The organism is Sphingomonas aerolata, from assembly GCF_003046295.1.
Classification (GTDB): Bacteria; Pseudomonadota; Alphaproteobacteria; order Sphingomonadales; family Sphingomonadaceae; genus Sphingomonas; species Sphingomonas aerolata.
This window is the reverse complement of sequence record NZ_PZZN01000003.1, coordinates 861,603-919,133: the sequence shown is the minus strand read 5'-3', so window position 1 is coordinate 919,133 and position 57,531 is coordinate 861,603. Positions and strand designations below refer to the sequence as shown.

Annotated in this window: 51 protein-coding genes (2 of these 51 running past the window's edge); 24 read left to right on the top strand and 27 right to left on the bottom strand. The window is 64.6% G+C overall.

What is annotated here, in order from left to right:
- Both C8J24_RS16590 and pcaDC read left to right on the top strand, forming a co-directional pair.
- On the top strand, positions 1-631 hold the 3' portion of the coding sequence (locus C8J24_RS16590; RefSeq protein WP_244180808.1) for a lyase family protein. 470 nt of this gene lie to the left of the window's left edge; the window shows 631 of its 1,101 coding nt (coding positions 471-1,101); its start codon lies off the left edge, out of view; the stop codon is at positions 629-631.
- A gap of 4 nt (positions 632-635) precedes the next feature.
- Complete coding sequence (pcaDC, locus tag C8J24_RS16585; protein WP_107934096.1) at positions 636-1,814, top strand: bifunctional 3-oxoadipate enol-lactonase/4-carboxymuconolactone decarboxylase PcaDC; 1,179 nt, start codon at positions 636-638, stop codon at positions 1,812-1,814.
- A gap of 472 nt (positions 1,815-2,286) precedes the next feature.
- Here pcaDC and C8J24_RS16580 read toward each other — a convergent pair whose 3' ends face one another.
- From C8J24_RS16580 to C8J24_RS16570, 3 genes are all read right to left on the bottom strand, one after another.
- Positions 2,287-3,921 carry an amidohydrolase gene (locus tag C8J24_RS16580; protein ID WP_244180807.1) on the bottom strand — a complete coding sequence of 545 codons (1,635 nt, stop codon included), beginning with the start codon at positions 3,919-3,921 and terminating at the stop codon, positions 2,287-2,289.
- 52 nt (positions 3,922-3,973) lie between these two features.
- Positions 3,974-7,090 carry a TonB-dependent receptor plug domain-containing protein gene (locus C8J24_RS16575; RefSeq protein ID WP_244180805.1) on the bottom strand — a complete coding sequence of 1,039 codons (3,117 nt, stop codon included), beginning with the start codon at positions 7,088-7,090 and terminating at the stop codon, positions 3,974-3,976.
- A 260-nt stretch (positions 7,091-7,350) separates the two neighbouring features.
- Entirely contained in the window at positions 7,351-7,845 is a 495-nt protein-coding gene (locus C8J24_RS16570; protein ID WP_056409979.1) for an Lrp/AsnC family transcriptional regulator, read from the bottom strand.
- 119 nt (positions 7,846-7,964) lie between these two features.
- Between C8J24_RS16570 and C8J24_RS16565 the strand changes: the two genes are divergently transcribed.
- The gene (locus C8J24_RS16565) at positions 7,965-10,430 is read left to right on the top strand and encodes a zinc-dependent metalloprotease (protein WP_107934094.1); all 2,466 of its coding nucleotides are present in this window, start codon (positions 7,965-7,967) and stop codon (positions 10,428-10,430) included.
- Positions 10,431-10,559: 129 nt separating this feature from the next.
- Here C8J24_RS16565 and C8J24_RS16560 read toward each other — a convergent pair whose 3' ends face one another.
- Complete coding sequence (locus C8J24_RS16560) at positions 10,560-11,660, bottom strand: ATP-binding protein (RefSeq protein ID WP_107934092.1); 1,101 nt, start codon at positions 11,658-11,660, stop codon at positions 10,560-10,562.
- 151 nt (positions 11,661-11,811) lie between these two features.
- Positions 11,812-12,360 carry a TetR/AcrR family transcriptional regulator gene (locus C8J24_RS16555; protein WP_107934090.1) on the bottom strand — a complete coding sequence of 183 codons (549 nt, stop codon included), beginning with the start codon at positions 12,358-12,360 and terminating at the stop codon, positions 11,812-11,814.
- Positions 12,361-12,446: 86 nt separating this feature from the next.
- Here C8J24_RS16555 and C8J24_RS16550 point away from each other — a divergent pair, with 86 nt between their 5' ends.
- The 4 genes from C8J24_RS16550 (at position 12,447) to C8J24_RS16535 (ending at position 14,256) form a co-directional block, all read left to right on the top strand.
- Positions 12,447-13,121: a DUF1349 domain-containing protein gene (locus C8J24_RS16550; protein ID WP_208620981.1), complete on the top strand. Its 675-nt coding sequence runs from the start codon at positions 12,447-12,449 to the stop codon at positions 13,119-13,121.
- Positions 13,121-13,360: a maltose acetyltransferase domain-containing protein gene (locus C8J24_RS16545; protein ID WP_107934085.1), complete on the top strand. Its 240-nt coding sequence runs from the start codon at positions 13,121-13,123 to the stop codon at positions 13,358-13,360. The genes C8J24_RS16550 and C8J24_RS16545 overlap by 1 nt, the downstream gene beginning before the upstream one ends.
- 69 nt (positions 13,361-13,429) lie before the next feature.
- The gene (locus C8J24_RS16540; RefSeq protein ID WP_107934083.1) at positions 13,430-13,897 is read left to right on the top strand and encodes an SRPBCC domain-containing protein; all 468 of its coding nucleotides are present in this window, start codon (positions 13,430-13,432) and stop codon (positions 13,895-13,897) included.
- Positions 13,894-14,256 (top strand): ArsR/SmtB family transcription factor, encoded by a 363-nt coding sequence (locus tag C8J24_RS16535; protein WP_208620980.1) that lies wholly within the window; start codon positions 13,894-13,896, stop codon positions 14,254-14,256. The genes C8J24_RS16540 and C8J24_RS16535 overlap by 4 nt, the downstream gene beginning before the upstream one ends.
- A gap of 269 nt (positions 14,257-14,525) precedes the next feature.
- Here the strand turns inward: C8J24_RS16535 and C8J24_RS16530 are convergent, their stop codons facing one another.
- On the bottom strand, positions 14,526-16,373 hold the full coding sequence (locus C8J24_RS16530) for a M61 family metallopeptidase (protein ID WP_107934080.1): 1,848 nt from the start codon (positions 16,371-16,373) through the stop codon (positions 14,526-14,528).
- Positions 16,374-16,759: 386 nt separating this feature from the next.
- Positions 16,760-17,932 carry an alpha-hydroxy acid oxidase gene (locus C8J24_RS16525; RefSeq protein ID WP_107934078.1) on the bottom strand — a complete coding sequence of 391 codons (1,173 nt, stop codon included), beginning with the start codon at positions 17,930-17,932 and terminating at the stop codon, positions 16,760-16,762.
- Positions 17,933-18,254: 322 nt separating this feature from the next.
- Here C8J24_RS16525 and C8J24_RS16520 point away from each other — a divergent pair, with 322 nt between their 5' ends.
- The 9 genes from C8J24_RS16520 to C8J24_RS16480 all read left to right on the top strand — a co-directional run bounded on the left by C8J24_RS16520 (position 18,255) and on the right by C8J24_RS16480 (position 28,655).
- Entirely contained in the window at positions 18,255-18,704 is a 450-nt protein-coding gene (locus C8J24_RS16520; protein WP_244180803.1) for an NUDIX domain-containing protein, read from the top strand.
- 131 nt (positions 18,705-18,835) lie between these two features.
- Positions 18,836-20,320, top strand: a complete 1,485-nt coding sequence (locus tag C8J24_RS16515) for a carboxylesterase/lipase family protein (protein ID WP_167396795.1) — start codon at positions 18,836-18,838, stop codon at positions 20,318-20,320.
- A 10-nt stretch (positions 20,321-20,330) separates the two neighbouring features.
- On the top strand, positions 20,331-21,092 hold the full coding sequence (locus C8J24_RS16510) for an SDR family NAD(P)-dependent oxidoreductase (protein ID WP_107934073.1): 762 nt from the start codon (positions 20,331-20,333) through the stop codon (positions 21,090-21,092).
- 129 nt (positions 21,093-21,221) lie between these two features.
- Positions 21,222-23,381, top strand: a complete 2,160-nt coding sequence (locus C8J24_RS16505) for a TonB-dependent receptor (protein WP_107934071.1) — start codon at positions 21,222-21,224, stop codon at positions 23,379-23,381.
- Position 23,382: 1 nt separating this feature from the next.
- Entirely contained in the window at positions 23,383-24,786 is a 1,404-nt protein-coding gene (locus C8J24_RS16500) for an FAD-binding oxidoreductase (RefSeq protein ID WP_420894119.1), read from the top strand.
- A gap of 51 nt (positions 24,787-24,837) precedes the next feature.
- Complete coding sequence (locus tag C8J24_RS16495) at positions 24,838-25,773, top strand: alpha/beta hydrolase (RefSeq protein ID WP_107934069.1); 936 nt, start codon at positions 24,838-24,840, stop codon at positions 25,771-25,773.
- A gap of 9 nt (positions 25,774-25,782) precedes the next feature.
- Positions 25,783-27,087: an MFS transporter gene (locus tag C8J24_RS16490; protein ID WP_244180801.1), complete on the top strand. Its 1,305-nt coding sequence runs from the start codon at positions 25,783-25,785 to the stop codon at positions 27,085-27,087.
- A gap of 96 nt (positions 27,088-27,183) precedes the next feature.
- Complete coding sequence (locus C8J24_RS16485; protein WP_107934067.1) at positions 27,184-27,936, top strand: helix-turn-helix transcriptional regulator; 753 nt, start codon at positions 27,184-27,186, stop codon at positions 27,934-27,936.
- A complete protein-coding gene (locus C8J24_RS16480) occupies positions 27,933-28,655 on the top strand; it encodes a FadR/GntR family transcriptional regulator (protein WP_107934064.1) in 723 nt (240 codons plus the stop codon). Before C8J24_RS16485 ends, C8J24_RS16480 begins: the two co-directional genes overlap by 4 nt.
- A 375-nt stretch (positions 28,656-29,030) precedes the next feature.
- On the opposite strand, the gene C8J24_RS16475 is transcribed toward C8J24_RS16480, so the two are convergent.
- From C8J24_RS16475 to C8J24_RS16425, 11 genes are all read right to left on the bottom strand, one after another.
- Entirely contained in the window at positions 29,031-29,858 is an 828-nt protein-coding gene (locus tag C8J24_RS16475) for an HpcH/HpaI aldolase/citrate lyase family protein (protein ID WP_107934062.1), read from the bottom strand.
- 10 nt (positions 29,859-29,868) lie between these two features.
- A complete protein-coding gene (locus tag C8J24_RS16470; protein ID WP_031441437.1) occupies positions 29,869-30,612 on the bottom strand; it encodes a GntR family transcriptional regulator in 744 nt (247 codons plus the stop codon).
- A gap of 83 nt (positions 30,613-30,695) precedes the next feature.
- Positions 30,696-31,904, bottom strand: coding sequence for a CaiB/BaiF CoA transferase family protein (locus C8J24_RS16465; protein WP_056677748.1), 1,209 nt, complete (start codon positions 31,902-31,904; stop codon positions 30,696-30,698).
- Positions 31,901-33,079, bottom strand: coding sequence for an acyl-CoA dehydrogenase family protein (locus tag C8J24_RS16460; RefSeq protein WP_082451436.1), 1,179 nt, complete (start codon positions 33,077-33,079; stop codon positions 31,901-31,903). Before C8J24_RS16460 ends, C8J24_RS16465 begins: the two co-directional genes overlap by 4 nt.
- Positions 33,076-34,470: an MmgE/PrpD family protein gene (locus tag C8J24_RS16455; RefSeq protein WP_107934060.1), complete on the bottom strand. Its 1,395-nt coding sequence runs from the start codon at positions 34,468-34,470 to the stop codon at positions 33,076-33,078. Before C8J24_RS16455 ends, C8J24_RS16460 begins: the two co-directional genes overlap by 4 nt.
- Positions 34,467-35,840 (bottom strand): MFS transporter, encoded by a 1,374-nt coding sequence (locus C8J24_RS16450; RefSeq protein ID WP_107934058.1) that lies wholly within the window; start codon positions 35,838-35,840, stop codon positions 34,467-34,469. Before C8J24_RS16450 ends, C8J24_RS16455 begins: the two co-directional genes overlap by 4 nt.
- Positions 35,841-35,954: 114 nt before the next feature.
- Positions 35,955-36,464 carry a MaoC family dehydratase gene (locus C8J24_RS16445; protein ID WP_031441432.1) on the bottom strand — a complete coding sequence of 170 codons (510 nt, stop codon included), beginning with the start codon at positions 36,462-36,464 and terminating at the stop codon, positions 35,955-35,957.
- A gap of 74 nt (positions 36,465-36,538) precedes the next feature.
- Positions 36,539-38,101: an OprO/OprP family phosphate-selective porin gene (locus C8J24_RS16440; RefSeq protein WP_167396794.1), complete on the bottom strand. Its 1,563-nt coding sequence runs from the start codon at positions 38,099-38,101 to the stop codon at positions 36,539-36,541.
- A 145-nt stretch (positions 38,102-38,246) separates the two neighbouring features.
- Positions 38,247-39,158, bottom strand: a complete 912-nt coding sequence (locus C8J24_RS16435) for an acyl-CoA thioesterase (RefSeq protein WP_107934054.1) — start codon at positions 39,156-39,158, stop codon at positions 38,247-38,249.
- A gap of 43 nt (positions 39,159-39,201) precedes the next feature.
- Positions 39,202-40,293 carry an FUSC family protein gene (locus C8J24_RS16430; protein ID WP_208620979.1) on the bottom strand — a complete coding sequence of 364 codons (1,092 nt, stop codon included), beginning with the start codon at positions 40,291-40,293 and terminating at the stop codon, positions 39,202-39,204.
- Positions 40,294-40,966: 673 nt separating this feature from the next.
- Positions 40,967-41,914, bottom strand: coding sequence for an aromatic alcohol reductase (locus C8J24_RS16425; protein ID WP_031441428.1), 948 nt, complete (start codon positions 41,912-41,914; stop codon positions 40,967-40,969).
- A 69-nt stretch (positions 41,915-41,983) separates the two neighbouring features.
- Here C8J24_RS16425 and C8J24_RS16420 point away from each other — a divergent pair, with 69 nt between their 5' ends.
- Positions 41,984-42,421, top strand: coding sequence for a winged helix-turn-helix transcriptional regulator (locus C8J24_RS16420; protein WP_107934050.1), 438 nt, complete (start codon positions 41,984-41,986; stop codon positions 42,419-42,421).
- Positions 42,422-42,680: 259 nt separating this feature from the next.
- Here the strand turns inward: C8J24_RS16420 and C8J24_RS16415 are convergent, their stop codons facing one another.
- The 3 genes from C8J24_RS16415 to C8J24_RS16405 are packed head-to-tail and all read right to left on the bottom strand — an operon-like array spanning position 42,681 to position 44,739.
- Positions 42,681-43,967, bottom strand: a complete 1,287-nt coding sequence (locus tag C8J24_RS16415) for an arsenic transporter (protein WP_107934048.1) — start codon at positions 43,965-43,967, stop codon at positions 42,681-42,683.
- Positions 43,967-44,395, bottom strand: a complete 429-nt coding sequence (gene arsC, locus C8J24_RS16410; RefSeq protein ID WP_107934046.1) for an arsenate reductase (glutaredoxin) — start codon at positions 44,393-44,395, stop codon at positions 43,967-43,969. The genes C8J24_RS16415 and arsC overlap by 1 nt, the downstream gene beginning before the upstream one ends.
- A gap of 11 nt (positions 44,396-44,406) precedes the next feature.
- Positions 44,407-44,739, bottom strand: coding sequence for an ArsR/SmtB family transcription factor (locus C8J24_RS16405; RefSeq protein ID WP_107934044.1), 333 nt, complete (start codon positions 44,737-44,739; stop codon positions 44,407-44,409).
- Between the two features lie 446 nt (positions 44,740-45,185).
- Here C8J24_RS16405 and C8J24_RS16400 point away from each other — a divergent pair, with 446 nt between their 5' ends.
- From C8J24_RS16400 to C8J24_RS16385, 4 genes are all read left to right on the top strand, one after another.
- Positions 45,186-45,725 (top strand): hypothetical protein, encoded by a 540-nt coding sequence (locus C8J24_RS16400; RefSeq protein WP_107934042.1) that lies wholly within the window; start codon positions 45,186-45,188, stop codon positions 45,723-45,725.
- Between the two features lie 312 nt (positions 45,726-46,037).
- Positions 46,038-47,174, top strand: coding sequence for a hypothetical protein (locus C8J24_RS16395; RefSeq protein WP_107934040.1), 1,137 nt, complete (start codon positions 46,038-46,040; stop codon positions 47,172-47,174).
- A gap of 354 nt (positions 47,175-47,528) precedes the next feature.
- Positions 47,529-48,089 carry a GDSL-type esterase/lipase family protein gene (locus tag C8J24_RS16390; protein WP_107934037.1) on the top strand — a complete coding sequence of 187 codons (561 nt, stop codon included), beginning with the start codon at positions 47,529-47,531 and terminating at the stop codon, positions 48,087-48,089.
- A gap of 61 nt (positions 48,090-48,150) precedes the next feature.
- Positions 48,151-48,654 carry a TIGR02594 family protein gene (locus tag C8J24_RS16385; protein WP_107934035.1) on the top strand — a complete coding sequence of 168 codons (504 nt, stop codon included), beginning with the start codon at positions 48,151-48,153 and terminating at the stop codon, positions 48,652-48,654.
- Between the two features lie 42 nt (positions 48,655-48,696).
- Here C8J24_RS16385 and C8J24_RS18080 read toward each other — a convergent pair whose 3' ends face one another.
- From C8J24_RS18080 to C8J24_RS16370, 3 genes are all read right to left on the bottom strand, one after another.
- Positions 48,697-49,326, bottom strand: coding sequence for an NAD-binding protein (locus C8J24_RS18080; RefSeq protein ID WP_146163729.1), 630 nt, complete (start codon positions 49,324-49,326; stop codon positions 48,697-48,699).
- Positions 49,327-49,444: 118 nt separating this feature from the next.
- A complete protein-coding gene (locus tag C8J24_RS16375; RefSeq protein ID WP_056677240.1) occupies positions 49,445-49,663 on the bottom strand; it encodes a hypothetical protein in 219 nt (72 codons plus the stop codon).
- A 189-nt stretch (positions 49,664-49,852) separates the two neighbouring features.
- A complete protein-coding gene (locus tag C8J24_RS16370) occupies positions 49,853-50,425 on the bottom strand; it encodes a TetR/AcrR family transcriptional regulator (protein WP_244180798.1) in 573 nt (190 codons plus the stop codon).
- 160 nt (positions 50,426-50,585) lie between these two features.
- Here C8J24_RS16370 and C8J24_RS16365 point away from each other — a divergent pair, with 160 nt between their 5' ends.
- Positions 50,586-51,788 (top strand): MFS transporter, encoded by a 1,203-nt coding sequence (locus tag C8J24_RS16365; protein WP_244180797.1) that lies wholly within the window; start codon positions 50,586-50,588, stop codon positions 51,786-51,788.
- Positions 51,789-51,840: 52 nt separating this feature from the next.
- Complete coding sequence (locus C8J24_RS16360) at positions 51,841-52,854, top strand: zinc-dependent alcohol dehydrogenase family protein (protein WP_107934031.1); 1,014 nt, start codon at positions 51,841-51,843, stop codon at positions 52,852-52,854.
- 153 nt (positions 52,855-53,007) lie between these two features.
- On the opposite strand, the gene C8J24_RS16355 is transcribed toward C8J24_RS16360, so the two are convergent.
- Positions 53,008-54,630: an FAD-dependent oxidoreductase gene (locus C8J24_RS16355; RefSeq protein ID WP_107934029.1), complete on the bottom strand. Its 1,623-nt coding sequence runs from the start codon at positions 54,628-54,630 to the stop codon at positions 53,008-53,010.
- 171 nt (positions 54,631-54,801) lie between these two features.
- On the opposite strand from C8J24_RS16355, the gene C8J24_RS16350 reads away from it, so the two are divergent.
- Entirely contained in the window at positions 54,802-56,385 is a 1,584-nt protein-coding gene (locus C8J24_RS16350; protein WP_107934027.1) for a Na+/H+ antiporter, read from the top strand.
- Positions 56,386-56,436: 51 nt separating this feature from the next.
- Here C8J24_RS16350 and C8J24_RS16345 read toward each other — a convergent pair whose 3' ends face one another.
- Both C8J24_RS16345 and C8J24_RS16340 read right to left on the bottom strand, forming a co-directional pair.
- Entirely contained in the window at positions 56,437-57,027 is a 591-nt protein-coding gene (locus C8J24_RS16345) for an NADPH-dependent FMN reductase (RefSeq protein WP_107934025.1), read from the bottom strand.
- A gap of 72 nt (positions 57,028-57,099) precedes the next feature.
- Positions 57,100-57,531, bottom strand: the 3' portion of a protein-coding gene (locus tag C8J24_RS16340; RefSeq protein WP_107934023.1) for an alpha/beta fold hydrolase. Its footprint extends 396 nt past the window's final position; 432 of the gene's 828 nt are visible here — the last part of the coding sequence; the start codon falls outside the window, past its right edge — the gene reads right to left on this strand; the stop codon is at positions 57,100-57,102.

Here is a 57,531-nt window from a genome sequence, read left to right as displayed (position 1 = left end):
CGATGCTGCTCAGCGGCTGCGGCGCGACGTCGAGGACCATGCGCGAATTCAGCTTGGAGGCGCCGCGGGTGCGCGGGCGGGGCTCGATGGCGCGGGTCTGGCCATTGCATCGATCATGGCAGGCGATCTCGGCCTGGCTGTCAGTGAGCCATGGCATGCGCGCCGCATCGGCATTGCCGCCATCGGCACGAGCCTGGCCATAGCGACTGGCGCAATCGGCAAGATGGCGCGCGACATAGCGCTCTTGTCGCAAAACACGGTTGGGGAGGCGCGTGAACCGGCCGTTGCAGGTCGCGGTGGATCATCGGCCATGGCGCACAAGCGCAACCCGACCGGTTGCCAGGTCGCGCTGTCGGCAGCGCTCCGCGTACCGGGTTTGGCCGCGACCCTGCTTGTCGGACTGCCGCAGGAGGAAGAGCGCGGGCTTGGCGGCTGGCAGGCGGAGGGACCGGTACTCGCGGACCTGTTCCTGCTCGCGGCCGGCGCGGCCGATGCAATGGCTAGCGTCGCCGAAGGTTTGGAGATCGACGAAGACGCGATCGCGCGCAACCTGTGTGATGCCGATATCGGTACCGATATCGGCGAAAGCGGGGCCATTGTCCGCGCGCTTGTCGCCAGAGACGAAGGATAACTTCATGCCATTCGCAATCCGTGACGACGTGCGCCTTTACTGGAAGCTCGACGGAGCCTCCAACCTGCCCGTGCTCGTCCTGCTTAATTCGATCGGCACGGACATGGCGTTGTGGGAGACCAGCCTCCCGCATTTGCTGCCCGCCTTCCAGCTCCTGCGGATCGACACGCGCGGGCACGGCGCATCAGACGCACCTGATGGTGACTATAGCCTCGCGATGCTGGCCGACGATGTCGTCGCAGTGATGGACGCTGCGGGGGTACAGACCGCGGCCGTTGCCGGCGTGTCGCTCGGCGGAATGATCGCAATGGAACTGGGACTGGCGTACCCGACGCGAATTACCGCGCTCGCGCTCGTCTGCACGTCGGCGACGATGGACGCTGGCGCATGGCGTGACCGGATCGAGCTCGTACGCGCAGAGGGTACGGCAGCAATCGCCGATATGGCCATGGGCCGGTTCCTGTCGCCGCGCTTCGTGGCGACGCACGGTGGCGCGGCCGAAAGCGTGCGGCAGGGGCTGATCGCGATGGCCGATGCCGGCTATGCGGGTTGCGGTGCAGCGATCCGTGATATGGCGCTGATCGAGCGGTTGCCGGCGATCGGTATGCCGACACTCGTCGTCGCGGGCGATCGCGATATCTCGACGCCGTTTGCGGGCCATGGCGAACGCATCGTGGCAGCGGTTCCCGACGCACGGGTGGTGCATCTCGACGCCGCACATCTCGCACCAATTGAGACACCCGCGGTGCTCGCAGTAACGCTTCGCGATTTCCTGAAACCGGCCGATATCCACGATGCCGCAAACACATTGTTCGAGGCGGGGCTGCTCAACCGGCGCCGGGTACTCGGCGATGCGTGGGTCGACGCGTCGCTGGCCGGGCGGACTGACTTCACCGCCGATTTCCAGGCGATGATCACCCGGATCGCCTGGAATGAAATTTGGGGCCGGCCGGGTCTCGATGACCGCAGCCGTAGGTTCATCGTGCTTGCGATCACCATAGCACTCGGTCGTTGGGAGGAGTTCGCGCTTCACGTTCGCACCGGATTGATGCGTGACGGCTTCACCCGTGAGGAACTCAAGGAAGTGCTGATGCAATCGGCCATCTACGCCGGCGTGCCCGCGGCAAATACCGCCTTCGCCGAAGCGGGCAAGATCATTGCCGAGCTCGATTCTGACAGTTGAAATATGAAGGACACGACGCTCGGCTGGCGGTTCGTCAACCCGCCTTGACGACGGCGCGGGCACGATGAAATAGGGCCGCAGAGCTCTGGCGCGGCGATGAACGAATGGCCAAAATTGGGAATGGGGAAGGGCGCTTTGAATGACCGGTTATGGGTCATCTGGAAGATCTCGCGAGGAGGCGCACGCCGCCGAGAACGCCCCCCTAAGGTAAGACGACGAAATCGCCCCTCGGCAGGCGTCTGGACCCGTCCGTCCGGCAGGATTCCCGTCGACAGCTCTCGGTCCTTTCAGGGTGTGTAGTCGGCAACTTGGCCGCGCGTGCGATCGACGTGGCAAGGCATGCATTTGTCGCGGCGAGGATCTGGTAGAATACGTGGCGGCCAACATCGCCCGGCAGTGTCTGCTCATTGGGAAGACGATGGTGACAGAGCAGCTTGCGCCGTCACCATCGCCCCGAGCCTGGTAACGGTCGTCAGTCGGACGTCGGTACCGGAGCCGCGAGCGCCGGATACTTGATGCCGAGCTGATCGAGATAGGTCGGGTATTTGGCCGGGTCGTAATAGAATTTCTTCATCGCCGGGCGCATCCGCTCCATGATCTCCGTGTTCAGATGGATGGCGGGCGGGTCGTTGGCGGTGACGACGGGGTCGTATTTCTGGTCCTTGAACTGCACGGTCTGCTGGAACGCCTTGGCGTCGGTGACGAGCTGCGGCGTCGTCATGATGTCGAGCACGGTCATCGACACCGCCTTTGCGCCCGCCACCGCGCCTTTGTGCGCGATCGGCGTAGCCATCGCGATCGCCGACAGCACGTTGTGGCCGATCATGCTGGGGATGTTGGAGGGATAGCGCACCGTGATCGTCGGCACGGTCCACATGATGTCGCCGATATCGTCCGATCCGCCGCCAAGCGAGCGTTCGCGGTTGGCCGGCGTCGACAGTTCGGCGACCGTGGTGGGCAGCGGCTTGACGGTTCGCTTGTTGGTCTGCTGCACCGTCCTGGCGAAGGCCTGGTCATCGGCGCTCCAGCTCGGCATGCCGACCGCGCTGATATTGGCATAGGCGGCCTCCGCCAGCGGCTTGTTGCCGTAATTGGGCGCGGCATAGCCGAGCAGCTTGTGTTCGACGGTGGTGCCCGTCGCCTTGGCGGCCGCATCGGCGATCTCGTTGCCGGTCGTGTAGAGGTCGCGGACGCTGCCGAAATCCAGGTCGCGGAAATAATACCAGACGCTGGCGAGGTCGGGGACGATGTTGGGCTGTCCGCCGCCATTGGTGATCACATAGTGCGAGCGCTGCGTGACGGGCAAATGCTCGCGGCGCATGTTCCAGGCGACGTCCATCACCTCGACTCCGTCGAGCGCGCTGCGCCCCTCCCACGGCATCCCCGCCGCATGCGCGGTCTTGCCGTGGAAGGTGTATTCGGCGGACACCAGCGCGTTGTTACCGCTATTGCCCCAGCCGGTGCTGAAATCGCTGCTGACATGCGCGAAGATCGACATGTCCACGCCCTTGAACAGGCCTTCGCGGACATACCAGGCCTTGGTCGCGAGCAGTTCCTCGGCGACCCCGGGCCACAGCATCAGCCGGCCGGGGATCCTGTTCTTCACCATCACGTCCTTTGCCGCGATCGCGGCGGCGATCATCATCGGCATGCCCGAATTATGCCCTTCGCCATGGCCCGGTGCGCCCGCGATCATCGGCTTGAGCGTCGGCGAGCCGGGATATTGCGACAGGCCGAGCAATCCGTCGACGTCGCTGCCGAGCGCGACCAGCGGTCCGCCGGTGCCCCAGGTCGCGGTCCAGGCGGTGGGGATGCCGGCGACGCCGCGGGTGATGGTGAAGCCCTCCTTCTTCAGGATGCCGGTCAGATAGTCCATCGTCTGGAATTCCTGGAAGCCCGGTTCGGCGAAACTGAACAGCGAATCCACCATCTGCTGGATCAGCCTGGCATGCGCCTCGACATCGGCGACCGCCTGTTTCTTCAAGGCGTCGCGATCGATGCCTGTTGCGGCGGTGGAGGCCTGGATCGGGGCGGGTTCGGCGGTCGCGGCGGTGCTGCACAGGGCGGCGGCGATCAGCGCGGTAATCATCGGGCGGGTATCGGCCATGTCGTTATCTCCTGAACGGTGATGTCGTAGGGGTGGGAGAGGGCGCGTGCCCTCAGAGGCCAATCCGCACGCCCATCCGGAACACGCGGCCGAGCACGTCGTAGAGCGCGCGATTGGTCTGTGGATAAGCGGGCGTGTTGTTGCCGGTCGGCCCGTTGGCGACGAGCACCGGATCGCTGTTCAGCACGTTGCGGATCGACAGGAAGACCTGTGCCTTCGCGCCGCCGGTCTCGAACGCGTAGCTTGCGTTCACGTCGTAGAAGAACTGCCCGTCGATCCGGTTCATGTTGACCGTGCGGTAATCGGCGGTCGAGAGCGGGCAGTCGGTGGAGCAGACGTCGTAGTTGTTATTGTAGACCCCGCCGCTGACGCCGCGGGCGATGCCCTGGACGCTGAACCCGGAATCGAGATCGTAGCCGGCGGTGAAACGATAGGTCCAGTCGGGCAGGCCACCGGTATTCTGGCCGGCCAGATCGGTGGTCGCGGTCACGCCGTTATTGCTGGTCAGTTCGAACGCATAGCTGGCCAGTGCGCGCAGCGTCATCGTGCCGGGCCCGACCTGCCGACGATAGCTGGATTCGATATCGATGCCGCGCGTCTTTACGCTGACGAAGTTGGTCGGCTTCACCTCGATGCTGGTCACCGGCAGGCCCAAGGTCGTGACGCCGCGGCCGCCGGTGGTCGAGATGAACGAACACGCATCGGCAATCGCCTGCTGATAGCATTGGTCGACGATCGTCTGCGCGAGCAGCGAGTCGATCGCCCCGTCGAGCTTGATGTCGTAATAATCCACCGAGGCGGCAAAGCCCGGCAGGAAGGTCGGCGTCAGCACCACGCCTGCGCCATAGGTCTTGGCGATTTCGGGGCGCAGGTCGGGATTGCCGACGGTGGATTCGTTGAACTGGTTGGCAGCGATGCTGCCGTTGACCTGCGGCACGTTGACGGTGTTGGTGCGACCCGTGCCGGGCGCGAACAGCTCGCTGAGATTGGGCGCACGGATATCGCGCGAGATCGTGCCGCGCAGCTTGATGTCCGGGATGACCTGCCAGGTCAGGCCGGTCTTCCACGTCTCGACGGTGCCCGAGGTCGAATAGTCGGTGAAGCGGAAGGCGCCGTTGAAATCCATGCCCTTGAAGATCGGGATGACCGATTCGAGATAGGCTTCCTTGACGGTGTACCGGCCCCTGGTCGGCAGGTAGTTGCCGTAGATCCAGGTGCCGGTGGTGACGCCGTTGGCGACGATCGGCTGATAGAGCTGGTCGACCGATCCGGTGACCGATTCCTTGCGGGATTCCGCGCCGAACGCCACCGAGATCGGGCCTGCCCAGAGATCGACCAGGCTGTTGGTCGAAAAGTTGATCGCCGCGACTTCCTGCTTCAGCCTCTGTTTGCGCAGCGGCTGGCGGCCATTGTAGAGGACATAGGCGATCGCCTCGGGCGAGGCGCCGTTCGTGCCGAGCCGGTTGAGCGGCGCGCAGGACGGGTCGTTGTTGCCCGCATTCGCATCGACATTGATCCGGCACACGATTGTGCCGGGAGCGTAGCCGCCGCTGTTGCCCGCTACGGCAACGACCGCGTCGGTCGCCGCCGCCATCCGCGAGACGTTCCAGGCGTTGGTCAGCCGCTCGTTCGTCTTCGTCTTGCCCAGCTGGTAATAGCCGCCCCATTTCCAGTCGATCGTGCCGGTCGAGAAGGCCCCGTCGGCGCCGGCGACGTAGCGGAACACCTGCCGCTCATTGTCGCTGCCCTGCGGCGGCAGGAAGATGTTGCTGGTGCCGATCTGAATCGAACTGAGGTTGTTCGCCGCCATCGCCGCGCGCGTCGCATCGGGCAGATAGGCGTTGTCGCGCTGGATCGTCACGCCGGTGGTCGGCGTCTGCTGATAATAGCTCTGGCCGCGATAGTTGCTGTACGAGAACTGGCCGTAGAGTTCGACCAGCGGCGAGACCTCGTAGCTCAGCCGGCCGAACACGCTGCTGCGCTTTTCCTCGGGCTGCAACGTCGCGCTGCTGCGATGCCCGGCGGTGGTGATGTCGGTGTCGCCGCCGACCATCCACTGGCCGCTGGTGGCGCCGAAGTTCAGCTGGTTGACGCTTGCCTTGCCGGTCGCGGGATCGACCGAGCCGAAATAGGTGCCGCGCAACGGGCCGGTGCTGACGAGCCCGCCCGGCGTGAACTGGCCCGTGCCGATCCCCGATGCGATCAGGAATTCATTGACGCAGGGCGTGTTCAGCGACGCGGCATCGGTGCACCGTGCCGCGGAATAGGCAGGGTTGTTGGCAAGGAAATACCCGCTGTCGTTCCAGTCGCGGTCGATCGTCTGGATGCCCTTTTGCGAGAAATGCTCGCCCGACACGATCAGATGGCCGCGCCCTTCCGCGAACGCCTTGCCGCCGGTCGCCGTCACCTTGTGGTTCGGCGCGTCGCCATAGGTGGTGACGCCGTGCTCATACTCCATCTTGAAACCGGTATAGTCGCGGTCGAGGATGAAGTTGATAACACCCGACACCGCGTCCGAGCCATAAGCGGACGAGGCGCCGCCGGTCACGACCTCGACCCGCTCGATCAGCGCCTGGGGAAAGGTGTTGACGTCGACCTGGCCGGTGGTGGTCGAGGCGACCGAGCGCTGGCCGTCGAAGAGCACGAGCGTGCGGTTCGCGCCGAGGTTGCGCAGATTGACCGAGTTGATGCCGGCGGCACCGTTGCTGAGCGAGCCGTTGCTGCTCGCCGAGGTGCCACTGCCGCGCACCGCGGGCAGCGTGTTGACGAAATCGGAGATGTTGGCGGGCGCTTCCGCCTTGAGTTCCTTGGCCGTGATGACGCTGACGGGGGTGGGGGCGCTATAGCCGTCGCGTTCGATCCGCGATCCCGTGACGACGATCGTGTCGTCCCCGGGTACGACGTCGCCGGTGACGGGATCGGTCGCGAGTTCGGGCTTGCCGCCCGGGACGTTCGTCGTCTCCTGATCCGTCGGGGCGGACTTGGCCGGGCCACGTTCGGTCTGGAGCGCCGTATCGGGCGGGCCCGCAACCGTCCGGGCTGAAGCCGTCTGCGTGGCGAGGCTCAGCGCCAGCACGCCCACGCTGACGAGGCTGGCGGATTTCAAGCGGGCAGTCGGCCGGGCACGCATCGAGAAGGCGCCAACGTCGGCGCCATACAGAACAGTCATGGAGAGCCCCCTTCAGGTGATCGGGTGCCGTCCAGATATCCCCTCGTTTATATTTTTCGCTGGTTCCTGCCTGTTGGACTCGATGGCCGGGTATCCCGGTCCTGTTCCGACCCGGAGACTATCAGATGCCGCCTGCCGCTTCCTCGCAATCTGGAGATGAAATCTATGTTACTTTTGCGGAATCGGCGACGTTTTAAGCAACCATTGATGCTTTACGGCGTGTCGGATATTATTAAGTTGTGATTTCGGCGCGCTGAACGTCACCTTTGATCGTTGACCGCCGCCGGCGCGACCGAGCGCTGCGCGACCTCGCGCATCAGGAAGCTGCTGCGGATTCGGGCGACATGCGGCAGCATCGACAGTTCGCGGCGATAGACACGGTCGTAGTCCTCGAACGACCGGACATGGACGATCATGATGAAGTCGACCTCGCCCGACACGAAGCTGCAGAACGACATCGACGGGCACAGGATCACCGCGGATTCGAATTCGTTCAGCACGTGTTCGGCCTGCGAACTGAGTTCGATCGACACCATCGCGGTAATGCTGAACCCCAGCTTCGCCATGTTCAGCTTCGCGGTGTAGCCCGCGACGACGCCGTTCTCCTCCAGGATCTTGCGACGCCGCGCGGTCGCGGTGCTCGAGAGATGGATGCGCTCGCCCAGCATGACGTCGGATGCGCGGCCATCGCGGATCAATTCGCGCAGAAGCCGGTAATCGGTAGGATCGACAAGATTGTTTTCGGTTTCGTGCATCATTCACCCCGATTATTGCCGAATTTCGTCACCCAGGCTTCGAAACTGCGCAATATCGCCGGATACCGCAACCTGGATCATGCTAGTTTGCTGCATGGCAGCAATTGGGGGACGAGGCGATGCGCGGGATCATCTGGGGTACGACGGTCGGGCTTGTGGCCGCAGCGAGCGGGGGCGGACCCGTCGCGGCGCAGCAGGTCGTGCGGGCGGCGACGCAGGCGGCGCTGCTGCCGGTCAGGGCGTTGCCGGCCGAGGGGCGTATCCTCGTCACGCTGCCCGCCGCCGATGCGGACGGAGCGTCGGGACGGTTCCTCTACGCGACATCGCTCCGGACGGGTATCGGCTCGGCCAATCTGCGGCTCGACCGCGGGATGCTGGGGCCCGAACATATTCTCGCGTTCCGGCGGATCGGCAAGAAGGTCGCGGTGACGTTCGAAAACCACCAGTTCCGCGCAACGGGTGACGACGGCGTCGCGGCGGGCGGGCGCACCAGCTTTCCGACGAGCATCATGGCGATGCTCGACATCGTCGCGACCGAAGCCGATGGCGGCGTGACGGTCGACATCGCCCCGTTCCTGACGCGCGACACGCTGGGCATCACTGAGTCGCTGAACGCGAGCTGGGCGATGGCCGGCGCGGGTGGCGGATCGGCGGCGGGCAAGGGGTTCCGCCTGGTCGATGCGCTCAGCGTCGCGGATGCCGGCTCGGTGAAGGTATTCCCCGACAATATCGAGATCGACGCGCTGCAGACCTATCAGACCGACACGCCGGGCCGCGAGGTCGAGCGGATCGCCGCCGAGCCGCGGCAGATCGGTTTCACCGTCCACCACAGCTTCGTCCGGCTGCCTGCGCCCGGCTTCGTCTCGCGCAAGTTCGACATCCGGTCGGCGGCGGGGGGTAACCAATATTACGACTATGGGACGCCGCTGGGCGAGGATGTCGTCCAGCAGTTCGCCAACCGGTTCCGGCTGGAAAAGGTCGATCCGGCCGCCGCCCGCTCCCGCGTCAAGAAGCCGATCATCTTCTACATCGACCGCGCCGCGCCCGAGCCGATCCGCGCCGCGTTGCTGGAGGGCGTCAACTACTGGGCGACGGCGTTCGACAAGGCCGGGCTGATCGACGGGTTCCGGGCGGAGATCCTGCCCGCCGGCGCCGATCCGCTCGACGTGCGGTACAGCATGGTCAACTGGTCGAACCGGCTGACGCGCGGCTGGTCCTATGGCGGCGGCATCGTCGATCCGCGGACCGGCGAGATCATCAAGGGCAATGTCGTGATCGGCGCGCTGCGCGTGCGGCAGGACATGGCGATTTTCGAGGGGCTGGTCGGCGCCGCGCAGACCAACAGCGGCAGCGGCAATGATCCGGTCAGGGCGTCGCTCGACAGGATCCGCCAGCTCGGCGCGCATGAGGTCGGCCATGCGATCGGCTTCATGCACAATTTCGCGGGCAGCACACAGGACCGGACGACGGTGATGGATTATCCCGGACCGCGCATCAAGCTGACCGATGGCCGCATCGACCTGTCGGACGCCTATGCGAAGGGCGGGGGGGTATGGGACGACTTCACCGTCGACTGGCTGTATGCCGATGCCGCACCCGGTACCAATCCGGACGTGGCCGCGCGGGCCAAGGCGCTCGCGATCCAGGCGAAGGGCGTCCGCTTCATCACCGACATCGACGGCCGCGCGTCGGATACGCCGAGCCCCTGGGGCAGCATGTGGGATGACGGCCCCGATCCGGTCGCCTCGCTCAACCACATGATGGCGGTGCGCCGCATCGCGATCGCGCAGTTCGGGCCCGGCGTGTTGCGCAGTGGCGAGGCGCTGTCCGATCTGCGGCGCAAGTTCGTGCCGGTATGGCTGCTGCATCGCTACGATATCGATGCGGTGGGCAAGCTGGTCGGCGGCATCGACTATGCCTATGCGGTCGCGGGCGACAATCATCCGGCCGCCGCGCCGGTTGCCGCCGCCACGCAGGACGCGGCGATCGCCGCCTTGCTGGCGACGCTTTCGCCGGATGTGCTGACCGTGCCCGCGACGCTGGTGATGCCCCTGTCGTCGCCGATGAACGGACGCAGCGACGTGCAGTTCGATCAGGAAGTGTTCCGCAATGCGGGCGCCGCCGCGTTCGACCCGCTAATCGCAGCCGATGTCGCCGCGCAGGTGACGCTGGACTCGCTGCTGGCGCCGGCGCGGCTTGCGCGGGTGTACGAACAGCATCGCCGCGACCCGGGAATGCCCGGCGTCGACACGCTGCTCGACCGGCTGATCGCCGCCACCGTCGCGGCACGGCGTGACGCGGTCGGTCGCCGAATCGCCTATCGCACGATCATGACGCTGGCCGCCACGGCCCGCGACGATGCGACGTCGCCCGACGTCGCGGCGCTGCTCGGCGATCGGCTGCGCGGGATCGCGACGCGACTGGCGAAGGCCGGCAGCGACGAGGATGGCGCCTGGAGCCGCCACGTCGCGCTGCTCCTGACCGACGAGGACCGACTGACGCGCGAACTCGACAAACGTCGTGCGGTGCCGACGATTCCGCCGGGCATGCCGATCGGGGGCGATACGGGCTGGTTCGATGATTGAGCGATCCGATCACGTCGGATCGAGATGAACGAATGTCGGAAGTCGGGAGGTGGAACGAGCGCTTTGGACGACCGCTTGTGGGTCTGACCGGAAGCATGGGCAGGTACTCCCGCCCCATAACTGACGTTCCTAGCTAAGCTCTCCTGGCGGCTCCTGCCTCCATTTGGCAGCAAGCATCGCCTGCAAGAGATCCACGTAGCTCCAACCGTTGGCGCGGGCGGCGATGGCCGAGAGGCAATCCTGATCGTCGCGCCCCGGGCGGCCCGGCCCCGTCATGTTGGGTTTCATGTTGAGGTCGAACAATTTGAACAGGCCATCACGATCGGCCCGGCAATCGATCCGGATCGCGGTGCGCGCGTCGACCAGCGCGGCCGCCGAGACGCAACTGTCGATCATCGCCACGATCGCGGGATCGCGCAGCCGCCCGGGGCTGATTGCGATGCTGTTGGCGGTGACCGGAACGTCGCCATTATAAGGGGCTACTCCGCCGCGCTGATCGAAGCGGTACACGGGCGGCAAGGCCCAGTGCGCCGGTGCCCGCGAACCATCCGGGCGCGGGGACGCGGGCGGCATGAGGGTGACGGTCATCTCGTCACCATCGAGAAATTCTTCCACCATCAGCATGTCGCCGAAGGTGGCGGCTGCGATCAACGCAGTCGCGGCATCGCGCAGGGCATCGAGGCTCTCCACCAGGGTTACGCCCTGGCTACCACGGCCACGCACCGGCTTGACGATCATCGGAAAGGACATGCCGCGGGACGCGCACGCGTGCTCGACATCGGCCAGTGCGCAGACGTTCTCCTTCGCCGTGCCGGACAGCAGAAACGATCCTGCTACCGGCAGGCCAGCCTCGGCAAGGAAGTGGTTGGTCTCGAACTTGTCGTCGAACGCCTGCATCGCCGCAGGAAGCTGCCCGACGATGTCGAAGTCGACCATCGCCGTCTCGAGCGGATGTCCTCCGAACAGGACCGTGTTCGCCCACAGGACCGATGCGCCGGCTGCGCCTGCGCTACGGATGCCCTCGGCCGTGTCCGGGAATACCCAGTCGAGCGCCCTAGACGGGTTTGGCGAGGAAGTGGGCGTGACCACATTCACCCCAGCCGTCCGCAATGCGAAAGCAATGTCGGCGCCGCCATCAGAATATCCGCCCGGCTTCGCGTCCTTTCGCAGTCCGTCGATCAGCGGTGGTGGAAGCGCTTGGTAGAGAAGGGCGACCGGCGCTGTTTTCATGAATACTCTCCTGCGCAGCGCGCCTTAGCCCGGAGCGGCGCGCCCGTGAAAGGGGCACCGAATGCGGTCATGCGGCAGTGATGCCTCATGAATCGGCTTGACCCTGACCGTGGCGCCATTTGCGCTGGGGTGCCCTGATGGATCGGACCGGCTAACACCCGGCAATCCGCTGGACGATGGTCCTGATCGCATCGCGCTCTAGGGGGGCGCGATCGATCGAATTGTGGATGCCGATACCCTCGATCAGCGCGTCGAGCGCGCGCGCCGTGAGCGGGTCGAAGAAGCGGCCCAGGGCGCCTCGGCTGCTGTCCATCCAATGTTGCATGACCGCGCTGACCGGTGGGTGCCGGGCCGCGAAGGCGTAGAGTTCGTAGCTCAATAACAACGTGCGCGGTTCCGCCCAGACCTGGTTCGCGATGATGTCGATGACTGCCGTACACGCCTCTGCGCGGTTCGTCGCGGACTCCAGGCGCGCGCGGAACGCCGCAGAGGATTCCGCCGCCAGTTGCAGGAAGGCCGCCGTGAGCAGGTCCTCCAGCGTCGCAAAATAATAGGTGACCGAGCCGAGCGGCACCTGCGCTGCCTCGGCGATACGGCGATGGGTCGTTGCCGCGGTTCCAAGATCCGCGATGACTATAAGCGTCGCATCGATAATGCGTTGCCGCCGTGCCGGATCGTTGCGCCGGGACTGTTGGGTCATCGCCTCTTTACCTCGATCTCGGAATGTGTACATATGTACATAACATTGAGGGTGATTGGAAGGCAGCGGCTATGATGGAGGATCGGGTGAGCAGGCGAGCGGTGATCGGTGGTGCTGCGGCGCTGACGATCGCGGGCAGTGCTGGCGTCGCAACGGCGCAGGGCTCGGCAATCTCGGCGCTTGGGCGCCGTGACGGTCGCTGGCTGAATGCGCCCAAGGCCTGGAAGGCCGCACCCGGCGGAGACCTGACGCTCGTCACCGACAAGGGCAGCGATTTCTGGCGCGAGACGCATTACGGCTTCACCCGTGACAGCGGCCATTTCCTCGGCTTCACCGCGCCTGCCGCGTTCACCGCCCAATTGCGCATTCGCGGCCAGTATCAGAAACTCTACGATCAGGCCGGCATCATGGTGCGGGTCGACGAAGGGCGCTGGGTCAAGGCGGGGATCGAACTGTCCGACGGGCGCGCGATGCTGAGCAGCGTGCTGACCGATGGCAAGTCCGACTGGGCAACCGGCCCCTACGAGCATGACGCGCAGGATTTCTGGATGCGCGCGACGGTCGCCAAGGGCGTCCTGCGGTTGCAGGTCTCGGCGGACGGCAAGACGTGGCCTTTGGTCAGACTGGCGCCTTTTCCGATCGCCCGTGAATATCAGGTTGGACCGATGGCCTGCACGCCGGAACGTGCCGGACTGGAAGTGCATTTTTCAGACCTGAGCATCACAGCCCCGTTGGGCAAGGACCTCCACGACCTGAGTTGATGGCGATGACGCAGAAGGAGCGGATGCTGGCAGGCGAGCTCAATGTCGCCGACGTTCCGGAACTCGTCGCGGACGCGGCGAACGCCGCTGGGCGGCTCGACCGCTATAATCGCGCATCGACAGCGATCGTGATCGCGAAAAAGGCCTGCCCGCCTGAACGGTGCGTGACAACCATCGGTGCCGGTGACGCCTCGGTACTCCCGTGGCCATCGCCGATCCAACAGTCGCGGGCGCAATAGTGAAGTACAGACTTGACCAAAAGACTCCTGAAAGTTAGTGAAGTCAAAGCTTCACTGAGGGGCGAGTCGATGACCATCACGCACGATACCTTCAAAATCCGCAAAACCTGCGACGCCGCTCCGCCCGCGATTTTTGGCGCCTTCGCTTTTCAGGACCGCAAGAGCAGGTGGTACGCCGCCAGTCCCGGACACGAGCCGCTTTCCTACAGCTTCGACTTTCGTCCGGGCGGTGAGGAGAAGCTCACCGCCCGGATGCTGCCAGGCACTCCTATCGCGGGAAAGCAGCTGTGCTGGACCTCAACCTATGCTGAGATCGTCGATAACGCTCGGATCGTGTTCTTCCAAACGCTCGACGTCGATCACGCCCGCGTATCTGCTGCCGTGGTCACCGTGGAAATTGCGCCGCTCGGCGACAAGGGCGAGGTCTTGCTGACGCACCAGGCGGTCTATTTCGAAGGCGCCGACGGCCCGGCAATGCGCCGGATGGGGTGGGACTTCCTGCTCGACACGATGGCTTCGGAACTGCACCCCGCATGATGCAGCCTGCCGTAGAGTCTGTCCGCTCGTCGAGGGTCGACCGTCTGTTTCATGCGCTCGGTGACGCCAATCGCCGTCGCATGGTGAGTCATCTTGCGGAGCGGCCCGCGAGCGTTTCGGAACTCGCTGCGGTATTGGCGATCAGCAAGACAGCAATAGGCCAGCACCTCGCCGTGCTTGAGGAAGCCAAGCTCGCCAGCTCGACCAAGCTTGGACGGGTGCGCACCTGTCAATTCGATCCTGCCGGGCTCGCGCCGTTGCAGGATTGGATCGACTATCACCGTCAGGAATGGAACGAGCGGCTGAACCGCCTTGATGATTTGATCAGCGGCATCGTTTCCAACGAAGACTGCGCCTGAACGTCGGCTTCTGCCTAGAGCTGTCGTTCGGGTTATCGCTGCAATCGGCGGGAATGTCCCCAAACCAAGCCGCTCGGATCGGCGCTTTTGCGACATGAACGCGCGGCCGAAGTTGAGAAGCCAAAACGAGCCCGCGAACGTCCGCAACTGGTCGTCGTGGCCTCTAAGTAGCCCAACAGTTTTCTCCTCCGTCGTCATGCGCTGCCGATCCCCATGGACATCCATGGGGCAGCCTTAAGCGTATTTGAAACCCTGAAGGTCAAACCTGCCTAGTTGGCCACTGCATCCGGCCCGAGCCACGCGGCGCGAAACGCGAGTTGTTGGGCGGTTGGTTTAACCCCTGCGGTTTCGTAGCGGACCACCTCGACAGTGGGGTCGGCGACGAAGGTCAGCGTGGCGCGGCGGTCGAGGCCGCGTTGGCGGTAGGTGATGTCGGCGGTCTGGCCGGGTTTGTAACGGCCAAGCGCCGCAGCCGCGTCAGCATCGCTGGTGATCACCGTCCCGCCTAGGCTGACGATCTGGTCGCCGTTGTCGAGGCCGGCGCGGTAAAGCGGAGTATCGGGGGCGGGCGCGCCGTCGACGCGGACGTCGTTGCCGGTAGTCTTGAGGCGGACGTTGCCGAGCCACGCGGCGGTCGGGTTGGCGGGACGGAGCTTCAGACCCGCCTGGTCGAGCAGGGGGGCATAGTCGGGGAGCGCCTCGGCATCGACCGAGGTCCTGAAGAAGGCGTCCGCGAAGGCGGGATCCTTGGTCACCTCGCCCAGCGCGCGCGACAGATCGGCGCGGGTATAGGGGCGCTCGGGCTTGCCGAAGGTCTGCCATAGGTGGCGCATAAACGTGTCGAGCGTGATGCCCGGGTAACGCTGGCGCAATGTCAGGTCGAGGGCGAGCGCGAGGCCGGCGCCATAGGTGTAGTAGGACACGAAGATGTTGGGGTTCGTCGCGTCGATCGACTTTGCCGCATCGACGAACGGCGCCCGCAGGCTCATTTCCTGCGGACCGCCGTAACGGCGTGCGGTGCCAGTGGTTAGCGCGTTGACGGTAGAGCCGACCCCGCGCAGATACGCGTCGACCGCTGATTCGCCCGCTCGGCGGATCATCAGCGGCCCGTAATATTGGGTGAACCCTTCCGCAAGCCAGAGCGACGGGGTCGGGTTGGCGCGGGTGAAGTCGAACGGTTCGAGCTCGGCAGGGCGGATGCGCTCGACGTTCCAGCTGTGGAAGAATTCATGGCTGAGTGTGTCGATCTGCGCAAAATTCGCCGCGGTGAACGAACGCGGCTGCGATATGATCGTCGAGTTGCGATGCTCCATGCCGTCGCCGCTGATCTGCGGCACATAGTCGGCAATGAAGGTGTAGGTGCCGAAGTCGTAGGCGGGGTGTTCGCCCCACATCGCGATGTGCTGCGCAACGACCTTTTTGGCGCTGGCGGCGAAGCGATCGAGGTCGGCGGGCGAGCCGTCGTGATGAACCGCGAGCCGGATCGTGGCGCGCGTCGGTCCCTCTCCGACCTGCCATTCGCGCAGATCGAAATTGGACAGCTCGGTGGGGCTGTCCATGAAATATTGGAAGTTGGGCGCGGCGAAGGTGTAGGGGTCGCCGGTCGGCTGGAGCTGGGTCGCGACCTTCCACTTGGCGTCGAAGGGCACGAACCGGACGCTGATCGGGCGCGCGTCTTGCCCGACCGCCCACAAAAAGGTCGCGGGCATATTGAGATGTGCGTGGGTCGCGTCGATCTGCGCATATGTGCCGTCTCCGTGATCGCCGAACAGCGTGTAGGTGACGCTTACCGTCCCGTCGTGCCCGGGAATCGTCCAGCCATAGGGGTCGGTCCGCGTCATCGCGAGCGCGCGACCGCGGCCATCCTTGGCGGCGAGCGAATAGACGTTCTTGGCGAATTCGTGGATCGCGTAGCGGCCGGGCGAGGAGCGCGACATCTGGATGCGCAAGGGGGCCGGTCCGAGGTCGCGCCAGGTGACGGTCACCTGTGCCTCATGATGGACCGCGTTGGGGAAAGCGATCTCGTACCGGGTCGCCGCTGGCGCCTTGCTCTGTGCAATCGCGGGGCCAGCAAGCAACGCCAGCGTGGCGGTGCAGGTCGCGAAAATCGTCTTCATGGCTGGTCCCCCGGATCGTCTATCGGCACCTAGGATCGATCGACATTCACCTTGTCAATGCTCCCGCCAGCCGAGGAGGAACGGCGGCAAAGACTTAGAGCCGAGATTATCGCGTAGTCGTGTGACGGATATGAACGGGCGTCCGGAGTTGCGAGACGCTGAAAGCCGTCGGAACGGCCGGTCTTGGGGGCGAATCTGATTTGGGAGAAAATTGGAGCAAGAGCCCGAACTTTGGTTGGTTAAATGAAGGCGCAAGGCTGGTCTCTTGAGTATAGTTATGCAGAAACAGATCGGATCCGGCCAAGGCGGCAGGCGTCGGATACACACGCATCGTTGAGCCTGCCCAGTAGCGCAGGCGAACATGGCGATCTTTTTCAAGTCGAGAGCTACGCCATATCACGCCGGTTTTCCCGAGACCGAACATGGCCACGTGACAGGGCTGCTGCATCGTTCACGCCGGCGAGCGTCAATGTGCGCTCGAACTCTTCTGTCAACAATGTCAGAGCGCGATCGACGCCTGCTTCTCCGCCGGCTGCGAGGCCGTACAGATAGGGGCGCCCGATCGAACAGGCGGTTGCCCCGAGCGCCAACGCCTTCGCCACGTCCGAGCCGCGTCGGATGCCGCCGTCGCAGATGACGTCCGGCCCACCGCCAACCGCGTCGCGTACCGCTGCGATCTGGTCGATCGGGGCGGGCGCTCCATCGAGCTGGCGTCCGCCGTGGTTCGATACCATCACGCCGGTCGCGCCCGACGCGATCGAACGTCGCGCGTCCTCGGGTGTCATCACGCCCTTGATCGCGAGCGGCCCGTTCCACTCGCGTGCGAGCCATTCGACGTCGCGCCAACCGACCGACCGATCGAACTGGCCGCCGATATAATCGAACAGGCTCATCGGCCCCGACGCGAGCGCGTCGATCTTGCGGCTGACGTTCGCGAGATCGAACTTGGACCCTGTCAGCGCGGGCAGCGACCATGACGGATGGCGCGCGAAACTCAGTAACGACTTCAGCGTCAGCTTGGGCGGCAGGGACAGTCCGCTGCGCCTGTCTCGCTCGCGGTTGCCGGCGACCGGCGTGTCGACGGTCAGCGCCAGCCCATGAAAGCCTGCATCCCGGCAACGCGCGACGAACTCTGCGGTCAGACCGCGGTCCTTGAAAATATAGATCTGGAAAACCTTCGGTCCGGCAAATGCCTGGGCAAGGTCTTCCAGCCGCGTCGTTCCCATCGTCGACAGACTGTACACTATGCCGTGACGCGCAGCGGCGCGAGCGACGGCCAGTTCGGCATGGCCGTGGAACATCCGGGTGAGCCCCGTCGGCGCCAGCATCAGTGGCCAGCGCGATGGTTGTCCGAACAGCGTCGTGCCGGTCCGGACTGCAGAGACGTCGTTCAGTATGTCCGGCACCAGCTCGTAGTTTGAAAATGCGGTGACGTTTCGGCGCAGCGACACTTCGTCGTCGGCGCCACCGTCAATATAGTCGAAGATCGGTCGAGGCAGCCGTTTGCGTGCCATGAGGCGCAGGTCAGCAACATTGTTCGCCCGGTGAAGCTGCCTCATGGTCGTGCCCGCGTCTTGATCGCAAACAGCTGCGCACCCTGATTCACCATCACTCTCCCACGTCTCGGCCCCTCGCCGATGTCCGGGATGGCAAGCACGGCGAGCAGACGTAATCCCGACGCGTCGTCCCCGTGATCCGGATATCAGAAGAGCTGTCGCAGTCTGCGCGCATTCGGGGCAGGCGACGAAACCAATTCCTGTGCAAGGCCGCTGCATGACTGTGCACACCGCTGGCATTTGGAGCGTACGGCCCTGTTCTAGGATATCACTGCCAAGCGTCGACTACAGGCAGGGAAACGAGCGCGTGGGGATATACCATCGGATGGTCGGCAGGGTAGCAAGGCTGGTATGGCGGATCAGCCGGCCGCGCACGATCGGTGTCCGCGCTGTGTTGCTGGATCCGGACGAGAGGGTCGCGTTGGTGCGGCATACCTATGTCGATCAATGGTATCTTCCGGGCGGCGGCGTGAAAAAGGGCGAAAGTATCGCCGCCGCGCTTGTGCGGGAGCTTGCCGAGGAAGTGGCGATTGCCGACCCGGTGATCGAGCGGGTGCTGGGCGTCTATCACAGTTGCCGAGAGAGCAAGGACGATCATATCGTGATCTTTATCGTGCGAACGGCAGCAAGCAGGATCTTGGGTCGTGCTGATCTGCAAGAGATCGAACAGGCTGACTGGTTCCCGGTGGACGACCTGCCTGAAACTACGTCCCCGGCGACCCGACGGCGCATCGCCGAATACCGGCAGGGGGCGACTGGAACTGGAGCCTGGTAATGCGGGCGGCTGCTGGCCCGCCGTACGGCACGATCAAAACAACGATTGGCATAGCCTGAGTTCGAGACGGGCGTCCCGCGGCTGCTACCTTTGCCTCCGACCGCTGCTGCGGATCCGAAGGAGAGAATATCGTGAGCGAACCTATGGTCTCGACCGCCGACGGTATCGTGCAGGGAAACGCTGCGGGCGGTGTTCTGCGGTTCCTCGGCGTGCCTTACGCCGCGGCGCCGGTGGGTTCGAACCGGTTCGCGCCGCCACAACCGGTCACGCCGTGGCCCGGGGTGCGCGACGCGACGGTGGCCGGACCCAACGCGCCGCAGCGGACCAAGGCATTTCCCGGCCTCGATATCGTACCGCTGATCGGCAAAGGCTGGGTGTCGGGCGATGAATATCTGACGGCGAATATCTGGCGCCCCGATGACGACCGGACCGGCTTGCCGGTGATGGTGTTCATCCACGGCGGCGGCTTCGTGATCGGTAGCAAGGATGCGCCTGTGCAGGACGGCGGCACCTTCGCGCGCGACGGCGTGATCTGCGTCGCGATCAACTATCGGATGGGGGTGGACGGCTTCCTGCCGATCCCGGGCGTGCCGACGAACCTCGGCCTGCGCGACATGATCGCGGCGTTGACGTGGGTACGGGACGGCATAACCCAGTTCGGCGGCGACCCGGGCAACGTCACGGTGTTCGGCGAATCCGCCGGCGCGATGGCGATCGCTGACCTGATGGCATCCCCGCTCTCAAGGGGATTGTTCCGGCGCGCGATCGTTCAGAGCGGGCATGGCGGGATGACGCGCTCGGTGCCGGTGATGCAGCGTCTGGTGAAGAAGCTGGCGAAGATCCTGAAGATCACCCCCGACGTCAGTGGTTTTGGCAGCGTGCCGTACGATGCGCTGATCGACGCGGTAGAGGCGGTATCCGCGCCTACCGCAAGGATCGATCTGCGCGACGAAGGCGGGCACGAACCGGTGTTCGGGATCAGCCGCTTCGTGCCCGTCCACGGCGACGACGTGCTGCCGCAGCGTCCGCTCGATGCGCTAGCGAACGGTGCGGGCGCGCAAGTCGACCTGCTGATCGGCACCAACGCGGAAGAGATGAACCTGTACCTCGTCCCGACCGGCGTGCGGGACAAGATCGGGCGGTTGCTGGCCACCTATGTCCTCCACAAGTCGCAACCGCATGCCCGCAAGCTATTGAAGGCATATGGTATCGGGGCGAAGGGCAGGAAGCCCGGCCAGGCGTTGACCGACGCGATGAACGACCTCGTCTTTCGCTGGCCCGCACGCAGGTTTGCTGAGGCGCACCAAGGGCGCACGCACATGTACGAGTTCGACTGGCGTTCGCCGATGTTCGGCGGCCAACTCGGTGCGTCGCACGGGATGGAGTTGCCGTTCGTGTTCGATACGCTGGCGACCGCAACCGGCGAGCAGGGCTTGTGCGGACCCAACCCGCCGCAAGACCTCGCCAACCGGATGCACGCGCTGTGGATCCGGTTCGCAACGGACGGCAGCCTGCCTTGGGCCGAGTTCAATTCCGAGACGCGCCAGGTCTATTCGCTGGTCCGGCAGGAGGCGCGGCATGAGCCCGTCATGCCCGCCGCACCCTATCTGCCGTAAAGGACGGGTCATGTATCTCGAACGACTAAAGCTCACCGGCCGCCGTGCTGTCGTGACGGGTGGCGCGGCGGGAATCGGTCTCGCCTGTGCCGAGGCGTTAGCCGAAATGGGCGCGCACGTGACGTTAGTCGACCGCGACGCGGTGGCGATCGCGGCGGGGCGAGCTGCGCTTGCGGACAAGGGCCATGCGGTCGACGGCCATGTGGTGGACGTGACGAAATCTGCACAGGTCACCGCCCTGGCCGATCAGCTCGGGGCGATCGACATTCTCGTCAACAATGCCGGCATCGCGCGGAGCGAGACCGCCGCTGAGGACGTCGCCGACGAGCATTGGCTGAACGTGCTCGACGTCAATCTCAACGGCACCTTCTGGTGTGCACGCGCCTTTGGACGGCACATGCTGGCGGCAGGGAAGGGAGCGATCGTTAATGTCGGTTCGATGAGCGGCTTCATCGTCAACCGGCCGCAACCGCAAAGCTATTACAACGCATCGAAAGCCGCGGTGCATCAGCTCACCAAGAGCCTCGCGGCCGAATGGGCGCCGCGCGGTGTGCGCGTGAACGCCGTCGCGCCGACCTATATCAACACCGTCCTCAACAGCTTCGCGGACCGCGAGGGCGAGATGTACAAGCGCTGGATCGACGGTACGCCGCAGGGGCGCTTGGGGGAACCTGAAGAAGTGGCGGCGATCGTCGCCTTTCTCGCCTCGGACGCGGCCAGTCTGATGACCGGCAGCATCGTGCTCGCCGATGGCGGCTATAGCTGCTGGTAGCGTACCGATCGGCGAAGCCCGCGAGCCGGGCGGCACAGTCGACAACCTTTCAGACAGGTCAGCTATCAGATAGCTTGGAACCTAGAAGTAGCCGGCGATGGATCGGCGCTCTGAGGGGATGAGGATCCAATGCGCTTCAAGACATTGCTCGCCGGAGGATGCGCCGTCGCCGCGCTCGTCACCACGCCGGTATCCGCGCAAGACGTCGCCGACCAGGCAAAGGCGACACCTCCCGCACGCTCCGACGACATCATCGTCACCGCACGTCAGCGCCAGGAATCGTTGAAGGATGTTCCGATCGCGGTGACGGCGATCTCCGGCGACCGACTGAAGGAGTTGCAGGTCAATACGGTGAAGGACATCGCGTCCTATACGCCCGGCCTCAACATCAATTCCGACAGCGTCGGCCGCGCATTCGTGTCGATCCGCGGTATCGGTACGACGCTGATCGACACGGTGCAGCCCGGCGTCGGCATTTTCATTGACGGCGTCTATCAGCCGAACACATCATACCTAAACTCTCCGATCGTCGACGTCGCGCGGATCGAGGTGTTGCGCGGGCCGCAGGGGACGCTGTTCGGCAACAACACGCTGGGCGGCGCGATCAACGTCATCACGCGCCAGCCGGGTAATGAATGGGAGGGGCGGTTCGACGCCGCGATCGCCGGTACGGACAACTACGCCTCGGTCTCGGGGTCGGTCAGCGGGCCGATCGTCCGCGACCTGCTCCAGTTCCGGATCGGCGCGTCCTATCACGAGCAGGACGGCTTCATGCGCAACACGCTGACGATCGGCGACATGAACCCGCTGAAGCAGCAGAGCGTCGGTGGCACGCTCCGCTTCACGCCCGCCGACTGGGCGGTGTTCACCGTCAACGGCAATTACGACCGCGCCGCAGGGGGCAGCACGTCGTACATCCATGTCGCCGGGCCGACCGATTACCGGCTTGATGGCGCGACCAACGTGCTGAACCGGGCGGTGATCGATTATTACGGCGCGAACGTGAAGGGCGAGTTCGACGTCGCATCGCTCAAGACCAAGATCACCGCGATTGGCGCGTACAACCAGAAGAATCTTTCCGGGGTCAATGACGGCGATTTTGGTGCGGTCGACCTGCTCCGTACCCGCGGTGGTTCGACCTTGAAGACCAAGACGGCCGAATTGCGCTTCGATACGCAGTGGAGCGATGCGTTTTCGACGCTCATCGGGCTGTATGGCAATCGCTACACGCAGGTGAGTGATCAGCTGACGACGATCGACTTCCGCGCGCTGCTGGGCCCGACCTTCCCGCTGCCCGCCTCGACCACGCCTTCGTCGACCTATGTCCGCAACGACACGCGCGCGATCTTCGCGACCGCTTTCCTGAAGGTTGGCACGCTCGATCTCGCGGTCGGTGGGCGCTACGATCACCAGAAGCTGGTCGCGAGCCAGGTCAACGGCGTGACGCCCTATACCGCGCCGGTCTATAAGAAGGACCAGTTCCAACCCCGCGTCACGCTGACCCAGCATTGGACGCCGGCGGTGATGAGCTATGCCTCGGTCGCCAAGGGAATCCGCGGCGGTGGCCAGAACGGTCCGGGTACGCGGCCGCAGGACGCCACGTACAAGGGCGACAATGTCTGGACCTATGAGCTGGGCACGAAGTTCGATGCATTCGACCGCCGCCTGACGATCAACGCGGACGTATTCTATAACGACTACAAGGACTTCATCGGTCAGAACTCGCTGGCGCCGAGTGCCACGGGCGGGTTCGTCGCGATCAACCTGAACACCGGCACCGTCAAGAGTTACGGCGCCGAACTGGAAGCGCACCTCCGCCTTACCGATCATTGGCGGATCGACGTTGGCGCCTCCTATCTCCATGCCCGCATCACCGACGACAGCCAGTATTTCGCGACCACCGGCGTCCATGTATCGAGCGACCGTGTGATCTTCACGCCCGACTACAACTTCAACTTCAACACCACCTACACCGTCCCGGTCGGCGATAACGCGGTGTTGCTGGACGCGGGGATCTTCGGGAAGGGCAGCCGGATCGGGTCGTCGCTCGACCCCGATGTCGCGCCCAGACTATCGGCCTATGCTATCACCAACGCCTCGCTCGGCTTCCGCTTCTCCAGTGGCCTGACGGTGACTGCGTTCGGCACCAACCTGTTCAATACCAAATTCATCGAAAGCTATATCGACAAATCGGCGTTGGTGCGGGCCGGGCTTGCGCCGCTGGCGTCGAACCTCGCCATCCAGGGCGACCGCCGCCGATACGGCGTGCGCGCGAGCTTCCGGTTCTAGGATGACCATGCACGTCGAACAGATCGAAAGGGCGCCGCTCGATCCGGCGTTCGTCACAGCGCTCCAGCAGCGTTTCGGCACTGCGGTGCACATGAGCGACGCGATGCGCCTCCACCACGGCAGCAGCGAGGCGCATTTCGCCCCGATGCTGCCCGACGCGGTTGTCTTCGCGCGGTCGACCGAGGAGGTGGTGGATCTCGTCAGGCTGTGCGCCGCGGCCAAGGTGCCGATCGTCCCGTTCGGTGCGGGGACCTCGATCGAGGGCAACACGCTGGCGGTGCATGGCGGCGTTTCGGTCGACCTTTCCGAGATGACCCAGATCGTGTCGATCAACGCCGAGGACTTTGATTGTACGGTACAGGCCGGCGTCCGTCGCGAACAACTCAACGAGCATATCCGCGACCTGGGGCTGTTCTTCCCGATAGATCCCGGTGCGAATGCGACGATCGGCGGAATGGCTGCGACGCGCGCAAGCGGCACCAATGCGGTGCGCTATGGCACGATGCGCGAGGCCGTGCTGAGCCTGCGCGTGGTAACGCCCGATGGCCGCGAGATCCGTACGAGCCGTCGCGCGCGGAAGTCGGCGGCGGGCTATGATCTGACCCGGCTGTTCGTAGGCTCCGAAGGCACGCTCGGCATCATCACCGAGGTGACGCTGCGGCTGCACGGCATTCCCGAGGCGATCTCGTCCGCGGTGTGCAGCTTCCAAACGTTGAACGGCGCGGTCGATACGGTGGTTCAGGCGATCCAGATCGGCGTGCCGCTCGCTCGCGTCGAAATTCTCGATGACATGCAGATCAAGGCGGTCAACGCCTGGTCGAAGCTAGATTACCCCGAACTGACCACGCTGTTCTTCGAATTCCACGGCTCACCAAGCTATGTCGACGAACAGGCGGAGACCGTGCGCGAGCTGGCGGCGGCAAACGGCGGCGGTGATTTCCGCTGGTCGAACCTGCCCGAGGAACGCTCCAAGCTGTGGAAGGCGCGGCACGAGGCATATTACGCGGCGGTCAACCTGCGTCCGGGCGCAGTCGGCTGGGCGACCGACGTGTGCGTGCCGATCAGCCGCCTGGCGCAGTGCATCGGCGAGACCAAGGCCGACCTCCAGGCGTCGTCGGTCCCCGCGACCATTCTCGGTCATGTCGGCGACGGCAATTTCCATGTCGTCTTCTCGATTGATCCGGAGTCCGAGGCGGAGCTGGCCGAGGTCTCGGCAATCAACGCACGGATGGTCGAACGCGCGCTGGCGATGGACGGCACCTGCACCGGCGAACACGGCATCGGCATCGGCAAGCAGGACTGGCTGGTCGCTGAACTGGGCGACGCGGTCGAACTGATGCGGACGCTGAAGCACGCGCTGGACCCAGACAATCTGTTCAATCCGGGCAAGATCTTCGCGTTCTAAACGCCGTTCCGGTATCGGACGCGCGTCACAACAAGGATCGTGGAGAGAATGATGGACAGCCTGCACCTGGTGGATCTGACGCTGCGCCCGCTGCTCGAGATGATGCCGCAGATCTCGCTCACCGCCGACATCCTGCCGGCGATGCGCGACCGACCGTCGATGCTGCCGCCCGCCGACGAAACCCTGGCGACGCTGGAGATCCATACGGTTCCAGGGCCTGCCGGGGCGCCCGATATCGACCTGCACGTCTTCCGCCCGGCGGGCGTCACCGGCGCCCTGCCGTGCATCTATCACATCCACGGCGGCGGCTATGTGATGGGCAAGGTGTCCGACTATGATCCGCTGCTTCGTCCGCTCGTTGCCGATCTGGAATGCGTCGTGGTGTCGGTCGAATACCGGCTGGCGCCTGAGACGAACTTCCCCGGCCCGATCGAGGATTGCTACGCAGGGCTGGTATGGACGATCACCCATGCCGACCGGCTCGGGATCGATCCGGCGCGGCTCGGCGTGATGGGGCAGAGCGCGGGCGGCGGGTATGCCGCGGCACTGGCCTTGATGGTCCGCGACCGGGGCGAACATGCGCTCGCATTCCAGCACCTGATCTACCCGATGCTCGACGACCGTAGCTGTACCGCACCGCCGCATCCCTATGCCGGCGAGTTCGTCTGGACCGCGCAGAGCAATCGTTTTGGCTGGACCGCGTTGCTCGGCCACGCGCCTGGTGGCGACGCCGTGTCACCCTATGCGGCACCAGCGCGGGCGACGGATCTCGGCAACCTGCCGCCCGCCTATATCGCGACCGGCGCGCTCGATCTCTTCGTCGAAGAGGACATCGACTATGCGACGCGGCTGATCCGCTCCGGAGTGCCGGTCGAGCTTCACGTCTATCCCGGCGGCTATCACGCCTTCGACATCTTCGCCGACGGTCCGGTCTCGCAACAGGCACGCCGCGACAGCCACGAGGCTCTGCGTCGTGCGCTTGCATAAGGATCCAGAATGACAGATTTCGCCCGACCGATCGAGGCGGCCGCACCGCCATTTGCCAAGACGCTGTTGCCGTTGCTCGCGCTCGCGCTGGCCATGGCGGTCGGCTTCACGATGATGGGCGCATTCGGCACGGTGCAGGAAGGCGCGAAAGCCGAACTCCACCTCAGCGACTATACGCTGAGCCTTATCCAGGGGCTGTCGGCGGCGCTGCCGCTGGCGGTGTTCTCGATCCCGATCGGCATCATGGTCGATCGCTACAACCGCGTGCGAATGATGATCGCACTCGCGTTCGTGTGGACGCTGGGCACGGTGCTGACCGGGCTCGCGCATAGCGTTCCGTTGCTGTTCGTCGCACGCATGCTGACCGGGATCGGCACGACCGGCGCGCTGACCGCGGCGCTCTCGCTGTGCGCCGATTTCTGCGTTCCGACGCAGCGGGGCAGGGCGATGCTGATCGTCAACCTTGGCAAGTCGCTCGGCGTCGCGCTCGCCTTGGCACTGTCGGGCGCACTGTTCGGGCTGTTCGCACATGGCCGCGCGCCAGCGTGGTTCGCAGGCATGATGCCGTGGCGAAGTGTGCATCTGTGCCTGGCGGTCGTCAGCATGCTCGCCATCCTGCCACTGTTCCTGCTGCGCGAACCGGTGCGGCAGGAGGTTGCGGCCGGCACCCATGCGCCGTTCAAGGTCGTGGCCGGCGAACTCTGGGCGCGTCGCGTGTTCCTGATCCCGTTGTTCATCGGCCAGATCAGCGTGGTGATGGCCGATGCCGCGGCTGGGATCTGGGTTTCGCCGGTCCTGTCGCGAACGTTCCACCTCCAACCCGACCAGTTCGCCGGCTGGATGGGCGCGCTGCTGTTCGGTGCCGGCGTGGTCGGTGCGATCGTCGGTGGTCTGTCCGCCGATCGCGGGCAAAAGAGCGGCCGCCGCGGTGGCCTGCTGATCGGTGCGATCCTTGCCGCCGCGCTCGGCGTACCCGCGGCGTTGTTTCCGATCATGCCCTCGGTCCCGCTGTTCGGGGTCGCCGTGGGTCTGTTGGTAACGTGCGGTGCGGTGACGGGCGTTGTGACTTCGGTGGCGTTGACCGTGCTGATCCCCAACGAACTGCGCGGGTTGTGCATCGGCGCGTTCATCGCGATCGCGGGGCTGATCGGCTACGGCCTCGCACCCACGCTGGTCGCTGCTGCAAGCGGCATGCTGGGCGGCGAAGCGCATCTCGCGCAAGGTCTCGCGATCGTCGGCGTGGTGACCAGCGCGATCTCCGTCGTCGCCTTTACGATGGCAATGCGTCGCGCGCCGGTATCAGCAACGGCCTGACCTGTAAGATAGCTCTTGCAGGAGCTATCTGATAGCTGCATGATCGACCCAAGCCCGGCAAACGGGAGAAGGAGAGCGGCGGTGGGCGAGCGAAGCATGCAGAAGGAACGCGTCACGGTGTCGCCCGAGATGGCGGCATTCATCGGCGAGGGCATGGTCGACCCGACGACGTTTCCCGCCGATGCCGTGGTCCTCTGCTTCACGCTGGGCGAGCAGACGCCGGCCCAGGTCACCGTCACGACCGGTGCGGTTCCTTCGGAGGAGCGGGCGGTCCTCATTCTTGCAGTCGAACGCGGTGCCTGCCTGCGGGTCTTCGATTACGCGCCGGACGCGAACATCGCGTGTCATTTGCCAAGCGAATTGCGGCTGATCGTCGTCGCGATCCGCGATTGCGCGCTCTCCGAGCCCTGGCGCAGCACACACAGGTCCGCGAAATGCATTGAACTCCTGTCCATCACGTTTCAGCGGATCGTCGAGGACGACCTTGTGCCGCTCGCGGGCGCCGGGCAGTTGTCTGCGAGGGACAGCCAGCGGATCGTCGCGGCCAAGCGCATGATCGACGAGCGCTGGGGTGAGAAGATGACGCTCGATTCGATCGCGCGCGCTTGTGGACTGAACCGTGCGAAGCTGACCCGCGGCTTCCGCGACATGTTCGCCTGCACGGTCGCCGACGCGCTGCTGGACAGGCGGCTCGGAGCGGCACGCCAGATGCTGATCGCGACCGATCTGCCGGTATCGTCGATCGGATACCAGTGCGGCTATCTCAACAATGCCAGTTTTACGCGGGCCTTCTCGCGGCAGTTTGGCGCGACCCCGTCGTCGCTGCGCGCACCACGGCTCGCGGCATGAGCGCGACGAGCGTGCGACTGATAGAGGGCGGCTCGCTGGTCGATCAGGCGGTCCATGCGGTCCGCACACATATCCGCACGAACGACATGAAAGTCGGCGACACGCTGCCGTCCGAAGGGCATTTTGCGACAGAACTGGGTGTCAGCCGCCCAGTACTCCGCGAGGCGTTCGGCGCTCTAGCGGCGTTGCGACTTATCGACGTAGGCAACGGCAGGCGCGCGCGCGTAGCCGCGATCGACGGATCTGTGATGGCAACGTCGCTCGACCACGCGGTGGCAACGGCGCAAATCTCGATGGTACAGATCTGGGACGTGCGCCGCACGCTGGAACTCCGCACTGCCGAGCTCGCCGCGATCGACCGCACCGACGAAGAGGCGCGGACGATCATCGGTCTGGCCGAGGCAATGGAAGCAGCCGGTAGCGATATCGATGCGCTGACCCGCCACGACATAGCGTTTCACCAAGCAATCGCGCAGGCTGGACGCAACATGTTGTTCTTGCAGATCATCCGCTCGTTCGCACCGATGATGGTTCATGCCGTCCCTGCAGCGTGGGCAACGCGGACCACCGCGCGGCAGCGTGCCGCCGTACTGGCACATCATCATGCGTTAGCGCGCACGATCGCCGATCGTGACCCGAAAGCTGCGACCGCAGCAATGAACACGCATTTTGTCGCGTCCATCGGTGATCTGTTTGCCCGTCGGGAGAGTGATAATTAGCCAGCGCTTTCTGGACGAGCATCGATCGTTTTTCGAAGAGGTTAGAGTACCGGCTGTACTAACAGAATGACATCAAGAATTGGCGGGTGTGGACGCGTATATGTCGTCTCAAAGGACGTAGCTCTGCGAGCCGGCACGCGCAATGAAGCTTGCGAAATGCCTGGGCCTTGGAAGGTCTGGGATCAGATGCACATGGTTTGGCGAGGAAGTGACCACGCTTCCAATCTTCCTCCGTTGCGTTCCCCCGCCGAAACCGGCTCTAGTCAATGATAAACGAGCGTCTACCTCCGTGATGCAACCGACTGCATTTGAACGTCCTCAACTGGGTCATCTTTCGCAAATATTGCGAACCGGCGGGCCATCCACGCTGTCTGCTTACCGGCGGAAAGAATCAAATGCCGAATATGTGTCAAGAACTCGACGAGCGCGATCGACGACGGGTTTGTCGATCAGTTTGCCGTCGACGGCAACGGCTCCGAACGCGCCGTCGATAGCGGCGACCACGCGGGTGGCCCAGTCCACGTCAGAGGCGGAGGGCAGGAATGCCGCGTTGACGATCCCCACCTGTCGTGGATGGACGCAAAGCTTTCCGCCGAAGCCGAAGCGACGTGCGTGGTCGGTGTCGCGTGCCAGCGCCTCGTCGTTAGAGAGATCCGTCGAAACGCCATCAACGGGTGCTGCAAGTCCGGCGCTTCGCGAGTGAAGGACGAGCTGGGTACGGACATAGTCGATCTCCGCCTGGTCGCCGTCGATGCCGGCGTCCGCCTGGAAGTCCACCGTGCCGAACGACAGCCGTGAGAGACCGGGCGCGGTGACGAGGTCCGCCAGGTTCAAGACCGCCGAAACGGTTTCCACCAGTGCATGGAGCGGCTTGCCGGCTGCCGCCTCGTGCATCGCCGCGAAGTCCGACGCGCGCTCGGCCTTGGGCAGCATCAGTCCAGCGACGCCTGACAGTGCGGCGAGTCCACGTACGTCGTCCGCATGCCAATCGGTATCCAGACTGTTGACGCGCACGACGAAGCGCGGTTCCGTCAGACCGGCAAGCGCATCGTAAATCGTATCGCGCGCGGCAACTTTGCGGTCGGGGAGGACAGCGTCTTCGAGATCGATCACAACGATGTCCGCGCCGCTCGCGCGCGCCTTTTCGAAACGCTCGGCACGATCGCCAGGCACGAACAGGATACTGCGGGCGGCAATGGTCATGGGATGTCCTCTACAGGCCGGATACGGGATCGCGGCGGAAGGTCTGGGAATAGGAATATCGGTCCGCGGGATGGGTGTTGATCGCCATCTCGACGACCTCGCCGCGTGCGTTGAGATATTGCCGCGTCAGGCGCAGGCCCGGCGCACCGGTCTTGGTTTCGAGCAATTTGGCGATCGGCGCGGGGATCGCCACCGCTTCGATATGCTGGCGGACTTCGGCGACGCGCTCGCCAAACTGTTCCTCGATCCGGCTGAAGATCGGCACATCGCCGACATCGTCGTCGAGCTTCAGGCTGCGGAATGCGGGGTGGAGATAGATGTCCGAAAAGGAGATCGGGCTGGTCCCGGCGGCGCGGCGCAGCGCCATGAGATGCAGCCAGGTCTGGCCCGATGTCGCGCCGACCTGTTCGGAGAGCGGGCCGTCCAGCGCGATCGTCTCGCGCGCGATGATCGTGAGGCTGGTCTCGTTGGTGTATTGCTGGAGATCGGACAGCCCCTCCATCACCTGGCGATACGCCGCCGGGCGCGACAGCCCGAGGACGCGCGTGCCGACCCCGGCCTGTCGCGAAACCATGCCCGATTGCACGAGCCGCTTGATCGCCTCGCGCACGGTGAAGCGGCTTGCGCCGAACTGGTCGCACAGCTCGAACTCGGTCGGCAGCAGCGTGCCAATTGGATAGCGCCCATCCTCGATCTCGTTGATCAGCGTCTGGGCGAGTTGCAGGTAACGCGGTTGCTGACGAAGTTGGGGCATCAAATATCCATCGGTCGCTTTGTCGGGTGATCCGGACAATAGCGCACCGTCCAATGCCTTGGCGTTTGATGCAAGCGCGGGTGTCACCGGACCGCGCCGCGGGTCCGCAAGGCTGCCACGTCGTCATCGGTGTAGCCGAGGGTCGCGAGGATGGCGCTGGTATCCGCACCGAGTGTGGGAGCAGCCTTGTCCGGATGTTCGACGCCGCCCGCGCGGATCGAGGAAGCGATGCCGGGCAGGGGGCCGTGTTCGGGATGCTGGAAATCGATGATCCGCTTCGATTCCGCGAGAAACGGATTGTCGAGCGCCTGCTGAACGTCGAGCACTGGCGCGGCCGGCACGCGTCCTTCGAACAGCTGCATCCAGTCCGCGGTGGTGCGGGTCGACAGCACCGCATCGAGATCCGCGTTGAACGCCGGACGGTTCTCCAGCCGGGCGGCGAAGGTCGCGTAGCGCGGATCGGTCGCCCATTCGGGACGCTCGATCAGCCCGCACAGAACCTCGAAGAACTTCTCCTTGTTGCACATCACGAAGATCCAGCCGTCGCTGGTCGTGTAGAGCTGGCTGGGGGTGAGTGAGGGATGGCTCGATCGCGACGTGCGTTCGACGGTGACGCCGCCGTTGAGATACCATTCGGCGACATAGTTGAGGTTGCCGAGCGCGACGTCGAACAGGCTGACGTCGAGATCGCGGCCGATCCCGCTGCCGCGCGCCGAGACGACGCCGGCCAGGATCGCGAGCGCAGCGGTGGTGCCGGTCATGAAGTCGACGATCGACAGCCCGAAGCGTGCGGGCGGCGTTCCCGGCTCGCCGGTGAGCGACAGATAGCCGGCCTCGGCCTGCATCAGATAGTCATAGCCTGGCCATGCCGCGCGGCTGCCGGTACGACCATAGGCGGAGAGGTGGACGCAGGCGATCGCGGGGTTGAACTGCGACAGTGCGGCATAGTCGAGCCCGAGCTTTGCCGGCAGGTCGCCGCGCAAATTGTTGAACACCACGTCCGACTCCGCGACGAGCTTCTCGAGCACCGCGCGCCCGTCCGCGCTCTTCAGGTCGAGGCCGATGCTGCGCTTGTTGCGGTTGAGCGATTCGTAGAAATGGCTGTCGCCCGGTGCGAAGAAATACGGGCCGACATGCCGACCGATATCCCCGCCGTCCTTGTGATTCTCGATCTTGATGACCTCGGCGCCGAGATCGGCGAGCTGCTGCGTACCGAACGGCCCGGCGCCATATTGTTCGACCGCGACGATGCGGAGGCCGGCGAGTGGTTGATTAGGCGCTGGCTGGCTCATGCCGGGTTCCGCGCGATGATCTGCTTGGCGATGATGATACGTTGCAGTTCGTTGGTGCCTTCGCCGATCGTCAGCAACGGTGCATCGCGGTAAAGCCGCTCGACATTATATTCCTTCGAATAGCCGTAGCCGCCGAAGATCCGCATCGCCTCGATCGCGTTCTCCAGGCCGGCTTCGGTCGCGAAATACTTGGCCATGCCGGCTTCCATGTCGCAGCGCTCGCCGCGGTCATACGCCTTGGCGGCGGCTTCGGTGAGTAGCCGCGCGGCGTAGGTGCGCGTCGTCATCTCGCCGAGTTTCAGCTGGATCGCCTGATGCTCGCAGATCGGCTTGCCGAACGTCTTGCGCGTCTGCGCATAGGCGACCGCCTCGTCGAGTGCTGCCTGCGCGATGCCGACGCCGCGCGCGGCGACGTTGATGCGGCCGAGTTCGAGCCCGCCCAGCACCTGCTTCAGGCCGACGCCCTCGATCCCGCCGATCAGCCGATCGACCGGCACGCGGTACCCGTCGAAAGTCAGCGCGTTGCTGTCGATGCCCTTGTAGCCAAGCTTCTCCAGCTTCTTCGACACGATGAAGCCGTCACCCTTCTCGGCGATCAGCAGGCTCATGCCCTTGTGGCGTGGCTCGGCGGCCGTGTCGGTCTTGACCAGCAACAGGATGGTGTTGCCCGAGCCCGAATTGGTGATCCACATCTTGCTGCCGTTGACGACATAGTCGTCGCCATCGCGCACCGCGGTGGTGCGGATCGCCTGAAGGTCGGTGCCCGCGTCGGGCTCGGTCAGGCCGATGCCGCCGCGCAGTTCGCCGGTCGCGAATTTGGGCAGATAATGATCCTTCTGCGCCTCGGTACCGCAGCGCTGGACCGTCATCGCCATGATCATGTGGCTGTTGATGATCCCTGCGACCGACATCCACACGGTCGAGATCTTCTCGATGATCCGCGCATAGGTCAGCGTCGAGACGCCGAACCCGCCGAATTCGGGTGCGATCATGAGCCCGAACAGGCCCATTTCCTTCATCGTGTCGACGATCTTCTGCGGATATTCGTCGTCATGTTCGAGCTGGTGAACGAACGGCTTCACATCGGTTTCGAGGAACTTGTCGATGGAATCGAGGATCATGATCTCTTCGTCGGTCATCGCGCCATCGGCGGCGATCGCGTTTGCCAGGGTCATGCGGATACTCCTTGAGGGGCAGTGGCGCCGGCGAGGATGTCGCCGAGCGCGGAAGCGGGGTGCAGGTGCAGGTCGAGCACGGCGGCGCGGATATGCGCCGCGCGGGTCGCGTCGACCGTGCAAGCGGCGTTCTCGAAATATTTGGCGTCGATGTCGGCGTTGCTGAGCGGCCGGTCGGATGCACCGCGGTTGATCGCCTCGCGGTGACGCAGCATGCGGCCGTCTCGGGTTTCGACCATGACTTCGCCGGTGAAATGCTTGGGATAATCGCTGTCGGGGTCGACTGCGTATGAGACGCGGGCGGCTAGATCGAGCACCGCCGGATCGTTCAGTGCTGCCGGATCGAGCGAATCGAGCGTGAACTTGCCCATCAGCAGCGCGGTCGCGACCGTGTAGGGAATCGAGAATTGCGCGTCGTAGCCGGTGTGTGGCGTCCGCTTGGGAGCGACCGGCTCGCAGACGATCGGGATGACTGCCTCGGGCACCAGCACGATGACCTTGGCGATATCGGCAGCGGTCAATTCGTATTCCGCACGCAGCGCGATCGCCGCATCGATCGCGGCATGCGTCATGTGGCACGCGGGTAGCGGCTTTACCGACACCGCCTCGATCTCCCAGGTCTCCCCAAGCGCTTCGGCCGCCTGCGCGAGCAGGGCAGGGGCGGCGTCGCGAAGATACAGGGCAAAAAGACCGAAGCGCCCTTCATACGTAGCCGGCGGTCCGACGAAGCCGCGCTTGGCAAGCGTCGCCGCGGTCAGTGCCGAACTCGCTGCCCAGCCGGGGTGCAAGCGCTTGGTCCACGCACCGTCGGCCAGGAACTCCAGACTCCCGCCGGCCATCGACAACACGATCCCCTGCGCCATCGCGATCTGCTGCGCGTCGAGTCCGAGCAACCTGCCGGCCGCGAGTGTCGATCCGAACGCACCGATCAATCCGGTCGGGTGAAAGCCGAAGCCGTGAAACCCGCCCGCGCCGACGGCCGCGACCCGAGTCGAAACCTCCATCGCTGCGATATAGGCGACAAGCAGGTCGCCGCCCGATGCGCCGGCTTTGTCCGCCGCGACCAGCGCAGTCGGAAAGGCGCTGACGGTCGCATGGATGATCCCGCGTGAATGCGTGTCGTCATAGTCGAGGCCGTGCGTAACGACCCCGTTCATCAGCGCCGCGTCTCGCATCGCCAGCGTTCGGCCATAGCCGAGCACCGGCGCTGTTCCGCTGCCGAGGTCGCCCGCGGCGGCGAAAGTCGCCTCGGCCCATTTTGCGCCGACTGCCGCTAGGCCCGTGCCGACCGAGTCGAGGATCAGGTGGCGTGCGCGCTCCTTGACCCGCTCGGGAATGGCATCGATCGTCAGGCCGGTCGCGAAATCGGCGAAGGTTTGCGAGAGCGTCACTTGGCGGCTCCCCCAAGGACCAGCGAATCGTCGGCGACGTCGTCGAGCGACTGACCGGTGGTCTCGATGTTCAAAAGACCGACGGCGGCGATCATGCAGGCGAGCACCACGCCGACCATGCCGAGCACGCCCTCCAGCCCGAAGCGCTCAAACAGCGCGACGGTGGCATAGGGCGTGACCATCGACGCGGCCCGTCCGCACATGCCCGCGAAACCGGTGCCACGCAGCCGATAGGCGGTCGGGAACAGCTCGGGGATGTAGGCGAACAGCGCCAGCGTCACGAGCGTGTAGATGCTCGACACGAGCAGGAAGCCCGTTAGCGGCACCATCAGGTCACCGTGCGCATTGGGATATAGGAAGCCGAAGATCATGATCGCGACGGCCGCGGCGATCAGCGAGGCGCGGCGCGAGATGCGGTCGGCGATACCGATCGCGACGATCGCACCGAACACGCTGCCGAACGACATTAGCGTCGTGTACCAGAGCGAGGTGACGATGCCGGTGCCGTGGCTGACCAGGAAGGTCGGCAGCCAAGCGACGAAGCCGTAGACCGAGACGTTGACCGCGATCGCGGCGAGCGTCGCGGCGATCAGGCGGCGGCGCAGTTTGGAGCCGAAGAGCGCGCTGAGCGGTGCGTGGACCTTTGGTACGATGCGGACTTCGGGGACGGCGGCGAGGGGGCCCTTGTGCTTGACGACGTCGGCTTCGATCTCGCGAAGCGTCGCCTCTGCCTCCTCGTTGCGGCCGACCGATTCCAGCCACCGCGGCGATTCCGGCATCTTCTTGCGCATCACCCAGACAATCAGCGCAAGGATGCCGCCGATCGCGAACATGTAGCGCCAGCCGAGCGTTGGAATGACGATATAGCCGACCGAGGTCGCGACCAGCAGTCCCGAATTGACGACCATGCCCATGATCGACACCCAGCGACCGCGATAGGCCGGCGGGATGAACTCGCCGAGCGTGCCCGCTGCGACCACCAGCTCGGCGCCGAGGCCGATGCCCATGATGAAGCGGCAGACGATCAGGAACGTCATGTTGGGCGAGAAGATCGCCGCGATCGAGGCCAGACCGAACAGCGCGAGGTTGAACTGGTAAGAGGCGCGACGTCCGAAGCGATCGCCGACATAGCCGGCCATGCCTGCGCCGATCATCATGCCGAGGAAGGTCATCGACATGAACACCGCAGCCTGCGCCAGCGTCGAGAAGCCCTCGGCCTTCAGCGCGGCGATGACACCCCCGGCGAGATACACGTCGAACGCGTCTAGGAATGCGCCCGCGCTGATCAGCCCCAGGATGCGCCAGTGGAATCGGGAGATAGGCAGACGGTCCAGCCTGGCTCCGGCGTTGACGGCGATGGTATCGGCCATGGGGCTACCTCTCTTCGTAATGACGACGGGCCGGGTCTTCTTTTGTCGAAGCTCTCGCAGGCCGCGCTGGGGGCGTCCGGTCACCAACGGCGACCGGTTAGTCGATCAGTCGGGCTATTTGTCGTCGGGAGATTCGCCGCGCTTGTAGACCAGCGAGTTGCGCGTGAACTCCATGATCTGCTTGGCGTCCTGATTGAACGCCCGAGTGCGGGTGGTGACGATCCCCTGCGTCGGGCGCGACTTGGACTCGCGGATTTCGAGTACTTCGGTTTCCGCGGTCAGCGTGTCGCCGCCGAACACCGGGTGCGTCAGCTTGATCTCGGTCCAGCCGAGATTGGCGGGGGACTTGCCGCTCACGTCGTTGACGGTCATGCCGAGCACGATCGCCAGGGTCAGCCCGCTATTCACCAGCAGCCGCCCGAACTCGCTCTTGGCGGCATATTGCGCGTCGCAATGCATCGGGTGCGAATTCATCGTCATCAACGAGAACTGGATATTGTCCGCGTCGGTTATCGTCCGCCCGGGGCGATGCTCGTAAATGTCGCCCACGACGAAATCCTCGAGATACCGGCCATAGCTCGCGCGGTAGCGTTGCTCGCCAACTTTGATAGCCGAAAGGCTCATACATCCTCCTTATCGCTTTGTACGGACATTATCGAACTTATGGTACGCTGGCAAGGTGAAGCCGACGTCGACGGTCAGAACGCCACTTCGGCCCGTGCCGCGAACGTGTCGCCGCTATCGCGCCCGATGAAACCGCCGGTCCGGTTGTCGGTACGGAAATGGGTATAGTCCGCCATGAACCGGAAATTGTTGGTTAGGGACCAGTTCAGGCCGACCGTACCTGCCGTCCCGGTGCCGCCGAGCGGGAGGCTCGAACTGTCGAGATCCTCGTAGCGTACCACCGCCTCCAGCGCCCCCCATCCGCCATCGAGCACCGAGTTCAGCACGTTCGGCGCGACATAGGTGCCGCTGCGCGAGGCATAGGTCGGCGTCTCGCCGGTGATCCAGAAGCCGCCATTGACCGACAAGGCCTTGATCTTGCCGCTACGGAAGGTCGAGGTCGGGCCGCCATGCACGGTCCGCTGACCATATTCGCCGAACGCGTAGAATGGCCCGAGCGTGCCGCCGAGTTCGAGGCCGAACGCCTTTGATCCGTCCGCGCCAGCCAGCGCCGCGGACTCGACACGGACGCTGTTGTTGAGCGCGCCCGCCATGCCTTGCGCGAACGTGGTCGGCAGCGTCGTATCGGGGATGTTCTCGCTGTACGCCCAACCGCCGATGTGGATCAGGCCATGCTTGGTGAGGATCGGGTTCCAGTGCGCGCGGCCCAGCAGCATGCGGTTGTCGCTACGCGTGAAATCGCTGTCGATCGCATCGCCGTGAACGCCAAGGCTCGCATGCCAGTTCTTGCCACCCGCACGGCCGACCGCGCCCATCAGGAAGACCTTGCCGCCCTGCGTCGCGAGCGCGGTGGTGTTGATGTTGGTGGTGATGAAGGGATTGGCGGTCGACGCGGTGCCGATGTCGATGCCGCGATCGGTGATGAGATTGCCGAACCGGACATCGGCGTCGGTCTTGCCGAACTTCTGGCGGTAACCGACAAACGCCTGCACGACCTCGGTCGCGTTACGCCGGAAATCGGTCTCGAACTGATAGAAGAGGTGATCGCCGATCGTGCCAATCGCGCCGACGCGAAACTGGCGCAGCGTCGAGACGGTGATGTTGCGACGGTCGAAATCCGACCCCCCGGTCGAGGAGATATCCGCCAACAACCGCCCGCGCATCTTGAACGTGAACTTTCCGTCGCGGCTGCTGAACACGGGGGCCCCCCGGCTCCAGTCGACCGCGAGATCGGCGGGCAGCGCGACCCCGCCGGCATTGACGACCTGCGGGTTGCCGACCGGCACGGGGGCGATCTTCGCGCCGGGGTCGGCCGTCTGGTTGGCGACCTGCACGCGGGTCGGGGCCGCTGACGGGGGTGCTGGCACAGGCGCTGCCAGTTGCGGGGCTGTTGATGGCGCAGCGGCCGGAGGTGGGGCATTCGCGGCAAGCGCACGGCCGGCTTTCGCCTTGGCATTGGCGATCAGCGTATCGGCGCGCTCGCGGCTGACCAGCTTGTTCTCGACCATCTCGTCGATCAGCGCCAGCATCGTCTGGTACGATGGATCGGTATCGAGCGGCGACGCCGTCTGCGCCTGCGCTGCCGATGGCAGCACGGCTAGCAACGCGCACAGCGATACGGCGTACGAATGACGCATACAGACATCCTCATCGATTGGGATCGTCCGTCTTGCGCGGCGCGACATCCTGGAACCAGCTTCCCTGGCGTAATATGATCCTAATGTCCGTACAAACGCGCTGTCAACATGGTTTTGCGCGGCGACCCGATCCGGGGTGCACCGATCAGGGCATATGCGGGATCGTCGTACGTGGCGCGAGATCGGGCCGCATCCGGATCAATCCCTCCTGCGTGACATGCGCGATCGCTCGCCCGTCGCGGCCATGGAAGACACCGCGCGCGATGCCGCGGCCATGTCCCGACCACGCGCTTTCGCTGGTATAGAGCAGCCAATCGTCCAGCGGCACGTCGTCGTGGAACCACATCGCATGATCGAGACTCGCGGTCTGCATGCTGTGCTCGAACATGTTGACGCCGTGCGGGATCAGCGACGCACTGAGCAGCGCATAATCGGACAGATAGGCGAGCACGCCGCGGCGCACGACGGGATCGGTTGGCACGCTTCCCCGAAACCGGATCCAGACATGGGATACGGGCGTGCCGGGCTCGGTCTGGAGGAACGCGGGCACGCCGCAGGGCCGGATATCGAAGGCGGACGGCTGGCCGAGGAATGCGACGGCTTGCGCGGAGATACCCGCATAGTCGCCAGCGAGGATGTCGAGCGAGCGCAGTTCCTCTGGCGGGGGAAGGTCGGGCATCGCGGTCGCATGCTCCAGGCCGGCTTCCGGGCGCTGGAACGATGCGGCCAGCGTCAGGATCGTCGCGCCGTTCTGGCTTGCGGTGACGCGGCGGTTCGCGAACGACTTGCCGTCGAAATCGCGCTCTACCCGGAAGATGATCGGTCGCGTCTCGGTGCCGGCGCGCAGGAAATAGGCGTGCATACTGTGCGCCACGGCGGGTGCGTCGACCGAACGCTGCGCCGCCATCAGCGCCTGCGCCACGACCTGACCGCCGAAGACGCGCGCGGTTGCGCCGGGTCGCTGGGGTCCGCGGAACAGGTCGGTATCGAGCGGTTCGAGGTCGAGCAGCGCGACCAGTTCGGTGGCGAGGTCGGGCGTCGATAAGGTTTCGGTCATCGCCGCCCGTACCGCGCGCGGGGCCAGTGGCAAAGTCGCGCGGTCAGCTTTGTTCGGCAGCGAGCACCTTGGTCGGGGCGATTTCGTCGACGCGACCGGCAAGGTCGAGCAGGTCGCGGTGAAGCCGACCCGCGGCGAAGGCGAGCCCGAATACGCGGCCCGATGCGTCGAAATCCAGGGTCGCCGCGGCCTCGCTCCGTCGGAACAGATCGAGCGCGGTACCGAACATCCGATAACAGGCCTCGACGTCGCCCCGATCGACCTTGCCCCGCGTGCGCAGCGCCTCCGAACACCGGGTCGCCAGCGCGGCATGCGCGGTCAGCATCGCCGCCGATGGCTTGGCGAGCGCTGTCATCGCCGCCGGGGGCAGCGGCTCGTCGAGTGCGCGGCCGCTCAGCACCAAATCGTTGCGGATCCGCCAGAGCGTGCGCGGTACGGCGGCGGGGATACCGTGATCGGCGAGACGCGAGGCGCGTTCGCGGTCGGCGTCCTTCATCGCCAGCTCCACCGCGGCGAGCGCATGACGCAGCGCGGCGTGTTCGGGGGACGATGGCAGCGCCAGCCCGGTGGTCAACGCGTCGGCCTGCGCCCGCAGCATCCGTTCGATATGGCTCAGCACGGCAAGCGTCCGCGCGATCACCACGCCGTGCGAGCGTGCCGGCAGGATCAGCATCGCCGCCAGCACACCGATCATGCCGCCCAGGCCGATCTCGATGATGCGATCCCGGACGAAGATCTCCACCGAAGAGCCCGGCGGCGCGCTGAGCAGCATGATTGCCGCGGTGACCGGCGCGATCCGCAGCCGCGGTCGGAGCGACGCGACGAGCGCGGCGATGCCGGTAACGGTAACGAGTACCACCCCGAGTTCGAGCGTATCGGTTCGTCCGAGTGCCGCGCCGATCCCGCCCAGCACTGCGCCCAGCAAGGTCCCCAGCAACCGATCGGTCGCTGCGCCGAGCGTCCCCCCGATCGATGCCTGCATCACGATCAGCACGGTGAACACCGCCCAATAGCCTTCGTGCAGGCCGAGCGTCTTGTACGCCGCAAACGCCGCCGCCGTCCCGGCGATGACACGGACCGTCTGACGCAGGCTGTCCGCATTCGCCTTGATCAACGCGCTTGGTCGGAGTTCCAATGTCAGCGCTTTTCCCTCAACTATCTGTAAATCAGTCCGTCGGCGGTAACGCTCGCACCTGCGATCGTAAATCGCCATGATTGGCGTAGCTACACTTCGGTTGGCTGATATCGTCGCCCTCCTGGCGTGGTCTTTGCCCTAGCCTTACGCTCGCGCAGGACGCCTTAGGATCTGATTCTCGGAAGATCGGCCATGCCGCATCACTCCCCCTCCATCTGACGAGATAACTTACCAATCGGATGAATTTTGGGGAGCAGGTCAAGGGAGATCACTGCACCAGATGTACGTCGCTGGCCCGCGCAAGCTGCTCTGTACCGCTGGCGTGATTGAAAACTCAAGTTAGCGGCGAACCTGAACGGATGTCGGAAGCTGGAACGGCAGAGGCCACATCGGGATGACCGAATGTTGGTCTTGGCAGCCCTGCGATGCCCAACGCTTCCGCCCACAATCGGAGGCTCAGGCTGGCGATCCGGGCGCCAAATAACGGCCATTCGTTCAGCGCGATCTTTCCCGTTTCTCCGTCTCCGATTGGCCATCTTGGGAAAGGCCAATCGGGAACGGATCTTGGGACGTAAGCTGCCCTAAGCTGTCTGCGTGATCGCCGGGGCGGCTGTCCCACTCTAGGTTCGTCTTTGGGAAGGTCTCTACAGCTACCCCGCCTACATCATTTTTCTTATTGCACCCCTCGCAGATCGGCATCGATCAGGGCCGCAACGTCAGTGACGGGAAGACCCTGCCGATCATTGAACGTGCCTGCCTTCGGCCAGGACACACCGCGACCGATCGCGAAGGCGGCGCGGTATTTGCGCATCATGTTTTTCGGATCGTTCGCAAGCTCATCCATCAGGAAAGGCACGGTCCAAACCGACCGCTTGAAGGCCCGGCCCAGTGCCACCTCCAACTTGTCTGCGACCTCACCATAACTGACGGTGTCACCGGCCAGGAAGACGATCTCGTTGCGGATCGTCGGCTCGAAGAATACGATCTCGGCGGTCAGCACGCCGATGTCATCCGGCGTCGTCAGCGTCACAGCAGTATCAAGGCTGCCGAGCGCGTTAACTTCGCTATTTTCTAGATCGACGACACCAAAGTCCGGCTCGAACAGGTAGCTCATGAACATGCCCGTGGAGATGATGACCCACTTGGTCTTGTCCTGCGAGCGCAGCAGCTCGCGCACGTCGAGCTGCGCATCGAAGATGTCCTGCGGCCCGCCGCGGCCGATCGCCTCGAAGTCGACGCCGAACTGCCAAGGGAAATAGCGCGGGACGCCGGATTGCAGCGCCGCCTTGGCGAGCTTCATCGGCGTGTTAATCCCCGCTGCGTAGCCTGCGCAGCCGATCACCGTATCGTAGTCCGAGAAAAGCGATGCTAGCTCATCGATCGTGTCGTTCACTAGGTCGCCCAGTACGATCTCGATCCCGGCTTCGCGGACTTCGGCGATGTCACGCTGCTTGGAGGGATCGCCCGACTCCACGGCACTCTCGCGGAGAAGGACACTGATCCTGGCACCGTCGATGCCCTTGGCGCGACGCGCCAGATTGCGGAGGACGGGCATGCCAAGCTCGCCGGCACCCAGAACGAGGATATTGCGTGATTTCACATTGGAGACTGTATCGTTCATCGTTCTAACTCGTTTCACCGTGGATGCCGGTGATCTGGCAAGCCACGGGCAAGCGTGAAAGATGGGTACATGCGTGATACTGCCGTTCAATCTCTAAGCGAGGAGGACATCCTCCGATATTCGCAAACGGTTTGCGATGGCCTCCGGGACGATGACGACGGGGTGCGCCGTGAGGTGTTGGCCCATGCCGGTAACCGCTGGTCGCTTGGTGTCATCCATACGCTCGGTGTGTACGGCCAGCTTCGCCACGCGGAAATCGGCCGACGGATGCACGGTATTACGCAGCGGATGCTGACGCGCACGCTGCGCCATCTGGAGCGCGATGGATTGGTGGCGCGTCACGACTTCGAGGAGGTGGTTCCTCATGTAGAATATGCTCTATCCGAAACCGGTTTGAAGCTACTGGTCATGATGGTCCCCCTGTGGACGTGGATCGTCGAAAACGTCGACAGCTTTCGCGCATCACGAGAGTTGTTTGACCGGGAACACGCGGGAGAAGAACCCTGAAGGCGACATCGGCTTACAGGCTTAGCTTTCCAGAAATACCATCGTCTTTGGAAAAAGACCGCGCCCCGCTCTGTCTGCTATTGCAATAAACCGCCCCGTAAGCCGCGCGTCCGCTTTCCTCCCATTCACGACATCCATGACGGACGATCATTCGCTAAGCTCAGTCAGCGCGGGGACGAACGAATGTCTGCCGTTGAGAAGTGGGAAGCGCAGGGGCATCAGGGGTATGTCTTGTCAAATTAGGTTCGATTCCACGGCATCAGGCGGCACCGAGCCGCAGGGCGAGCGCGGCGAGCGTTACCAGCAGCACCGGGATCGTTAAGGTTGCCCCGATCCTGAAATAATAGCCCCAGCCGATGCGGATGCCCTTCTGCTCGAGCACGTGCAGCCACAGCAATGTGGCGAGCGAGCCGATCGGCGTGATCTTGGGGCCGAGGTCACAGCCGATCACGTTGGCGTAGATCATGGCGTCCTTGATCGCGCCCGTGGCGTGGGTCGCGTCGATCGACAGCGCGCCGACGAGCACGGTCGGCATGTTGTTCATGACCGACGACAGCAGCGCGGCGATGATGCCGGTGCCGAACGCCGCGCCCCACACACCGCCCTGGGCGGTGCGGTCGAGCAGACCGGCGAGGTGGTCGGTCAGGCCGGCGTTCCGCAGGCCGTAGACGACAAGGTACATGCCGAGCGAGAAGATCACGACCTGCCACGGCGCGCCGCGCAGCACCTTGCGCGTCTCGATGACGCGGCCGCGCCGGGCGACGACGAGCAGCAGCACCGCGCCGGCAGCGGCGACTGCACTGACCGGTATGCCGACAGGTTCGAGAAGGAAAAAGCCCGCCAGAAGGGCCGCAAGTACGACCCAACCGGCCCGGAATGTCGCCCGATCGCGGACGGCGTCGGCCGGCGCGCGGAGCTGCGCCACGTCGTAGTTTGCTGGGACGTCACGGCGGAAGTACAGCAGCAGCACGATCAGCGTCGCACCGATCGACGCGAGGTCGACCGGCACCATCACCGACGCATAGTCGGCGAACCCGATGCCGAAGAAGTCGGCCGACACGATGTTGACCAGGTTGGAGACGATCAGCGGCAGGCTTGCCGTGTCGGCGACGAAACCGGCCGCCATGACGAACGCCAGCGTCGCCCTGTCGCGGTAGCCGAGCGCCCGCAGCATGGCGATGACGATCGGGGTCAGGATCAGCGCCGCGCCGTCGTTCGCGAACAGCGCCGACACGGCCGCGCCGAGAAGGACAATCAGGACGAATAGCCTATGGCCATGTCCTCCCGCCCAGCGAGCGACGTGCAGCGCCGCCCATTCGAAGAAGCCGGCCTCGTCCAACAGCAGGCTGACGATGATGATGGCGACGAACGTCGCGGTCGCGTTCCAGACGATACCCCACACCACCGGGACGTCGTAGAGCGAGACCACCCCGACGAGCAGCGCCACGACCGCACCACCCAGCGCGCTCCACCCGATACCGAGCCCCTTGGGCTGCCAGATGACGAGCGTGATCGTGGCGACGAAGATGGCGAGCGCGAGCAGCATCAAGCGATGCGCTGACCCGAGGCGTCCACCACCGCTTCACCGTCTTCCTTGGCAAAGGCCCCCAGTTGCGGCTCGGGCAGCAGACCGAGGACCGCTTCGGACGGTCGGCACAGCTGCACGCCGAGCGGCGAGACGACCAGTGGCCGGTTGATGAGGATCGGATGCGCCATCATCGCGTCCACCAGCGCGTCGTCCGTCAGCGTCTCATCACCAAGCCCCAACTCCGCAAAGGGCGTCCCCTTCTCGCGCAGCAGTTCGCGAGGCGTCCTACCAGCGCGGTCAATCAACTGGACCAGCAAAGCGCGCGAGGGCGGGGTTTTCAGATATTCGATGACGTGCGGCTCGATGCCGGCATTGCGGATCATCGCCAACGTGTTGCGCGACGTGCCGCAGGCGGGGTTGTGGTAGATCACGATGTCGACGGCCATGACGCGTCCTTTCAGCAGCAGGGGGTGAGTTCGGCCAGAAGCGGCACGCACAGTTCGGGCGAGCCGGCGCAGCAGTCGTTGACCAGGAAGAGCGTGAGTGCGCGCAGGCCGTCCAGATCGGCGCGGTAAATGATCGACCGGCTCTGTCGCTCGGAGCGGACGATGCCAGCGCGCGCTAGGATGCCGAGATGCGCGGACATGGTGTTCTGCGGCACGTCGAGCCGGCGGGCGATTTCGCCCGCGGCCATTCCGTCCGGTTCGTGGCGCACCAGCAGCCGGAACACGTCGAGCCTTGTGCCCTGAGCGAGCGCGCCAAACGCCACGATAGCCGAATCCTTATCCATAAATCCAGCATAGCGGATATATCTGGCAGCAACACCACCAACTTCCGACATGCCGGTTTTTTAGAGTCTGCCGACCGTTTTCGATGAGGGCGAAGGCGCAGCGCATCCCAGCCATCCCGCTTGGGCGCCCAATCGGACATCCCCGTGGCAATTCATACGCGCGAGAGCGGACATGTGCTCAGCCCGATGGCGTCTGGTCGATCGTTTACAGCGGTAACCCCCGAAAAGGTCTATCGAAAGAAGACTTCGTGAAAGCGGACTAACCCGGCGGATGTCAGTGCCAAAGGCGGGCTGTCCGACAGCGGGCTCCTGCTCCGGTAAACCGGCTCAGTGGGAACTGCCAAGATTTGCGAGCCGCCCAACATGCACTATCCCTGCTGAACGGACTTGGCTGTTGATAAGCACTAGTGCTAATATCAACCGGCAGCTCAATAACGGAGACAAATATGTTTGCCGTTGCTCTTATGTTTTCCGAGGCGGTGGCCGTCGCTTCCAACCCGCTCGAATCCGGCAACGTCGTCAGGAGCGTGCGGGAATCGATATGTGAACTGCGCGCACCCTCGATTGCCGATGACGCCATTGGTCTTCTGGCCCTGCCAGCGCCGAAGCAAAAGAACGAGATGGGGGTCTTGCTCCTGGTCAATTGTTCGGACCGAAAGATCATAAGCCTGCGGGATCCAAGTCGATCACGACGGCACGTGAACGAGTTTCCGTACGACCCGCGGGTCGTGACGAAATTGCGCCATGACCCCGGGCGCTACGAGATCCTCAACTTCAACCAGAGGTCCAACAATTCCGTCGGGGACCACACGACCCATTCAAAATCGACATATTGGACGGGGCCTTGCGAATATACGGGGCTTCAACTGACAACCGCCGCCACAGGCGACGATCACAGCCGGCAAACGGTCGTCTTCGATCTCAACATCTGCAAGAACCAGATTCTCGCAATGCTCGAGCCCAACAAGGCGGTAATATCCCCGTAGGAAGACGCCAGAGAGCCGCCTGCAGAATACCACCGCGTGCCGCGATCAACGTCCTGCCCAGTACGTGGTTGGGCGAATGCCCCTCGTCAGGGCGGCTTCGCTGAAATCATAGGGAGGCGGATGCGGTGGCGCATTTAACACTCCACGCTCTGAATACGGCCAGCCGGTTTGCCGCTAATCTATCGAGAGAGTCGGCATTCCTCTTCTGATCAGTCATTCGCTGCTGCAAAGTTAAAAGTTTCACAATACAGTCACTGATGCGAGGTCAAGCTTGCAGCGGTGCAAGGCGCGACTCGAAGTGGAGGCCGAGTGATGATTGCTTTATTCTTCGCATTGTCGCTGCAGGCCGCCACCCCCGATATCGTAATTTCTGGCAGGCAGCTTTCGGAAGCGTATGCAGCCTGCGTCGAGCAGGGCTGTCCGCCGTTGCGCGATGCACAAGCCTCGATCGCCTTTGCCGAGCAGCAATTCCGGGATGGTGCGTATCTCAAGGCGCGTCACACGCTTATGCGCGCCATATCTCGCAACAAGCGTCACGCTGCGACCGACCCGAAACCGGTGTCTGCATTGTATGAAGCATATGCGACCGTCTCTTTGCACGACGGTGATCTGGATGCGTTCAAGAGCGCGGTCGGTGAGCAGGTTCGCACGCTGCGCGACAATCTGCCGGCCAATGACCCGGCCGTCGTTGCCGCCGCATTTGCAACCGGCGATATGTGGCTCGCGATGCGCAAGGGGCGTAGTGCCGAGATTTCGTATAAGGCGGTGGAGCGTCAGGCGTTGGCGGACGGAAACGCGGTGGTTGCCCTGCAGGCGACGTTGCGCCGCGTCAGACTGGCCAACGCACGGGGCGACACGGCCGGTGCGGCCAGGCTTATGGCCGAAGCCGAAGCCCGGCCGATCGCGGCGGATCCAAAGCTGCGCAACCTGCTGCAAGTTGTCCGGTTGCGCTTGGCGGCGGGCCAAAAGGACAACGCGCAGATTGACCAGCTGGTGCGTGCGATCGGCCGCGACGGCTCGACCCGCCCTGAGCTGGTCTGGGCGCCGCCTTATCGACCTTCGGCGCTGGCGGCTGCGCAAGACGAAGCACGCAAGTTCGACTTGCGCAATCCGCTTCCCGCGAGGTCGTCCGATGTCGATCCGATCAAATGGGTCGACATCGGATTCTGGATCCGACCCGACGGTAAGACCGACGAACCCGAAATCTTGCGCGGCTCGCGTTCGACGGGATGGGCAGGGTACCTCCTCAGGCAGGTTTCCGAACGACGCTACACCGGCTTTTCGACCAGCGGCGCTGATCGGGGTGTCTACCGTGTCGAACGGTTCACCTTGCGCGGTACGTACCAGGTTCCCGTGGGGAGCCTGATTGCAAGGCGAGGGGACGCTGCAAGGTTGGAAGTGCTCGACTTGACGCAGCCAGATACATCCGGCTCGTCGAACCGGTCATAGGGGCAGATGTGAGACGGGCTCCGGCGGCGGCTGATGATGCAAAAGCTGCTTCGCTGGGGACGGCCATCTGGCGGGGCAGTTCGGGCATATTCATCGTTCGCCGTGCCACGTTGCAGGTACGACGCCACGTCATCCGCGCCGACGACCCCGTTCCGGCGTTAGGTCATCACCCCATCCAGGCCGAAGATGTTGGCAAAAGGTCGTCTGGAAGTTCTGATGGTGCGATGGTCGCCGAAATGCGTATCGGCCGTCTGTATGTCGTTGCAGACGAAGGAGCACCAGCATCAAAGGGGCGGCGCGATGGTGACCGGACGCCTTACATTGCATCGAACGTGAACTATCTCACAGCGGCGCATGACACTCGACCGACCCTTGATTCTCGCAATCGGCGACAGCCTGATTGCCGGTTACGGCCTGCCCACCGCCGATAGCTTTCCCGTACAGCTCCAGGCTTCGCTGCGGCGGGCATGCCCTTCTGCCCGCGTGGTGAATGCCGGGGTGTCGGGTGATACCACCGCCGATGTCCTACGACGCTTGCCCCGAATGCTCTCCGCGCTCGACCAGCGACCCGCACTTGCGATCGTTCAGGTGGGACCGAACGATGTCCTGCGGCAGGTGCCGGTGGGGCGTACTCGAGCGCAGCTCGGGCAGGTCCTGCTGAGCCTGGGCAATTGTGGCATTCCCGTGTTGTTGACGACCGTCGATCCCCCGATGTTCATCCGTGATCGGGCTGCTGCATATCTCGGCATTCACGCAGCGTTGGCCGCCGAACACGGCGCGACCGTCTGGCCATTTTTTCCGCCTGGCGTGTTGGGACATGCCGATATGGTGCTGGCGGACCGGATGCATCCCAATGCGAAGGCGATTGCTGCGGTGGTCACAGCGATGCTGCCGATCGTGGAGAGGATGCTGTAATGCCCGCATTTGAGCGTAACCGCAGGCTCGTTCGTATCTCGGCCCCAAGGGCGAGCGGATCATGGTGACGGATCCGAAGTGGCTGAGAGTGGCGCGCACGAAGCTCAGCACGCAGGAAGCTGCGGGATCAGCGAACAGCGCGACGATCCTGGGTTGGGCAAAGCGGCTTGGAACGCGGGTGCTGGGCATGGTCTACAACGCCGACAGCGTCCCGTGGTGCGGCGTGTTCGTCGCATATTGCCTGCAGGACGATGGTATCGAGCCGGTCTCTATTGCGGTGCGGGCGACGTCATGGTCGACATGGGGATTGTCGTTACGGCCGGAGCGTCTGGCGCCCGGGGCTGTGCTGGTGTTCGAGCGTCCTGGCGGCGGGCATGTCGGTTTCTATGTCGGCGAAGACGCGACGGCCTATCATGTCCTCGGCGGCAATCAGGGGGACGCGGTGACCATCGCCCGGATAGCAAAGGATCGCTGTATCGCGCGCCGATGGCCAGCCGGCCGCCCCGTAATAGGCAAGCCGGTCCAGATGGCGGCACGAAAGCCGATCTCGACCGACGAAGCCTGATGGAGATGCGCTGATTTCGTAGTGCGCACATCGGACCCAGATTCATTCGTAACAGACAGTATCGGTAGGTGGTGGGTTCGGCCTGACCACGCCGTACGGCCTCGACGATGAGATCCCCCGATTTGAGCCGCTGTGTCTGCGGCTCGCAGATTCCAAAGCTTCGATCGCCCGGTAGATACGGTGACCGAGACCGGCACGGATTTCCGACAGTGCGATTCCCACTTCTGTCGCGGTTCTGTCGCGGTCAGTGCTCGTTCGTGCAGGACGACCTGTCCGTCGGCAGCGGCGAGATCCGTTGATACGACGCGATATGCGCGCAGTGGGTCCGGCCCTGCCAACAGGACGTCGGCGAAATTTGCGGGGTTCAGGACGATCGGGATCGGATGTGCCGTCCCATCCCGCAGCAACGAACAGGGCACGCGCACAGGCGAGCTGAACTGCCTCCAGCGCGGCATTGCGGGTCGCATCGCCTTGCATCACGGTCGTGCCCCATGCTTCAGTGGCGTAGAGCGCGACGGTCCGATCGTCGATTACCACGATTGTCTCTGGATCCGCACCACGCTTGACGAGTTCGTCAACCGCTTCCGCGCCCCACCCGCCATAGCAGCCGGAGCCAAACGGCGTTTTGCCGCGCCGTGTCGGGGTAAAACTGTGTCGATGCGGACGGCGCATGACGTGGTCTACGCAGAGTTACGAACGACCCAAGGGGCTGCCGATCCGTTTTCGCCGTCGTGGCTCCGCGCCCAGGGTTGATGGGGCAGACGATATGATTTTCCGAAGTCGTGCCGGCCTATCGCCGACCGAATCCCGCGGTGCTGTTTGCGCCATCGTCGGTCCGCTCACGACCAGCCAGCACGTTCTCGAGTTCAGCCAATGAATGGGGCACGTCGAGGTGCTGCGCCCCGATGAACAGGCGTGACCCGTTCCCTTCGGGCACTGCATGGGTCAGCTTGTCGATATCGACCAGCGCCTTGCCCTGCGGCAGTATTTCGATCTGAACAAATCGCATGTGATTTCCCATCTTGCGTCTGAGGGTTGGAGTGTCGCGCGGTCGATAACGAAGTTCTGTGCCCTGAGGGTACCCGACATGCTGACTTACGTCGCTAGAGTCAGCTTCAGGGCGAGGTGACGAATCCCGGAGCCAGAAAGCGGGTAGGGCGGTCGGAATGCCTGCGAGTCGGTCTCTTTTTCGGCGAGATTAGTGGAGTTTGCTCTCACGCTCCTGTCTGCCTTGAGCATCCCACGCCGCCATCGCGTGTCCGATGCCGGCCCGCAGCGTCTCGGTCGGAACGCCGTCCCGCGCCTGGATCGAGATCCCCAGCACCAGCCCGTCGTACAACATGGTGAGCCCCGCGACGTCCGTGGCGGGATCGAGATCGCCGGCGGTGACGCCGGCGGCGATACACCGCTGCAACGCCTGCCGGGTGATCTCCCGCTCGGCACGGGTCAGCGCCCGGGTCGGCGCGCCGGCCTCGGACGAAACGATCGATGACAGCGTCATCATGCACCCCTTCGGATGGGCAGGATCGGTCTGCACCGCAACCGACGCGATCAAGGCCTGTTCGAGCCGTGAGCGTGGCGGTAGCGTCTCGTCGTCGAGCGCACCGACGATGCCGCCATGCACGGCGAGATAGCGCGCGAGCGTTTCGCGGTAGAGCGCTTCCTTCGACCCGAATGCCGCATAGAAACTCGCCGACGAGATGTCGCCCATCGCCCGACGCAGCGTGAGCAGCGAAGCACCCTCATAGCCGTGTTCCCAGAACAGGTGCATCGCGCGGTCCAGCGCTGAATCCCGGTCGAAACCACGTGGTCGTCCGCTCCGTGCCATATATGTCCGCTCCTGATTATGGACTAATCAATCCATTACTCGTTGACAAGCCACGCCACGTGGCCGAACGCACTGGACCAGTCGATCCAGAGGTGAGTGTTGCGTGATTCCAAGATCCGGTCAGACCGACGATGGCGCGAGCGAAACGTTGCCGGTCTCCGCGTTGCTGGCGCTGGCAATGACCGGTTTCACCGCGATCCTCACCGAAACGCTCCCTGCCGGGCTGTTGCCGCACATGGCCGCCGGGCTCGACGTATCGGAGTCGCTCGCGGGGCAGACCATCACGGTCTATGCGGTCGGATCGCTGTTCGCGGCGATCCCGCTGACGCTGTACACGCAAGGTTGGCGCCGCAAGCCGACCCTGCTCGTCGCGATCGTCGGCTTCCTGATCTTCAACTGCGTGACCGCGGTGTCGACCTCCTATGCGCTGACGCTCGTCGCGCGGTTCATGGGCGGGGTCGCGGCGGGACTGGGGTGGGGAATCATCGCGGGCTATGCCAGGCGGATGGTCGCCCCGCCGTTGCGCGGCAAGGCGCTCGCGATCGCGATGGTCGGTACGCCGCTGGCACTGTCGATCGGCGTCCCGCTGGGGGCGATGCTGGGCACGACGCTTGGCTGGCGGATGGCGTTCGGTCTGATGTCGGTTACTACCATCATCCTGATCGGCTGGGTTTTGTGGCGGGTGCCGGACTTTGCCGGCCAGCCTGCCGAGCAGCGGCTGTCAATCGCCAGCGTGTTCCGCACGGCGGGCGTTCGTCCCGTCCTGATCACGCTGTTTGCGTGGATCACGGGTCACAATATCCTGTACACCTACATCGCCCCGGTCGCCGCCTTGTCGGGCGCGGGGGAGAGGCTGGATCTGTTGGTGCTCGGATTCGGGCTCGCCGCGCTGGTCGGGATCTGGGTGACGGGCGTGCTGATCGATCGCGCGCTGCGTCCGCTCGTGCTGGTCAGCCTCACGATGTTCGCGGTCGTCTCGCTGGCCTTCGGGCTGTTCGCGACTACCCCGGCGATGACGATCGCGGCGACGATCCTGTGGGGACTGTCGTTCGGCGGCGCAGCGACACAGCTGTCGACCGCGCTCGCCGATGCGGCGGGCGAGGGCGTCGACCTGGCCAATGCTATGCTCACGACGGTCTGGAACGGCGCGATCGCGACGGGCGGGATCGTCGGCGGGGTGATCCTCGACCATGCGGGGGCAGGACCGCTCGCCTGGGCCGTACTGGTGCCGACCCTTCTTGCCCTGGCGCTCGCAGCTGGCGCGCGCCGCCATGCCTTCAAGCCCGGTCCCCGTGCCTTCGAATAACGCGCCTTCGAATAAGGCGCCCGTCGTGCGTGCCCATCAGGAGAAGATTGCGATGAAAGCCTTTCACATCGGTGCCCAGAACGGCATCAGCGGGTTAGTTGCCACGACCCGGCCCGCGCCGGTCGCCGGTCCCGGCGAAGCGCTGGTAGCGCCGCGTCTCGTCGGCCTGATCAGCCGCGACGTTCAGCTGCTGCGCGGCACCTACGGCGCCCGACAGCCCGAGACCCGCATTCCGATGTCCGAAGGCGTGGGCGAGGTGGTGGCGATCGGTGCAGGCGTGACCGAGGTCTCGGTCGGCGATCGCGTCGTCTGCGGTCATTTCGCGACCTGGCTGGACGGCCCGTTCCGGTCGGATGTCTTTGCGCATGATATCGGCATCACGCATGACGGCTGGCTTGCCGAACGGGTCGTTCTCCCCGCGGCTGCGCTGATCCGGGTGCCCGACGCGCTGGCCGACGCGGATGTCGCAGGTCTCGCCTCGGCCGGCCTGACGGCTTGGAATGCGCTGGTCGAGATCTGTCGGGTCGAGGCGGGTGAGACCGTACTCTGCCTCGGCACCGGTAGCGTTGCGCTGGCGGCACTCAAGATCGCCAAGCTCCGTGGCGCACGCGTGGCGATCACGTCGTCACAGGACGCGAAACTCGAGACGGCGCGCAGCCTCGGCGCGGACATCACGGTCAATTACCGGACGTCACCGGATTGGGCGGCCGAGGTGATCGCACAGACCGAGGGGAAGGGCGCCGACATCGTGATCGAAACCGGCGGCGTCGACACGCTGGGGCACTCGATCGCAGCCGCGGCAATCAATGCGCGGATCATCGTCATCGGCGTTTCACCGGGCGAGGGGCCGGCGATCCCCGATTATCTGTCGCTCATCACGAAGAACGTGACGATCCGCGGCATCGCCAATGGCAGCCGCGCGATGTTCGTCGATCTGCTCGACGCGATGGTAGCGAACCGGATGACAACCGTCGTCGACCGGACGTTCGCCTTCGACGACGCACCGGACGCCGTCCGCTATTTCGCCGCGGCAGGGCATCTGGGCAAGGTGATAATCACGTTCTGATTACTGCAGCACGTCTGCCTCTGCGCACGTCTCTCACCGGGTTTCCTGTGATGCCGAGGTTGATCCGGATGGCATGAATGACCAGCATTGGACAGCTTGGAGCGCTTTTTTAAATGACCGACCGTCCGTCAGAACCGCGAGGGCGGATTCCGATCAGGCGCGATCCAAGCCGCGCACATGCTCCCACACATTGGAGATGACGACCGATCCCTCTCCTACCGAGGACGCGACGCGTTTCACCGATCCGGCGCGCACGTCCCCGACGGCATAGATTCCCGCGCAGGACGTGGCGAAAGGCGATAACGCGCCAGCCGCTTCGCCGGTGAGCACGAAGCCCTTGTCGTCGAGAGCGACCAGTTCGGAGAGCCAGCCCGTATTGGGTGCGGCGCCGACCATCACGAAGACGGCGCAGCTTGCCACGGTGCGGTCGCCGTCTTCGTTGCGGATCGTCACTGCCTCCAGATTGTCCCCGCCATGAAGTTCGACGGCATGGGTGCCGTATTCGATGGTGATCGCGGGGTCCGCCTCGAGCCTGCTCGACAGATAGCTGGACATGGACGAGGCCAGGGTGTCGCCGCGCACCAGCAGGCGAACGTGCCGCGCCGTACGACTGAGGAACATCGCCGCCTGCCCGGCCGAATTGCCGCCGCCGATGACCAGCACCTCCGTATCGCGGCAGAAGCGCGCCTCATTCTCGGTCGCTGCATAATAGATGCCCGTGCCCTCGAACTCGGCGAGGCGTGCGATCGGCAGGCGTCTGTACTGGACCCCGGTAGCAACCACGACAGAGGCGGCGAGAACGCGCCGACCATTGGCGAAAGTCGCACAGAAGGCGCCATTGTCGAGCTGGTCCAGCGACTCGATGCGGCGAGGCATGACGAAGCGTGTGCCGAATTTCATCGCCTGCACCTCGCCGCGCCAAACGAGATCGGCACCGGAGATGCCGGTGGGAAAGCCCATATAGTTTTCGATCCGGCTGGACGTGCCGGCCTGGCCGCCGATCGCGGTCTCGTCGACCACCAGCGCGCGCAACCCTTCGGCTCCCGCATAGACGCCCGCCGACACGCCGGCGGGGCCGGCCCCGACGATGAGCACGTCGAAGGCCTCGTCTTCGGGAACGTCCTGATCGAGTCCGAGCAGCCGTGCCACCTTTTCCGGCGTTGGATCGCTCACCACCATGTCGCGGCCGAACACCACGACGGGTTCGCGCGGCGTGGTTCCGCAACTGCTGGCGACATGCGCGGCCTCAGCGCTGCCGAGCGGGTAGGAGCGGTAGGGCAGGCGATTGCGTGCAGCGAACTCGGCCACTCTTCTGACGGCCCTGTCCTCCTCTTCGCCAACCAGCACCAGCATGCCGTCGCCGGCATCCAGCTGCCGCCGACGGCGTGCCGCCAGGACCGTGATGACGATGTCCGACATTTCCGGTATCGCCGCCATCAGGCGCAGCATCGCGGATCGCGGGACTTCGACGACGGTCGTGTCGCTCGCTGCGCGCATCGGGAGCGACCATGTGCCGCCTGACAGCAGCGAGATTTCGCTCATGAACTGGGTGGGGCCCAGCGTTGAAGGCACCAGCCGATCGCCCGTGAACGGGTTGACGACCTCGATCTCCCCCTCTTCGACATACACGAAGCGGTCGGCCGGCGCGCCGATCTCGGCAAGCATCATTCCCTTGGGATAGTGCTTACGCGTCCCTGCGGCCCGGATCGCGGCAATATGCGCAGGCTGTAGCGGAACCCGCTGCATTTCCCGCAGGTCACGGCCGATCGTTTCCATGAGCGCTGTCCCCTATCCCCCTCGACACTAGCCCGGCGAACGTGACGACGGCAATCGCCCGGGAACGGCCCAGGCCACATGCGGGCGCGACCCGATACGCTGCCCGATCGCATTGACGCCGTTCGGGACAGCTTGCAGGACCACCGGGCGGGCAGGAAAAGGGGCGGCTCTGTGCATCCAGCGGCAAATTTCGAGCTGATCATCCTCATGTTCCTGGTGGTGCTGGGGCTTCACTATCTGGCCCGGCGTCTGTCGCTGCCACCAGCAGCCGCGCTGATCGTCGGCGGATGCGCCGTCGCCTTCGTGCCCGGCGTGCAAGGGATCGCGATCGATCCGGAGCTCGTGCTTGTCCTGTTTCTCCCGCCCCTGCTGATGGATGGCGCGTGGTTCACCGCGGTCGCGCCATTCCGGCGGCACATGGCCGGCATTCTTTCGCTGGCGGTTGGCGCCGTCTTCTTCACCACGGCGGTTGTGGCGATCGTTACCAGGCTGCTGATGCCGGAACTGCCCTGGGCCGCCTGCGTCGCGCTGGGCGCGATCCTGTCGCCGCCCGATGCGGTATCCGCCCGTGCCGTGTTGCAGCGGGTGACGCTCCCGCGCAGGCTGACCACGCTGCTCGAGGGCGAAAGCCTGCTCAACGATGCCGCGGGGCTGGTGCTGTTCCGTTTTGCGGTGGCGGCGGTGCTGACCGGCAGCTTCCATCTGGGGGCGGCGACCGGAACGTTTTTCGTGCTGGTGGCGGGCGGCATCGCGGTCGGCGCGGCGATCGGCGGGCTCTGGGTGGTTCTGCTCCGCCGGCTAGGCGATGATACGCTGATGATCGCAGCGACCGTGCTGGTGTGCTGGAGCGCCTATATCGCGGGCGAACTGCTGCACGTGTCCGGCGTCATTGCCGTCGTCACTGCGGGCCTTGTCTGCGGCTGGTATCAGCATGTCGTCTTCACCGCCCGCGTGCGCATCCGGGCGATGGCATTCTGGCAGGTGCTGGTGTTCCTCCTCGAAGCCACCGTATTCCTGCTCATCGGCCTGTCCTTGCGGGGGTTGCTGGACCGGGTCGGCGGGCTCGATATCGTCATAGACACGATGGCGCGGCCCGTGCTGCTGATTGTTCTGGCGGTCGTTGCCGCGCGGTTCCTGTGGATCTTCGCGGTCGATGCCGGCGTCGCCACCGGTCGCCGCATCGGATGGACGCGACAGCAACCGCTCGGAACGCGTGCGGCGGTGGTGATGAGCTGGGCAGGGATGCGCGGCGTGGTGACGCTTGCGGTCGCGCTCTCGCTGCCCGAGGCGATGCCGGCGCGGGATCTGATGCTCGTCACCGCCTTTGTCGTGATCCTCGTTACCGTCCTGGTGCAGGGCACCTCGCTTGGCTGGGTCATCCGGACCCTGAAGCCGCACGACGACGGCAGCGCGCGACCGCCGCTCGATCTGCACGCGGCGGAGATGATGCTGTTCCAGGCGCAGTTGGCGCTTGTCGAGCGCGAGGCGGTGGCGGTCGACGGCAAGGTCATCCATCCGCAGCTCCTGCGGCGCTACCGGACCCGTGCAACCGCAGCGGATGCGTTCGACGGTACGGTGGAGGAGCGCAACGTGGCGATCGCGAGCCATTTCGACGTCATCATCGCCGCGGTCGCGGCCGGCCGCGCCGAGCTGGTCCGCCTGCACCGTGCCGGTCGTATCGATGACGAGACGCTCCACGATCTCGAGCACGATCTCGACCTCGAGGAGCTTGCCGCAGCGGCAGCGAAGGGATGAACGATTTCAGTTGCTCCGAGCCGCGATGAAGAGGCGCGGACGTCGGCCGGATCAATAGGGCGGATCACGCCGCTCGCGCTGGGCGCGGGCGGCCTGCGCCCACCAGCCGAGATCGTCGGCGAAGCGCGGGAAGGCGCGGGTGAGGGCCGCACCGTTGTCGCCCGCCGGTTCTCCGCTCGCGTCGAAGGCATGGCCGATCCCACCCACCGCGATCGTGCTGGACACCACCACCATGCCCATCTCGGACAGGATGCCGTGCCATGCGAGACCGGCACGCGCACCGGCGAAACGTCCGGCCGAATAGCTGACGATCGCCGCCGGCCGCCAGTACCATTCCTCGAGGAAATGGTCGGTGAGGTTCTTGAGCCCGGGCTGCACGCCCCAATTATATTCGCCGGCCACGAAGACGAAGGCGTCGGCCGTCCTGATCTTTTCCGCGAGTGCCTCCAGCGCCGGCGGCGCTTCGCCGCTGGGATGTTCCTTGTACATGCGGTCGAGCATGGGGAGGTCGACCGCCCTGGCGTCGATGAGCTCGGCCGATGCACCGCGTTCGGCAAAGGCGCGGACGAGCCACTCGGCGAGGCGGATGCCCTGTCGGTCGGACCGATAGGAGCCGTAGAAGATCAGAACCCGATCGGGCATCGCCGCAATTCCTTGTGAAACGTGTCGTGCAGAAGCACGGAGCGCGCCATCGCTCCGTGCTTCTACCATGGATCAGCCTTCGATGAAGGCGAGCAGATCGGCGTTGATCCGATCGGCGTTGGTAACCGGCATGCCGTGGGGAAAGCCGGGGTAGGTGATGAGCTTGGCGTCCTTCACGATGTCGGCAGACATCTTGCCGGTGGTGGCGAAAGGAACCACCTGGTCGTCCTCGCCGTGCAGGACCAGCGTCGGCACGTCGATCGCCTTGAGATCGTCGGTGAAGTCGGTCTCGGAAAAGGCCTTGATGCCGAGCGTATGGGCAAGCGCCGAGCCCATCATGCCCTGGCGCCACCAGTTGAGCCGCACCGCCTCCTTCACCTCGGCGCCGTCGCGGTTGTAGCCGAAGAAGGGCAGCGTGAAGTCGTAGTAGAATTGCGAACGGTTCGTGGCCGTCTGCTCGCGCACCATGTCGAATACGTCCATCGGCACGCCGTCCGGGTTGGC

Bases quoted from the DNA above. Each gene is read 5' to 3' on its own strand.
- C8J24_RS16500 (WP_420894119.1), top strand. From the start codon at position 23,383: ATGACCATGCACGTCGAACAGATCGAAAGGGCGCCGCTCGATCCGGCG.
- C8J24_RS16540 (WP_107934083.1), top strand. From the start codon at position 13,430: ATGACCATCACGCACGATACCTTCAAAATCCGCAAAACCTGCGACGCC.
- C8J24_RS16490 (WP_244180801.1), top strand. From the start codon at position 25,783: ATGACAGATTTCGCCCGACCGATCGAGGCGGCCGCACCGCCATTTGCC.
- C8J24_RS16420 (WP_107934050.1), top strand. From the start codon at position 41,984: ATGCGTGATACTGCCGTTCAATCTCTAAGCGAGGAGGACATCCTCCGA.
- C8J24_RS16570 (WP_056409979.1), bottom strand. From the start codon at position 7,845: ATGCACGAAACCGAAAACAATCTTGTCGATCCTACCGATTACCGGCTT.
- C8J24_RS18080 (WP_146163729.1), bottom strand. From the start codon at position 49,326: ATGCGCCGTCCGCATCGACACAGTTTTACCCCGACACGGCGCGGCAAA.
- C8J24_RS16465 (WP_056677748.1), bottom strand. From the start codon at position 31,904: ATGAGCCAGCCAGCGCCTAATCAACCACTCGCCGGCCTCCGCATCGTC.
- C8J24_RS16415 (WP_107934048.1), bottom strand. From the start codon at position 43,967: ATGCTGCTCGCGCTCGCCATCTTCGTCGCCACGATCACGCTCGTCATC.
- C8J24_RS16400 (WP_107934042.1), top strand. From the start codon at position 45,186: ATGTTTGCCGTTGCTCTTATGTTTTCCGAGGCGGTGGCCGTCGCTTCC.
- C8J24_RS16390 (WP_107934037.1), top strand. From the start codon at position 47,529: ATGACACTCGACCGACCCTTGATTCTCGCAATCGGCGACAGCCTGATT.
- C8J24_RS16555 (WP_107934090.1), bottom strand. From the start codon at position 12,360: ATGACCCAACAGTCCCGGCGCAACGATCCGGCACGGCGGCAACGCATT.
- C8J24_RS16535 (WP_208620980.1), top strand. From the start codon at position 13,894: ATGATGCAGCCTGCCGTAGAGTCTGTCCGCTCGTCGAGGGTCGACCGT.
- C8J24_RS16360 (WP_107934031.1), top strand. From the start codon at position 51,841: ATGAAAGCCTTTCACATCGGTGCCCAGAACGGCATCAGCGGGTTAGTT.
- C8J24_RS16505 (WP_107934071.1), top strand. From the start codon at position 21,222: ATGCGCTTCAAGACATTGCTCGCCGGAGGATGCGCCGTCGCCGCGCTC.
- C8J24_RS16545 (WP_107934085.1), top strand. From the start codon at position 13,121: ATGGCGATGACGCAGAAGGAGCGGATGCTGGCAGGCGAGCTCAATGTC.
- C8J24_RS16435 (WP_107934054.1), bottom strand. From the start codon at position 39,158: ATGACCGAAACCTTATCGACGCCCGACCTCGCCACCGAACTGGTCGCG.
- C8J24_RS16385 (WP_107934035.1), top strand. From the start codon at position 48,151: ATGGTGACGGATCCGAAGTGGCTGAGAGTGGCGCGCACGAAGCTCAGC.
- pcaDC (WP_107934096.1), top strand. From the start codon at position 636: ATGCCATTCGCAATCCGTGACGACGTGCGCCTTTACTGGAAGCTCGAC.
- C8J24_RS16520 (WP_244180803.1), top strand. From the start codon at position 18,255: ATGGTCGGCAGGGTAGCAAGGCTGGTATGGCGGATCAGCCGGCCGCGC.
- C8J24_RS16475 (WP_107934062.1), bottom strand. From the start codon at position 29,858: ATGACCATTGCCGCCCGCAGTATCCTGTTCGTGCCTGGCGATCGTGCC.
- C8J24_RS16525 (WP_107934078.1), bottom strand. From the start codon at position 17,932: ATGAGGCAGCTTCACCGGGCGAACAATGTTGCTGACCTGCGCCTCATG.
- C8J24_RS16345 (WP_107934025.1), bottom strand. From the start codon at position 57,027: ATGCCCGATCGGGTTCTGATCTTCTACGGCTCCTATCGGTCCGACCGA.
- C8J24_RS16530 (WP_107934080.1), bottom strand. From the start codon at position 16,373: ATGAAGACGATTTTCGCGACCTGCACCGCCACGCTGGCGTTGCTTGCT.
- C8J24_RS16510 (WP_107934073.1), top strand. From the start codon at position 20,331: ATGTATCTCGAACGACTAAAGCTCACCGGCCGCCGTGCTGTCGTGACG.
- C8J24_RS16580 (WP_244180807.1), bottom strand. From the start codon at position 3,921: ATGGCCGATACCCGCCCGATGATTACCGCGCTGATCGCCGCCGCCCTG.
- C8J24_RS16405 (WP_107934044.1), bottom strand. From the start codon at position 44,739: ATGGATAAGGATTCGGCTATCGTGGCGTTTGGCGCGCTCGCTCAGGGC.
- C8J24_RS16425 (WP_031441428.1), bottom strand. From the start codon at position 41,914: ATGAACGATACAGTCTCCAATGTGAAATCACGCAATATCCTCGTTCTG.
- C8J24_RS16460 (WP_082451436.1), bottom strand. From the start codon at position 33,079: ATGACCCTGGCAAACGCGATCGCCGCCGATGGCGCGATGACCGACGAA.
- arsC (WP_107934046.1), bottom strand. From the start codon at position 44,395: ATGGCCGTCGACATCGTGATCTACCACAACCCCGCCTGCGGCACGTCG.
- C8J24_RS16470 (WP_031441437.1), bottom strand. From the start codon at position 30,612: ATGCCCCAACTTCGTCAGCAACCGCGTTACCTGCAACTCGCCCAGACG.
- C8J24_RS16565 (WP_107934094.1), top strand. From the start codon at position 7,965: ATGCGCGGGATCATCTGGGGTACGACGGTCGGGCTTGTGGCCGCAGCG.
- C8J24_RS16375 (WP_056677240.1), bottom strand. From the start codon at position 49,663: ATGCGATTTGTTCAGATCGAAATACTGCCGCAGGGCAAGGCGCTGGTC.
- C8J24_RS16355 (WP_107934029.1), bottom strand. From the start codon at position 54,630: ATGGAAACGATCGGCCGTGACCTGCGGGAAATGCAGCGGGTTCCGCTA.
- C8J24_RS16450 (WP_107934058.1), bottom strand. From the start codon at position 35,840: ATGGCCGATACCATCGCCGTCAACGCCGGAGCCAGGCTGGACCGTCTG.
- C8J24_RS16440 (WP_167396794.1), bottom strand. From the start codon at position 38,101: ATGCGTCATTCGTACGCCGTATCGCTGTGCGCGTTGCTAGCCGTGCTG.
- C8J24_RS16575 (WP_244180805.1), bottom strand. From the start codon at position 7,090: ATGACTGTTCTGTATGGCGCCGACGTTGGCGCCTTCTCGATGCGTGCC.
- C8J24_RS16480 (WP_107934064.1), top strand. From the start codon at position 27,933: ATGAGCGCGACGAGCGTGCGACTGATAGAGGGCGGCTCGCTGGTCGAT.
- C8J24_RS16495 (WP_107934069.1), top strand. From the start codon at position 24,838: ATGGACAGCCTGCACCTGGTGGATCTGACGCTGCGCCCGCTGCTCGAG.
- C8J24_RS16370 (WP_244180798.1), bottom strand. From the start codon at position 50,425: ATGCACCTGTTCTGGGAACACGGCTATGAGGGTGCTTCGCTGCTCACG.
- C8J24_RS16485 (WP_107934067.1), top strand. From the start codon at position 27,184: ATGCAGAAGGAACGCGTCACGGTGTCGCCCGAGATGGCGGCATTCATC.
- C8J24_RS16560 (WP_107934092.1), bottom strand. From the start codon at position 11,660: ATGAAAACAGCGCCGGTCGCCCTTCTCTACCAAGCGCTTCCACCACCG.
- C8J24_RS16445 (WP_031441432.1), bottom strand. From the start codon at position 36,464: ATGAGCCTTTCGGCTATCAAAGTTGGCGAGCAACGCTACCGCGCGAGC.
- C8J24_RS16395 (WP_107934040.1), top strand. From the start codon at position 46,038: ATGATTGCTTTATTCTTCGCATTGTCGCTGCAGGCCGCCACCCCCGAT.